The organism is Lampropedia puyangensis (genome assembly GCF_004833285.1).
In the GTDB taxonomy this organism is placed as follows: Bacteria; Pseudomonadota; Gammaproteobacteria; order Burkholderiales; family Burkholderiaceae_C; genus Lampropedia; species Lampropedia puyangensis.
Map to the genome: position 1 here is coordinate 115,344 of NZ_STFG01000006.1, position 57,510 is coordinate 172,853.

The following is a 57,510-nucleotide window of genomic DNA, read 5'->3' on the forward strand; positions in this document are numbered from 1 at the left end:
GGATTTCGCAACGGATGTGATCATGATCGTGATGACTGCCATCATCTTGATCACTATTGATCCGACGCTGGCGTTGGCCGCCCTGCTTCCATTGCCGTTCATCTTCATTCTCATTCAGCGCGTGCGCGCAAAACTCAAAATAGGCTTTGAGCGTGCCACCCGTGTGTGGTCACAAGTCACCAACGTTTTGGCCGATGCTATTCCCGGTGTGCGCGTAGTGAAAGCATTTGCCCAAGAAAGCCGTGAAGAAGCGCGCTTTGCCGAAGCCAACAGAGTCAATTTAGAAGCCAATGACAAAGTCAACCGTGTCTGGTCGCTGTTTTCACCCACCGTCACTCTATTGACTGAAGTTGGCACCTTGGTGGTATGGGCATTCGGCATCTGGCTGGTTGCAAAAAACGGCATCACCGTTGGTGTGCTTACCGCTTTTATTGCCTATATCGGCCGCTTTTACACACGCCTTGACTCGATGAGCCGCATCGTCAACGTGACGCAACGCGCTGCCGCAGGGGCCAAGCGTATTTTCGATATTCTCGATCATGTTTCCACCGTGCCGGAGCCAGCCAAGCCTGTTGCAATGAACGATGTCCAAGGCCGCATCAGTCTGAAAAACTTGGGGTTTCGCTATGGCAGCCGCCAGGTATTGAAAAACCTCAACCTTGACATTCAACCAGGCGAAATGATCGGGCTGGTTGGGCACAGTGGCTCAGGCAAGTCCACCTTAGTGAACCTGATTTGCCGCTTTTACGATGTCAGTGAAGGCGCCATCCTGTGCGATGAAGTCGATATTAGGCAAATCGCTGTCTCAGACTACCGCCGCCACATTGGTTTGGTGCTTCAAGAGCCGTTTCTGTTTTTTGGTACCGTGGCAGAAAACATTGCCTACGGCAAGCCCGATGCGACAAGAGAAGAAATCATTGCCGCAGCACGGGCCGCACACGCACACGACTTCATCCTGCGCCTACCCCACGGCTACGACTCATTGGTTGGTGAACGCGGGCAAAGCCTCTCCGGTGGTGAGCGCCAGCGTATCAGTATTGCGCGCGCCTTGCTGATTGACCCGGCCATCCTCATCATGGACGAAGCCACCTCAGCGGTGGATACCGAAACTGAAAAAGAAATTCAAAAAGCACTGGACAACCTTGTACAAGGGCGCACCACCATTGCCGTAGCGCACCGCCTCTCAACATTGCGCAAGGCCAACCGTTTGGTGGTCATGGACCGTGGTGTCATCGTTGAGGTGGGCGGCCATCAAGAACTAATGGATAAACAAGGGGCCTATTGGAGGCTCTACCAAGCCCAGCAGCGTCGCAACGAACAACAAGACACGGAGATCCTCGCATGACAACCCCTGCACACCCGCACCTGCGCTATTTGCCTGAGCAGGTTGTTCTTCTGGGGCCCAATGCGACCGAAGAACAACTCACGCGTAATGCGCATGGACAATTGGTCCTAAGCATTCCGGGTGAAGCTGAGCCCACTGCCGTCCAGCCGGTTGTGGCTTTCGCGCTAACCGCACCGCGCCAGAGTATTTCTCTGGTGGACAACCGTGGTAAAGAGCGCGGCTATATTGAGCACCTGGACCAGCTCCCGCCCGCCTGTAAGGCTGCGGTTGAGCAAGCCTTGGCTCTGCGCGAATTCATTCCAACCATCACTGCCATCACGGCAGTTGACAGCTTTTCAACCCCTAGCATTTGGCACATTGAAACCGATCGCGGCAGTACCGAATTGCGGCTGCAAAGCGAAGACGACATCCGCAAACTCGGTGACGAAGGCAAAACCTTGCGTATCACTGATAAGAACAGCCTGCAATACCAGATCCCGGATATTGAAGCCTTACCCAAAGCTTCGCGTAAATTGCTGATTCGATTTATTTGATTGCAGCACCAAAACAGGGAGATTTATTCTTCTCGCGATCATGTGCACATCAACTGTGCATCCAAAGCCTCAACTGCGTATCGCCCACAACTGCAGCGATAGTCGACGAGATATTTCAAACAAAAAAAGAGCCGCCCACCACGGCGGCTCAAATGTCCTTGGAGTATCCGCTTGTAGGCGGCTGTAATGGTTATCCTGTCTCTTCCTTGCTTGAAGATGCTTCAAGCAAGGACAATGCCAGCTTTATCCTCGCTGGCCCGGCGGCTTAGAACTTGTGCACAATGCCGATACCGAATGTCTTGTCCTCGGCCGAGCGCACACGGACACCATTGACAGTTGAGCCGTTGAGCAATTCAGCTTCATCGTTGAGCGAGCCGTATGCTGCATAAACACGGGTACGCTTAGACAGCTTGTAGTTAGCAAACAGTTCGAAGGTTGTTGCATCTTCATAGGCCTTATTGGCGCTGTCAGTCAAACGTGCAGCTTGCAAGCCAACTGTGAAGTTTCCAAATGGAACTGCGGCGCCCAGACCAAAGCCCTTACCACCGGCTTTTGTCTCGCGCTGCGTGTACAAACCGCTGATCACAAAGCTCTTGAAGTCGTACTTGGCTCCTAACGCATAGCCAGTGCGATTGTCAGGAGCACTGCTCAACTTGGATTGAATGGCCGCACCCACAGTCAGGCCACCACCGCTGTAGCGCCCTGCCACTTGCAAAAAGTTTTTGTTGGGAGAGCCACCACGGTCATCTTTGAACACATAGGATACGCGTGCTTCAAAACCACCCATTTTTGGGGTTGCGTATTGGAACTGGCTGTTTTGACGAGAACCACCAAAGCTGCCATTAGCAGCCAAACCGACGTATTTCAAAGCGGAGGAGCCGTCTGCAGTATCGTTCAAATCAAACGTACCCATGATGCGGTTCTGCGCAGTAGTGGTGCGGCCCATCATCACACTACCAAAACCACCACTGACACCCACCCAAGCTTGGCGATTAAAGCTGCCGTTGCCCCCCACAGAGCCTGAACCCAAGTCAATCGTGCCTGACTCAAGGTTGAAATTCGCTTTGAGGCCGTTACCCAGGTCTTCAGAACCACGCACGCCCCAACGGGATGTACCGCTGTAGTTAGAAATAAAGCCTGTGTCATCCATGGTGTAACGCTGGCCAATGCCTGCATCAGCCTCACCATACAACACCACATTGGACTGTGCAGATGCACCACCAACCAAAGCGCTGAGCGCAGCTGCAGCTACCAATAATTTTTTCATAGTCGTCACTCCAAACAGATTTTGACTGCGCCCCACTATCGGACAGGGGGCTGCGTGGGTTGAGAAAAGCAAAAGGAGCTGTTTGAGCCCCTCGCCAAGCTGCGTCTGATCTCGCCTGCCCTATGCGGCTATTGCGCTACCAAGTCGTGCAGTGATGCGCATTGGAGCGTTTGTAAATGACAACTTGAAGACATTGATACGCAATGTCGCATCGCAACAACGTCAATTAACTGTCATAAATCGTGACAAAAGACTTACCTCGCATCACACACTGGTCAAATTCATCCTTCGCCTGTATGTGAGGCTCTAGGTGTGCTCAGGCACCATTCCACAGTCATGCAAATGCATTGCTGTGATGCAGATCCCTCACATGCATAGACATCCTCCTTCCTACTATTTGTCAGTACCGCATACATGACGCCCGTAGGTGGTTACGCTCCGTCCTTCTGCCCAAGTCTTGCCAGTACCAACAGACGCAATACCCCCACGTTGTTGCGTCTTGTTTCAGCACCTCACCGAGTGCAAAGACGGTATATTGCGCGCTTGGTACAGGCATGAAGGCCGGTTTGAAGTCATTGTTGTATTGCACGCCTGCATTGCATCCAACAGCCCGGCTTTAGACCGTATTCACGACTTCCCCCTAAAAAACCCACCACTTTTTTGTGTAGCCACCTTCCGCTGCACATGTGTTATGGATTAGATATTGATTGTTATGCGCGGTTTTTTGCAGCCACATCTACCTCAAACAGCCCCCAAGCCTGCTCATGCACGCTTGGCCGCCAAGGCTGCTGGATTGTTGACACTACTGAGTATCTGCTTGCACGCACAAGCACAAACTGTTGCGCTGCCTACTCCTCAAAATGGGATCTGGGTCGTTAAACAAGAAGCCGCGGCCAGTCCCAAGCGCAACCTCAGCATCGACGTTCAAGATGGCGTGCTATTGGCGCAAATCGCTGACTATGACAGCGACGGTAATCCGACATTCCAGGTCACTGCAGGCACCTTGCATGCGGATGCAGAGCAGCCCAACGCCATCAGCACCATGAAAGCCCCATTGCAACGCTATCGGGATGGCCGCTCCATTGGCGGACCCGCGCAAGCAGCCGTTTTGGATGGCAACGCTGGCGAAATTCGCTTGCGTTTTTCCAGCTCGTATGAAGGCACCGCAGAGTTCCCTGGCCAAGCACCTGTGGCCATTGAGCGCCTCCAACTCGACACCCGCAGGCTCGCCAATCCTGACGTGCAAACTGTTGATGCGTACACTGGCCACCTTCACCAAGTACAAGGCCCAGAAGACGTCTTGCGCGATTCAGCCTTTCATCTGCGTGTCATTCGTCAAGCGCCCAGCGGGCAAGTGCAGTTGCAATTGCGTGTCTCACAAGAGCGCATACCAGAACCCTTGACATGCGAGGCGGACTCCTCTTCGCCAGCACCTGACAACCAACCCGCGCTGCTTGCCGCACGTGAAACCCAATGGCACTGCACGGGCAATGCCACCAACGAGGACATTACTGCAGACTTGCGCATTCGCCTAGTGGCCAATGAAGTGGTTGGTCACCTCCAATACCACCGTACAAACTTGGCTGGCGCATCACAACAAGCCACCGCGCAGCTGCGCGGCATTCGGCGTTTCTATGAGACCAACAACGTACGAACAGGCGAGAGTCTGTACTACGCTTACTCTGCGACTGACGTGCAATACGTGGTGCCGCAAAGCGGCATCTGGGTTATCCCAGACGAGCTCAATGGCCAGCCAGGCCGCGGTTTTGCCATTGACGTAGATGGCGACACGCTTGTACTCGAAGTTTTTGGCTACGATGAGGCAGGCGATGCGACCTTCCATATCGGCACAAGCCCCTTTATTCCAGGCACCATCAGCCAAGTGCAGTTGCAGCAACCCAGCAGTACGCATTTGAAAAGCCCCGGAACAGCCAGTCTTTCATTTGACTCACTGACCTCCGGCACGATTGCGCTGCCCGGTGAACCTGCTCGCAAAATTGTGCGCTTTGCACTCAGTGGCCCGCCAGATGTGCGCAGCCTGCAAGGTCTATGGCGTTTCAACATCCCAGGCCGCGGCGCAATAAGCGTGCAGCTCAATACACTCAAAGACAATGCCATCGAATCTTCCGATGGCCTGTTCCGTTGTGAATTCGTCTCACCAGCCATCACGCAAGACGCTGGCGATACCCTATGCACCCAATACCCTGCCGCGCACGAGGCTGACCAGTCCCTGCGCCAATTTGTTTTTCAATGGCAGATGGATCTTTCCGACCTCTATGGACAATACTTCCATACTGACAGCGCCAAACGCGAGGGCACAGGCATCAGCCGAATCGCTTACCCGGGAAAAGACAACGCTGCACAAACCTATTTTGCGCAGGGCAGCGCCATCCATTTGCCACTGCGCACAGCGCCTTGAACTTCGACTTCACGCACTTTACGCACCGGCACGCGCGCAGCACCTCCATCAGGCTTGCGGCCGAATCATTTGGCATGTTGAAGGCTGAGCCAATGACTGGCCAGAAAATACCGCATCGGTACGGAAACCGTAGTTAGTCCCTTCCCAACCGGTCTTTACCAACTCCCCATCAACAGGGGCCACTGTATTGACCACTTGGGGAAGCAACAGTTGGTGGTCTTGCGCACGCATGGTCACACGCCCAATCACACTGTCGAACTCCATGGTCTCTAATGCACGGGCCACTTGCACCGTTTGTACACTGCCGGCCTTGTTGATGGCTGCGGCCAACAAGCGGGGAGTCAAATCAATCCGGGGGGCCAGAAATGGTTTGCCTGTTCGCTCTTGGTATGCAGCAGCAAGCTGATGCGCAGCATCTGTATTGGCTTGCCCAGGATGCCACTCAGCCACCCAAGTGAGCTTGCCTTTTTGAATCATCGACATCGCAGTGACCGTGCCTGGCATGCTACCTGCGCTGTGATTGAAGAAATGCCAGTCACGCCCAGCATCGCCAGCAGCACGCATGAGCAAGGTCAAATCTTGGCCCCAATTGCCTGTAATCAGCGCCGTTGCCCCTGTCTGAGCCACATTGCCCACATAAGGAGCAAAGTCTTTGACTTGCCCAATAGGGTGATAGACCTCTCCGGTGAACTGTATGTCAGGGCGCACTTGTGCCACCATCTTTCGCCCATAACTAGCCCATTGGCGTCCATGCGCATAGTCTTGATTGAGCAGGTAGATTTTTTGTACCTCGGACAACGTACCAATCACATTAGCCAAGGCCTGCATTTTCATGGTGGTGCTTGCCTCAGTCTGGAAATGCCAAAAACTGCAGGCCTTTCCTGTTAGTTCTGGATCAATCGAAGAATGGTTGAGCACCAGCAGCTCCTTACCAGGATTGCGGCGATTCCAACGCTCCACGGCCTGCACCAGCGAAGTCACAACCGAAGAGCCGGAGCCTCCAGTCACCACCGCTTTAGCGCCCTGATCAATCGCCGCCTGTAACACGCTTTGGCTCTCTTGTGCCGAGAGTTTGCTGTCAAACTGCAGCAGCTCCAATCGCGTACCGCCTAACACGCCTCCCTTGGCATTAATGTCTTCCACCGCAAATTGCAAATGGTTGAGCATGATCTCCCCCACATTAGCAAATGGCCCTGATAAGGGGTCGATGTAAGCCAGCTTATAGCTCTCTTGCGCATAAGTGCCTGGCACACCAACCAGCATTGCGGCAGCAGAGGCGATCAGTCCAATTTTTTTTACTTTCATTTTTGTCTCCTTGTATTGGTTGTAAAAAACATACTTTCCAGTTCTGTGCTGGATTAGCGGTAGTGGCCCATCTCTATGCCCTAAGAACGAGTTCAGGATCTCCACACAGTTGCGCAAAACTCAAGAAAAGAGGCAGTACAAGGCGCCTGTGGCCTCGCATACGCCTGTGTGCGCAAAACGGGCAACGCCACAATGCGCGTTGTTGAGTCTTGCCCTTGAGGTTGGAGTCCAAAAGTCGCGCTGCTGCGTAAAAAAATCCTCGCCGGGCAAATATCCCGTCTGCGTTTTTGCCGCGCATCGCATCCTTTTGAATCCCAATGCGATCTGCGTAGGGGTCGTAAACAGGTTCTAAGGCCGTGCATCCCATGATGCGCAAATACCGATCTTTACTCACCCTCCTCCTCACGCAGGCCGACAACACGCATGGCCAAGTCCGTCAGAACTTGGGCCAACTGCTCTTGCGTCAAACGTCCATCAGGCTGATACCAGGTGTATAAAAATCCGGGCAAACTGCATGCCGCCAACGCCGTGATCTTGGTGTCTTCAAAGTGCAATGCGCCCTCGCTTCTGGCTTGCTCCAGCAATGGGCACAACAAGGCGTAGAAATGGTTGGCTAATCGCGTTGTTGCTGCTAAGTAAGCACTGCTGTAGGCCTGCGGCTCTTTGTAAGGAAAGAAGGCACAGGGGTAATTGGCAATCGTGGCGCGAATCAAATCCCCGATACCTTGGCGAACCCGCTGCGCTGCGCACAAACCCGCATTTTCATCTCCATCCAAAACAGTGAAACACGCCACAGCGGGCTGCCACGACAGTGTCTCAAACAGCTCTTGCTTGTCGTGAAAGTAGTAATACACAAACGGCTTGGTCACCCCTAGCTGCTGTGCAATTTGGGCAATCGTGGTGTTGGCATAACCTTGCTCAGCAAACAGTCCGCTGGCCACTTTCAGAATGCGATCACGCTGCACATCCGTACTGGCAGTGGTTTTGCGCTGTCGTCCCGTCTTGGTAGATACCGCCCTGCGTTGTGGTTTTTTCAGGCGTAATGCCTTCTGCACAGGCGTTTGATTGCCTGCCTCATTCTTGGCCGATTTGTCTGCTTTCTGCAGTTTTTTCAACTGGCCAGCCTTTGGTGTCACCGATGTTATACCCATGGGTAGGATTGTTCAGGCAAACTGCCAAGATGACAAGACAGCCCTAGCTGCAAGATGCCAGAAAAGCTTCAAAAATGACACCAAGGAGACAAGCATGCCTAGCCAAGTCCACCATCAAACGGCCTCAAACACCGCACTACAACCGCTGCACGAGGCACTGCGCGCGCATGCCCACAATGTGCCGGATAAGGCGGCCTGCATCTGGTATGGGCAACACATCACATGGGCCGAGTTAGACCATGCCAGTGATGCACTGGCAGCACAACTGCAATCGCTTGGGGTTCAAAAGAGCCATCCTGTAGTGCTGTTTCTCAACAACTCTCCGCAATACCTGGTCGCCCACTTCGCCATCCAGAAAATTGGCGCGATCGTCTGCCCCAGTGGGCCGCTGAACAAAGCGCACGAACTGTCTTACCAAGTGGAAGACTTACAAGCGCGGGTCATCATTGCCGCAGACCATTTGCTACCCGTTGTCGATGCGGTACGGCCTCACTCCACGCTTGAGCATGTATTCGTAGTGCACTACGCCGACTGGCTCCCTCCTGCCCCCACATTGGATTTACCGCCTGAACTGGAAGCGGCCCGAAAAGCGCCACGGCAGGTTCGCAGCGACTGCCTCGATCTCTGGGCCATCATTCACACACCAGCCAAACCCGTTCCGGTCTCGCTGGAACTCGATGACGTGGTCTTAATGACCTACACCTCTGGCACAACCGGCATGCCCAAAGGGGCCATGCTCAGCTACCGCAATGCAGCATTCAAAACCAACGCATGTGCCAAAGCCAATGGCGTTGACGGCCAAGATGTGCTGCTGTCCATCGCCCCGCTCTACCATATTGCAGGCATGCTGATGGGGGTCAACATCCCCGTTATGACAGGGGCTACCAGTGTGCTGCTGCACCGTTTTGATCCCCGCGCAACGCTGCAAGCGATCGAGCGGTATCACGTCACGTGGTGGTACAGCATTGCCCCCATGAACGTCGCATGCATGCAGCAAAGCGACATTGCGCAATTCAACCTCAGCAGCCTCAAAGCCAATCCTGTCACCAGCTTTGGCATCACCTTCACCGAATCGCTCGCCAAGCAGTGGCAGACCTTTGCCACACACTGCATTGCACGCGAAGCCGCCTATGGTTTATCAGAAACGCACACCTGCGATACCTACATGCCAGCAGACAGCATCCGCTGGGGCACACAAGGTATTGCAGTGCCTGGCGTGACCATTCGAATAGTGGATTCGCAATCTGGCCAGCCCTTGCCCGCAGGCGAAGTGGGAGAAATCGCTTTACTCAGCGATGGGAATTTCTGTGGTTACTGGAACAAACCGGAAGCCACGGCTGCAACCTTGCGCGATGGTTGGGTCTATACAGGAGACATTGGCAGCCTCGATCAGGATGGCTACCTGCGTTTTATTGGGCGTTTCAAAGAGATGATCAAAGTCTCTGGCTACAGCGTCTTTCCAGAAGAAGTCGAAACCATTCTGATCAAGCACCCGGCCATTGCACAAGCAGCCGTCATTGCCCAGCCTGACCAGGAAAAGGGTGAAGTGGTCAAAGCTTTCGTTGTGCGCAAAGCCAATACACAACTAACAGAAGACGACATCATCCAATGGGCCCGCACCAACATGGCCAGCTACAAGGCACCACGCCATGTGCAATTTATTGATGCACTCCCGACCACCGGTGCAGGCAAGGTGCTACGCCGCCTGCTCAAGGACCTTTGAGGGCAAACGCCCAACGCATCACTTCATTTGAGAGCCATCATGCTGAAAAAAATACTGATAGCCAATCGCGGAGAAATTGCCGTGCGGTTGATTCGCGGCCTGCAAGACATGGGGGTGCATTGCGTCGCCGTGTATGCACAAGACGATGCGAACGCCTTGCACAGACAACTGGCCGACGAAGCACATCCACTGCAGCAGCAAGGCCCCGCAGCCTATCTGGATACGCAGGCCATTCTGTCCATCGCACAGGCTTCGCAATGTGACGGCCTTCACCCAGGCTATGGTTTTTTGAGCGAACGCGCCGATGTCGCCCTTGCTTGCCAGCAGGCAGGCATCACCTTTATCGGCCCCAGCGTTGAACAACTCCAGCTTTTTGGCGACAAAGCGCGTGCGCGTGGTCTGGCTGAAGAATGCCAAGTCCCGGTGATGCCTGGAACCGATGAAGCCGTGACGCTTGAGCAAGCCCGCGCATTCTTTCAACTACAAGCGCAAGACGGCAGCGGCATCATGATCAAGGCATTGGGCGGCGGTGGCGGTCGCGGCATGCGCGCAGTCGCCTCGCCAGAAGAGCTGGAGGCGGCGTACACCCGCTGCCAATCTGAAGCCAAGGCCGCCTTTGGCAGCGAGGGCGTCTACGTCGAACGCCTGATGCGCAACGCACGCCACATCGAGATCCAAATCATTGGGGATGGTCAGCACGTCGCCAGCTTGGGCGAGCGGGAATGCAGCCTGCAACGCCAATTCCAAAAATTAGTGGAAATAGCCCCCAGTCCATCCCTGCCCGAACCGCTGCGTCGCCAGATTACCGACGCAGCCCTGCGCATGGCACAACATGTGGCTTACAAGGGGCTTGGCACCTTCGAGTTTCTGGTTGATACGCAATCGACGCAGTGGCCTTATGTGTTCATCGAAGCCAACCCGCGGCTGCAGGTTGAACACACCGTCACCGAGGCGGTAACGGGCTTGGATTTGGTGGCCCTGCAGTTGGGCATTGCCAATGGCTTTAGCCTAGCGCAATTGGGCCTTGACCCCAACACCACGGCCAAACAAGAAGGCTTTGCCGTGCAGTGGCGCATCAATGCCGAATCCCTCAACGACCAAGGGCAAGCGCGCCCCAGTAGTGGTCATTTGAATGTTTTTGCCCCCCCCTCAGGCCCGCATATTCGCGTGGACACACACGGCTACACGGGTTTGGCGCCTTCTGCACACTACGACACCTTATTGGCAAAGCTCGTTGTGCACAGCCCGAGCAACGCCTTTGCAGACGTGGTTCGCCGTTCGCTGCGGGCATTGTCTGAGTTTCATATTCAAGGGCTGACCACCAATTTACCCTTGCTGCGCGCCATGGCCACGCGGCCCGAATTTTCCACGCAACAAGTGCATACGCGGTTTATTGAGGAACACTTACCAGCGCTACTTGCCGCCAGCCAGACACTGCCTGCGCCGCGTATGCCCCTTGGTACCACTGCCCCTGCGGCAAGCGCCAACACCGCAGCGATACTGGCAGAAGAGGAAGAAGATGGCCTTATCCGCATACGCACCCCCATGGCAGCGCGGTTGGCCCAACTGCAAGTGCGCATTGGAGACGTGGTCGTACAAGGTGCCCCTTTGTGCGTGGTCGAAGCCATGAAGATGGAGCATCTGCTGCCAGCCCCACACGCAGGCCGCGTGCAGCGCATTCTGGTGCAAGAGGGGCAATACCTGAGTGAAAGCCAAGTCGTGATTACGCTCGAGCAGATGGATGCAGCCACCACCACAGCATACGAACAAGCCACGCCAGAGCCTGACCACATCCGCCAAGATCTGCAGCGCGTCATCGATCGCCATGCTTACACCCACGATGCCAACCGTCATGCGGTTGTCGCAAAACGGCACCAACAAGGCGCACGAACAGCCCGTGAAAACATTGCCGATCTGTGCGACCTTGCGCAGTACTCGGACAGTTTCATCGAATACGGACAACTGGCCATTGCCGCACAAACACGCCGGCGCAGTCTGGATGATCTTATCGCCAACACCCCTGCTGATGGCATGATCACGGGCATTGGCAGCGTGAACGCACAGCACTTTGGCGCCGAGCAGACACGTTGCGCCATCATGGCCTACGACTACACGGTGCTGGCTGGCACACAAGGGCTGCGCAACCACCAGAAAACTGACCGTATGCTGGCGCTGGCGCACCAACTCAAGCTGCCCATGGTGCTGTTTGCCGAAGGCGGTGGAGGTCGCCCAGGCGATACCGACATGCCCATTGTCGCGGGGTTGAACAACCACACTTTCAGCCAGTTTGCAGCCCTCTCAGGAAAAGTGCCTGTTGTCGGCATTGCCCATGGACGCTGCTTTGCAGGCAATGCGGCTTTGCTGGGCTGCAGCGATGTCATCATTGCCACCCGCAACAGCAATATCGGCATGAGTGGCCCGGCTATGATCGAAGGTGGTGGCCTTGGCCGCTTTGCCCCTGAAGAAATTGGCCCCAGTGCCACACAATCGGCCAATGGCGTGATTGATATCCTGGTGGATGATGAAGCACAAGCTGTGCGTGCAGCCAAGCAATATCTCGCCTACTTTCAAGGTACGCTGGCACAACACACCAGCCCTGACCAACGCTTGCTGCGCCACACGATTCCTGAAAATCGCTTGCGTGCTTACGAAGTGCGTGACGTCATCGAAGGGTTGTTCGACCAAGGCTCTGTGCTGGAACTGCGCCGCCACTTTGGCACGGGCATGGTAACGGCATTGGCCCGCATAGCAGGTCAAGCCGTGGGGGTGCTGGCCAACAATCCCAAACACTTGGGGGGAGCCATTGACGTTGAGGCAGCCGACAAAGCCGCCCGCTTCATGCAGCTGTGCAATGCCCATGGCTTACCGCTCATCGCTCTGTGTGACACCCCTGGTTTCATGGTCGGGCCAGACATAGAAGCGCAAGCTCAGGTGCGCCATGTCAGTCGCATGTTCATGGTCGCGTCACACCTGCGCGTGCCTTACTTCACCGTTGTTCTGCGCAAAGGCTATGGACTGGGCGCACAAGCCATGGCTGCAGGCGGTTTCGATGCGCCAGTGTTTACGGTTTCTTGGCCGACTGGAGAGTTTGGCGCCATGGGCTTGGAAGGTGCGGTGAGGCTGGGCTTTAGAAAAGAACTTGAAGCGCAGCCAGAAGGCCCCCAACGCGATGCTTTATTCAAAGACCTGGTAGCAAGGCAATATGCCAACGGGGAAGCCATGAACATGGCGCAAACGCTAGAAATTGATGCCGTGATCGACCCTTCGCACACGCGCAACTGGCTTCTGCAAGGTTTGCAATCGGCCCGTGCAGTCCATACCGCACCTCAACCCTTTGTCGATACATGGTGACGCAGAGCAGTGGTCATGGTTTCCTGAGCCAGGCGCGCCACTGCATTGGTGTGCCAAGCCTGGCGCGTTCAGTCTTTCACTTTCAACAATCGGGCGGCATTGCCATACAGCAGCTTGTCAATCACCGCCTCATCAAAGCCTAATTGGGCGAAGTCTTCGATACTTTGAAGAATCGGGCGAAACGGATAGGAAGAGCCAAAAAGCAATTGGTCTGACAGAAAACTGTTGGCCGCTTGCACATAAGCCTCGTATCCGGGCTGAAAGACATACATATCAGGCACCAAGTGCACATTCTCATAACGGAATGCCAACCCCACTGCCTGCTGTACATTGGGCCAGTACCCGTGGTAGACCACCAACGGAACATCCGCAAAGGCCTGCGCCACTTTAGCCAAGCCTGCAGGGTCATTGAAGCGTGGATCCGGTGTTGTAGGCCCACTCATCACGAACACAGGCACTTTCAAATCACGCGCCAACGCATAAATGGGCCAATAAGCGGCGTCATCCGGCTGGCGTGCGGGAGCGCCAAAACCCGGTTCAATATTGATGCCTGCAAAACCCAGGGTTTTCACTGCATGCTCAGCATCCTCCAAGGCCTGCTGCTCCCCTTGGAAAACAGGATCAACACCAGCCACACCAATGAGTTCATCGTGCCCGGCCACAATCTCGTGGATGGTGGCAATCGGCAAATGCTGGCTCGGTGTATGCCGCCCCACCACCACCGCTTTGCTCAGCCCTGCATGGCGCACCTCATCAAGAAAGCCTTGCTGGGTGAGTGATTTTTCAAAATGAGCGTCACTGCCACGCGTGCCCACACGGCGGTTCAACCACCGTGCCGTCGTGTGTTCTGGCGAGCCTGGCGTAGCACCAAAAAAATCATGCAAAAACGCAGGGCGGCAGCGCAAATCAATCACACGTTGTCCCATACTGCCTCCTTCTGAACTGCTGCACTGGCGCTGTTTGCAAACTGCTGGCTTGCCACAGGCGCAGGGCTTACCGCATCTTGCTGTACACCACGCACATCGAATGCACCGCCGGTCTGGGCACGGTCACTGACGGTGACGGCCTGCTTGCCCAATAACGGAAACACCAGCTCCGCAAAGCGAATCGACTCTTCTAAGTGCGGATAGCCTGACAGCACAAAGGTGTCTGCGCCAATCTCCACATATTCGCGCAAGCGCTGCGCCACAGTTTCCGCATCGCCGACCAAAGCCGTACCAGCACCACCGCGCACCAAACCTACACCAGCCCACAGATTAGGGGCCACCTCAAGCTTGGTGCGATCGCCCCCATGCAAAGCCGCCATGCGTGCTTGCCCAACCGAATCCATCTTGGCGTAGTTCTGCATAGCGCGTGCAATATCCTCATCGGTGAGCTTGCTGATGAGGCGATTGGCATCAGCCCAAGCCTCTTCGTTCGTCTCGCGCACAATCACATGCAAGCGCACACCCAACTTGACCTGACGTCCAAGCGCGGCTGCACGGCTGCGAATATCTGCAAACTTTTCAGCCACTGCAGCGGGTGGTTCACCCCATGTCAAGTACGCATCGACATGCTTGGCCGCCAGTGCATGTGCCGCAGGCGATGACCCGCCAAAGTACAGCGGTGGGTAAGGCGCCTGCACAGGGGGAAAGAAGTTCTTACCTTGCTGCACCGTGAAGTGCTTGCCTTCAAAGTTCACCGTTTTTCCCTGCAAAACATCGCGCCAAATGCTGAGGTATTCATCGGCATAGTCGTAACGGGTGTCATGGTCCAGAAAAATACCTTCTGCAGCCAACTCAGTGGCATCACCACCAGGGACAACGTTGAGCAATAGCCGTCCATTAAGGGCTTGATCCAGCGATGCAGCCTGGCGCGCACTGGCCACAGGCGAACCCAGCGAAGTGCGCAATGCCACCAGCAATTTAATACGGCTAGTCACCGGCACTAGGCTGGAGGCCACGACCCAAGGGTCCAGACAAGCGCTGCCTGTGGGGATGAGCAATCCGTCGTAGCCCAAAGTTTCACTGGTGGTCGCAATGCTGCGCAAATAGGCGTTGCTCGGCGCCCTGCCAAAGTCAGATTTTCCGAGATAGCGCGTATCGCCCGATGTGGGCAAGAACCAGAAAATCTCTGGTTGCTGTGTTGGTGCAGTTGCCGTAGTTGGCGTTGTTGTCGTATCAGTCATATCACCCACTCCTTTTCACATTCCAATTGGCCTCGGTGCTCATCCCCTGTGCGTTGACCCTGCGCTCAAGCGCAGGCTCCATGCACATAGGCACTCACGTCAGGTCTTTCACCTCTTCAGGCGCATCCTGTGCAGGTAAATGCGGCACCACCTCCCCACTGTCTTCGTGCTCCCCATTCCGTGCTGCTAAGGACGTTTGTCCTAAGCGCTGCAACCGTGCACGCACAACACTGCGGCTGATGCCGAGCTGCTTAGCGGTCTGCACCTGATTGCAGCGGTTGCGCTGCCAGACTTTGAGCAGCAGGGCATTGAGTACATGCTGCTCAATACTGCTGTCGTATACATCGCACAAACTCTCCAACGCCTCATCCAATGCAAGGTCTGCCACGGCACGGGCATGCGAGTCCTCTTCCTGAGCTGGTTCTGTAAAAACAGTCACGCGCTCTGGCCCATCCAGCAAAAGCAAATCGTTGGCGCCAATATGCAGGCCACGGCTGAGCAACAACGTACGCTGGATCACGTTCTCCAACTCTCGGCTATTGCCCGGCCAATCATGCTCCAAGAGTTTTTGCTCGGCCTGCGCGTTAAGCACCACAGGGGCATAGTGCATACGCTGACACCACACGCGAATAAAGTGTTCAGCCAGAGCAATGATGTCTCCGGGCCGCTGACGCAAGGCAGGAACTGTCAAACGCACAACGCCCAACAAGTAATACAGGTCTTCACGAAATTTTCGCAACGCCACTGCTTGTTCAAGCGATTTGGCGGACGCAGCCACCACCCGCACATCCACAGCAATACGCTGTTGACTACCCATACGGGACAGCATTTTTTCTTGCAGCACCCGCACCAACTTGCTCTGCATGGCAAGCGGCAAATCATCCACTTCATCCAAAAACAAAGTCCCTAGATGCGCTTCCTCCAATCGCCCGGGCGCACTATCAAACGCCCCTGCAAAAGCTCCTTGTGCATGGCCAAAAAGTTCGGCATGGATCATGTTTTCTGTCAGTGCACCACAATTGACGGACACGAAAGGTCCATTGCGCCGTGGACTGTTGGCATGGATGTAGCGTGCCACCATATCCTTATCTGCCCCACCATCGCCAAGCAGCAATACTCCGGCCTCACTCGGGGCAACTTGATCGAGCGTTTCCCGTAGAGCTTGTGAAACAGGGTCTTGAAAAATCCAGGTGGCGTCTTCATCGCGCCAAACGGACTGTGCTGCCGCAGCCTTTTCTGGCGTATGCATTTGCGCGCCATCAAGCACCTTGGCCTGATGGGCAAAGGCAGAAGGCAAAGGCCAGGATGGAATAGATGACATAGGAGGCAGTGTGCGTGTAGCAGACCAAGCTGAACTCACGAGTAGAAACTCGGCGCGGGGAAATCCCCATTCAACGCCCAATCACCAAGCTCTTGCAGTTTGTAGTGCAGCGGGTCATGCAAGGTTTGGGTACGCAGATTGCGCCAAAAGCGGTCAAAACGAAGCGCTGCATGGGTGGCCCTGGCGCCTGTTGCCTCAAACAAACGGCTAGTCAAATCCAGCCCACTGCGGCTTGCAGCCACTTTGGCTGCCGTTACCGCCACAGCCACACGTCCACGCTGCTCTACTGTGATCGCATCTTCTGCCTGCCAAGCAGCCTCAAACAGCTCTGCAGCCTGCAAAGCCAGCAAGCGCGTAGCCTCTAAAGCCGACCAAAATTCACCAAACAGCGCCAATACATGCACATCCTTGCTGGCCGTTTCAGCATCAGACTTGAACCATGGTTGCGCTTGTTGCTGTGTATAAGTTTTGGCCTGCTCAAACGCGCCCTGCGCAATCCCCAAGAACAGATGCACAAAAATAAGCTGCGCCAACAGAGGCCGTAAAGTCGATCGCACCGTAGACAAAGGGCCAGGCTTGAGCAGCAACTCAGCCTGCTCTACCCGCACCCGTTCAAACAAGGCTGAGCCACTATCGGTCTGGCGCTGGCCCATGTTGTTCCAGTCGTGCAACAAACTGATGCCGCTGCGTTCGCTTGGCACAACGCCAATCAGAAGCTGGCCACTGAGCGCATCAATCGCAGAAGCCACCAGCATTTGCGAATCCAAGGCGCCCGAGGTGAAGCTCTTTTTGCCAGAAAACTCCCAATAGCCCTCTTGACGGGTCGCAATCGTGCGGCGATCCAACGGGTTAAGCGTATTGCCCCAGAACCAATTGAGTCGGGCAGTTTGTTCAAGCCACGGCTGCCACTGTGCTGGTTCGCCAAACAATTGCACGGTCGCCAAATGCAAGTGCTGAAAACCCAGCACATGGGCCAAAGAACTGTCTGCTGTGGCGATGGTGCGCACGGCATCCAGCGTCTGTACCCAATCAGCACCCAAACCACCCCATTGCTGTGGAATGGACAAACGCAACAATCCGCTCTCGCGCAATGCTTGACGCTCTGCCAACGGGGTTCCTCCCTGCAGGTCGCGCACGGCAGCCGTGGCAGCAAATTGCTGTGCCAAACCTTGCGCGACCTCCTGCCACGTCCCTTTCGGAATGGTGTAGCTGGTGGCAGTATGCTCTGCCAATACGGAGTCGTCGGTACGCACTGGCCCGATTTCTCTACGCTCAACGGCATGCAGACTGCCTGCGTGACTGGTGCGCACAGGCGATGGAGACAGCAAAGGCTCACTCATGCTGCCTTGGCCTCCAACTGCACGACCGGTGCAGCCGCCACAGGGACATTTTTTTTCAACAACGATTGCAGCACTGGTACGGCCAGCTGTACGGTCAGGTCAATCCGTTCGTTTAATGCCGCACTGACGATTTGGCCATTGTCAATATCTTCAGGCGTGCCATACACCCCAATAGGCAGCGTCAAGGCCTGGAAAAAGGCAAACAAGGGCCGCAATTGATGGTCAATCACCAAAGCGTGGCGGGTACTGCCACCCGTGGCGGCCAACAGCACGGGCTTGCCTTCCAAGGCATTGAGCTCCACCAAGTCAAATAAATGCTTGAACAATCCCGGTACGCTGCCACGGAAAACTGGCGAGCCAACCACCAGAAATTCTGCTGCCTCAATCGCTTCGAGAGCATGCAAGGCCTTCGTTGACAACTGGCTACGGTAGAGCGTGCCGCCGATGTCTTCGATCAAATCCACCAGGTCAATGACCTCCACCTCTAACGCAACGGCCTCAGAAAGGCGATCTTGCACGGCATCCAGCAAAGCACGTGTGCGAGAAGGTTTGCTCAAACTGCCATTGACCACTACGGTTTTAAGAGTGCGACTCATCGGAAATTCCTTTCTTCACAATGGCCGCATCCGATTGACTCTGGCTTGCGGCTATAGCGCCAAAGACAGCGGTTACAGCGGCATCCTGCACTGCAACGGTCTTGGCCGAGAACCGAATTAAACGGGCACCGGCGCGGCAAGCCAACCATATTTACGTCATGTGCTTATAAATAAACTTCATCATCACAACACATTGATTTGAATGAAAAAATTTTATTCATCTTGCATAAGCAAATACACAAAAGGCATATTCAATGCTCTCGCTGGCATGTTCGCGCCACCCACAATCCAAAGTTCTGCAGCGAAGCTATCGATAGGATGGCTCCTGCGGATACCACCACGGTGATTCGTGCTTTCAAGCGTGTCACAAGCGCTGCAATGGCGACAGCAGCGTTTGAGAAAACAAACGCATCCCTTGCGCAGCGGTTTCTCGACTCCATAAGCCATTGGCATTGAAAACCAAGCGCCAATGTCGGCTCCCTGTCTGCGCCACAGTCTGCTGGATTTGTTCCCAACACTGGTCTGGCGTGCCATGAATGAACTGCTCGCGCAGCATGCTGGTGCGATCAAGTGGCGGCACCTCATGCGGTGCAACACCGCGCTTGCCCGCAAAATACAGCCGCCGATGCCAGAGCAAGGGCCACAAGCTTTCCAACTGTTCCTGAACTTCTTGCGCAGTCTGGCCAATGCACACATAGCGCGACAGGCTCGAGTGTTGCCGCATCCATTGCAGTTGCTGCGGCGATTGCGCGGGGCTTAATGCCAAGCGCTCCAGCTGCGTCGCTTCTGGCGGCTCAAGGCTCAGCAGCAACGGCACGCGCACGCGCACGGCCTCGTCAATGCTTGACTGCGAACTGGCTGCCACAAAGAGATGTGGAGCTCGCGCATGTTCAGGCGCGCTCGAAGAGGCCTGCGCTTGCAACAGCGCCATCGTCTGCTCAAAACGTTCGCGGGTCTGATCAGCGCTGATGCCCATGGCAGTCAACGTTTGGGGATCGGTGCCACGGCCAATGCCGGCATCAAAACGGCCCTGGCCTTGAAACTGCAATTGTGCAATTTGCTCAGCCAGCAAAGCAGGCTCATGCAACGCACTGACCAAAACAGACGTGCCTACGCGCAAACGCTCGGTGCGCGCCAATAAAGCAGCCGCCAACAGCAAGGGGCAAGGATAAGGCCAAGGCTCGGCCTGCAATCGAAACTCATGAAACCAGACCCCATCAAAGCCCATCCGTTCGGCGGCTTCAAAAAAGGCCAAAAACTCACGGTGCCCGCCCAACGTGGCATCGCGTGACCACCCCGCCAAATCAATCCGCATAGGGAACATCCGACTCGAAAGACGGCACGGCCATGGCCGGTTGCTGCAAATGTGCTTTGAGCAACACCTGCGGAGGCACGTTAATGCGCTCAAAGCGCACACCAAAGTGCTGATCCAGCAGCGGCGACATAGCCAACGAACGGTCGCCATCAAGCACGATTCGGCCTTGATTCATCACGATGATGCGGTCAAAAAATTCAAATGCCAGATCCAGGTCGTGCATCACCACCACCACCAGATGCGAACGCCCACGCTGGGCCAGTGCCTGCACCAATTCCAACCGGTAACGTACATCAAGTGCAGCACCAGGTTCATCGGCCAGCAATACCGGGGGCTGCGTGGCCAGCACGGTGCACAACAAAACACGGGCTTGCTCGCCGCCAGACAACGACGACCAGCGGGCATGGGCAAACGCAGCCATGCCGTGCAGCTCCAAAACCGCCTGCGGCGCCAATTGCGTGTGCAAGCATGCCGCCTTCAAGCGCATGGCCAGCAGTTCTTCGACCGTGATGTCCCAATGCGGTGCAAATCGTTGCGGCATGAAGCCGATGGTTTTGGCACGCGTAGCAATAGGTTGGCTTTGCATGGTTGTCCCACCCAACAATACCTGCCCTGCCACAGGCTTATGCAGCCCCGCCATGAGAGACAATAAAGTGGATTTACCCGCGCCATTGGGCCCAATGATCGCCACCGAGCCACAGGCCGGCAATGCCAAGCTGGTGCCATGAACGATGGTGTGCCCACGCTTGCTCCACGCGACGTTTTGAAGCTCCAAAACAGGAGTGGGTGATGTGCTCATTGGCGCAACCTCCGCGCCAGTAAAACAATGAAAAAGGGCCCACCGGCAATGGCAGTAATCAAACCAAGCGGAATTTCCGCAGGCGGCAACACACTGCGCGCAATAGCATCGGCCACGGTCACCACCGTCGCGCCGACCAAAGCAGCCGCAGGCAATACCAGCCGGTGTGAGGCTCCCACAGCCCAACGCGCCATATGCGGCGCAGCCAACCCCACAAAAGCGACCAAGCCGCCATAGGCAACGGCAGCAGCCACAATCAATGACCCCACCATCACGGCCCAAGCGACAAAGCGATTGACGTTTAAACCAAAACTCTGCGCAGCTACGGGCCCCAGCCCCAACAGATCAAGCCCTGTGGCAATGCTACGCGCCATCAACAAACTGACGATCGCTATCAACACCAAAACCCCAATGCCCTGCCATTGCGGTGTTTGAATGCCACCCAGCACCCAACTCATCACCACTTGCAGGCTGACCGTTTCATCAGAAAGCGCCAGCATCAAAAATGAACGCAACGCGCCCAGCACCGCAGCAATGGCCACACCGGCAAGCAGCATTCCCGCCGCATCCATGGCCCCTGCCACGCGCGCAATGCCCAATACCAACAGCGTAGCGCCCCAAGCGCCCAAGAAAGCCAAACAAGGCAGCAACCATGCGGCAGGCAACCCCAACGGCACAAGTAATGCGATCGTGGCGCCCAACGCCGCACCGCCTGAAGCCCCTAGCAAATAGGGTTCTGCCAATGGGTTGCGGAAAACGCCTTGAAAAATAGCCCCCGACAACCCCAGCAATGCCCCCACCAATGCCGCAGCCACCACACGGGGCAAACGCCACTGCGTGAGCAAGCGGCTTTGCATGGAGCCGTCTCCCGTTACAGCTTGCCAGATCGCCTGAGGGCTCACCCATTGGTGGCCAGCACATGCAGCCAGTAACAATGCCGCGAGCAGCAGTGTGGTGGCGATCAGCACAAATACGCGAAATGGCATGGCAGGTCGATGGTCAGCGTGCATAAGAACGTATTTACGATCCGAGGTAAGAACTCAAGGGTGCAGCCAAGCGGCCAATTTTTCGATGCCATCAATCGTGCGTGGGCCTGGAATCAGAAACTCTGAGCGCGACACCACGATGGCTTTGCCTTGGCGCACCGCCTGCATATCACGCCAGCCCGGCTGTACCACCAGCGCATCCAAATCGGCTTGACTGCCTGCAAACAAAAGCACGTCCGGGTCGCTCGCCAAAATAGCTTCTGGGGAGACTTGCGCCAGCGCGCCCATGCCCTCAAGCGCAAAGCGCCCGCCAGCCAACACCATGGCCTCGCCGGTATAGGTATTGGGTCGGGCGGCCAACAACATGCCATTGCCCAGCTTGCCGGTAATCATCACCATGCGTGGATGTGCCCGTTTGGCCACTTTCTCTTGCACACGCAGCAAGCGCTGCTCCAACTGCTGTGCCAAAACTTCTCCGCGCTCAGGAACACCGCCAGCAGCAGCAATCAGGCGAATATTACTGAGAATTTCACCAACGGAACGCCCCAACAACACGATGATGGGAATGCCCAAGCGCTCCATCGGATCAACCAATTGGTGCGCGGCTTGCCGTGCAGGCGTCACGATGACCAGGTCGGGCCGTTGCGCTACGACTGCATCGACAGAAAAACCCAAACGCCCTCCCACCTTGGGTTTATCCACCACCTCAGGCGGGTAGCTCGTGTACGCCTCTACCCCCACGATGCGATCGGTCAATCCCAATGCCGTCACCAATTCAGTATTGGAAGAAAAGATGGTCACAATGCGCTGCGGCGCAGCGGGTAAATGCACCTGTCGACCCAACGCGTCACGCACGTCAATGGCCTGATCGGCTTGGCGAGCAGAACTGTTGGGTGCCTGATTGGCGGCCGCGGCAACGCCAATGGACATCATCGCCATCAGCAGCACAACCGCAACACGCCCAACCTGCATGCCTGTGCCAGCTTAAAAACTGGCCTTGATACCAGCGAACAATTCGCGCCCCGGCATCGAAGTTCCACAGCCACCATTTTGGAAACGGCTATCTGCAATACAGTTCGCGCCTTGGTCAATGGCAATGAAGATTGGGTGCTGGTTTTTGTCAAACAGGTTATTGACTCCTGCAAACAACTCCACGCCTTTATTCAAGCGGTAACTGCCACGCAAGTTCCAAACGGTAAACGCCCCTTTGCGGTGAATGAATGTGCTGCTGCTTTCGCCCTGCGGAATCAAGAGCGCCTCTTCGGTGTCATACCACATCGGTCCTCGCAACAAAGCCGCCAACTGCACATTCCACGCGCCAGTTTTGCCTTCCGTTCCTTGGCCATACCGCACACCACTGGAGACCTCATAACGGTACATGCGCTGCACTTTGTTGGTGTTCACGGCAGCCGAGGCACCTTTGTCTTTCATCTCAAAATGGTAGTACGCATTTCCAAAAAGACTGACGTTAGGCGCCGAAGCCTGCCACCCCAAAGCCTGCTTCAAACCCAGCTGGGCATTGAGCTCCAGCCCCCGCGCGACGATATCTGCACTGTTGTTGCCATAGTCAGAGGTGTTCGTGTTCGGCCCACGTGAAATGGTGATGATGCGATCCGAAATGGTGTTCTGAAACAACGCGCCATCCAAGCGCCAATCGGCACGCTGCCAGGTTGCTCCCACTTCAATCTGGCGACTGCGTTCAGGCTTGAGACTCGCATTTCCAAACGTTCTGCCTCCGCCAACGGCCGTGAAGTCAGCGGCCAACTCTGTTGCAGTTGGGGCGCGAAAACCGGTTGAAGCCGTGGCACGTACATTCACATCTTCCGTCGCTTTGAACACCGCACCAATCGACCATGTCTGAGCATCATAGGAGCGGCTCGAAGCTTGTTGCAACGCGAGGTTCGGAGTGGGGTCAAAGTGGGTCTTGCCCCAAGTTTTGCGTAAGCCCGCGCGCAACGTCAAACGGTCATCCAAGAGGTTGTGCGCATCTTCAAAATACAAGGCATGCACCCGTTCAGTTTGGTTGTTGTCGTAGGGTGCAACCTGCCCAGTCGGCCCGCCGGGCAATGCTTCGCGCTCACGTTCGGAACGCAGCTTACTGCGCTCCCAATCCAGACCGAGCAACAAATGGTTGTTGTCGCTGAGTTCAAAGCGTGGCTGCAAACGCACGCCCGTCGCATCGAGTTGGCGGTGGTTGTAATCGCGTTTGGTGCCTGGGACTGCGCTTGTACCAGAGCGCACAACAGGAGAAGCCCAATTGAATTCGTCAATATCGGTCACACGATAGGCGTGCACCATCCAACTGGCCTGGCCGCTTTGAGTTTGCCCTTCGTAAACCGCATCGAGAGACCGGTTTGAGCGATTGTCTTTGCTGATTTCATTCGCACCAGAACCTCGAAAGCCTGCATTGAAAATACCATCAGTGCGCACATTCAGATCAATGCGGTGCTCGTTATTGAGCTGCAAGCCCAACGCCCCGGCAACACCCCGGCGTTCCCAACTGGTGTTGCTCATGTGCGAGCCATAGCCAGACTCATAACTGTCACGCCCGCCAGCATTCACCCCTAAGTACCAATCCAACCGGTCATTGGTGCCACCAGTTTGCGCCTGCGCTTGGTACAAGCCCCAAGAGCCACCACGCAACTGCACATGGTTGCCTTGTGCGTTGTAGCCGCGCTTCATAATGATGTTGATCACCCCACCCATGTTCTGGCTGCCATACACCACCGAAGATGGGCCACGCACAATCTCAATGCGATCCACATCTGAAGGGCTGAGTTTGGAGATATTGGCCGTGCCCGCACGGCGGCCATTGACCAGCACCAGCACTTGGCTGCGAAAGTCCCGGCCTTGCCCATCAGTCGCAGCTCCACGCAAATTGATTGAAGTTTGCGCAGCCGTCCATTCACTGAAAAAACCCACTGCATTCTCTGCCAACAAGTCGGTGATGGACTGCGCGCTGGAGCGCTCAATACTGGCGCGATCAATCACCTGAGTGGTCGCGGCAATTCTGCTGCGCTCCTCTGGGCGAGATGTAGCTGTCACAAAAATTTCGTGCAGGTCTTGATCCGCGTCAATCTTGTTTGCTGCTGAACTGGTTTGAACACCCGTTTGTGCAGTTGCCGCAGTGGCGAGCATTGCCATTGCTCCCCATAACCATGCGCCGCCAACACGTGCGTGCGCAGCAAAAGTGCCCGCACCCGATGTCGACGGCATGGCCTGATGTGCACGGCACAGTTTGGCCGTGTCAGATTTGAAAAAACGATCCAACACAAATCACTCCTCAAGCCGCGCAGCCCCCGCACGGCAAACACAATGGGGCCGCAGTTTCCGTGTCATCGAAAGCCTGCGGCAATGAAGTGCGAATCACCGGCCGGTATCCGGGCTTGTTCAGGGGGCTTTTGGCATCGCCTTACGGCATATCAAAAGCCCAACAACCAACCTGCCTTCCCATGAACACAATTCACAGTGGCCAAGCGATAAGAAAAGAGTCGCTTGAGAAGGTTTGCAAGAACTTACCGTTGCGGGGGCAGCACAGGCCTGAAGCAGCAACGCCGCTCGCACCTGTTTCCCGTTTAACCTGATTCAAGCCTGCACAGGGCAGCGCTAATTCAGGCACCTTGATTCTGATGAAGTTTGCACGGCGAGCATGAACACGGCCCACAAGTTGAGCTTCTTCGCCACCAGTTGCAAAAAACCACGGCGATTATAGAGTTTTTACATTCACTCCCGGCTGCACGCGTGTCGCCTAGGGAAGGTCTGCAAAATCCTCGTTACAGGAATGAGTGAGGTATCCGGATGAGCCGCAAGGCGTCTTTTGAAGGCCATAGCCGCAGCTATGGACGAAAAAGACAACGCAGCGGATCGCTTTAGACCGCGCTCAGACCACAACAGGGGGTTTTACAGACCTTTCCTAGAGCAGCGCATACAGAACGAGAACGCAAAAAAATCGTACACGCGCATTGTGTAATGGCCTTGCCATTTGCCTAGTGTGTGGCAATAACAGCCCACACAAAAGTCTTCATTTAAATACGCACCTGCGTTCCAATTTCAACGATGGCATTGGCTGGCAATCTGAAAAAACTGGCCACATTGCTGGCATTGCGATTCATGTATGCAAATAGGTTGCTGCACAAACGCTGCCACGCCGATGAGTGCGCCGCAGCGACCACATTGTCCCGGCTCAAAAAGTACGTCGTCTCGAACAAAGACACGGTCAGACCATGCGAGTAAGCCAGCTCCAATGCCTGCGGTACGTCGGGGCGGTTCATAAACCCGAAATTCAAAACGATGCGCCAAAAACCATGCCCCAAAGGTTGCACTTCAATACGGCGCTGCATTGGCACCCAAGGCACATCATGGAACACAACATTCAGCACAACATTGCGCTCATGCAACACACTGTTGTGCTTCATGTTGTGCAGCAGCGCATGCGGGACAGTGGTGGCATCTGCAACTGGATACACCGCCGTGCGGGGGCAGCGGTAATAGTGTTGCGGGTCAATGCGCTCGACAAATTGTTCTAAATCCACACCTTCTTGATGGATGCGACTGACCAATTGATGACGCCCTTGCGCCCAAACCCGCATTAAGAAGAACAAACCACAGGCCAAGGCCAAAGGGAACCAGCCACCGTCAAAAAACTTGATCAGGCATCCCAACACCAATACGGCATCAACCAACACGAGCGGGGTACAAACCAACCACGCCATCCACACTGGCCATTGCCACTGTTCACGCATGACAAAATACAACAGCACGCTGGTGATCAGCATGGTCATGGTCACCGCAATGCCATAGGCACTGGCCAAAGCTGACGAAGAACCAAACCCCACCATAGCAGCCATTACCCCTGCCATCAGCATCCAGTTAATGGCCGCAATATAGATCTGGCCCGACTCTTTGGCTGATGTGTAGGTAATGCGCATACGTGGCAAATACCCCAGTTGCATGGCCTGCTTGGTAATGGAGTAGGCACCAGAAATCACAGCCTGCGACGCGATGATGGCAGCCATCGTAGCCAACAGCAATACAGGAATGACCATGTAACTTGGAAACAGCCGATAAAAAGGGTTCTCAATGGCACTGACATCGCGCAGCAACAGCGCGCCCTGCCCCAGGTAGTTCAAAGCCAGCGCAGGAAAAACCAAAGACATCCAAGCCCACTGAATGGGGCGTCGCCCGAAATGGCCTAAATCAGCATACAAGGCCTCGGCACCGGTCAAAGCCAACACAATGGCCCCAACCACGAAAAACAGAGCCCAGCCTCGATGCATTAAAAATGAAATGGCATGCGCAGGATTCAATGCCTCCAAAATACTGGGGGCACTGGCTATATTGACCACCCCCACAATGGCCAAAACGCCAAACCACAGCGCAATCAATGGGCCAAAATAGCGCCCAACGGTGCCAGTGCCCAAACGCTGCACGAAAAACAACACCGCAATCACCAGCACAGACACTGGCACAACGTATTGCCCCAGTGAAGGTGCAACAAGCCCCAGCCCTTCAACAGCACCGAGCACCGATATGGCTGGTGTGATCACGCCATCGCCATAAAAAAACGTAGCGCCCAATACCCCTGCCAACAATAAAATTTTGCCTGAACGCCCATTTTTTTTGGCCCCCATGGCAGCCAAAGCCGCCAATGCAAGGCTACCGCCTTCTCCATTGTTATCAGCGCGCAATACCAATACAACATATTTGAGCGTGACCACCAAAATCAGCGCCCAAATGATCACTGAAATCGCACCGATCAGATTGGCATGGTTTAGGGCCACACCATCGTGCGGATCAAAAATTTCTTTGACCGTATACAAAGGGCTGGTGCCAATGTCCCCGTACACCACGCCAATGGCGCCCAACATCAACGCGCGCATACTCTGGGACGCAGCTTCAACTGAAGACGCCTGGCCTGTAACAGAAGACTGCAATTCGTTCTTTTGCATAGCAATGCACAGTAATGAAAACGGTGCAAGCATCTCACTTCGGGCATTAGGAAATTGTTAGGATCCAGGCGCTAAAAAAGCAAGCGCAAAGAACGCGCCCTATGGGTGATGGGCGCCTTCTCCATCATCACCCTCAACCAAGCGGTATCCCACTCCAGACTCGGTCAGCAGCATTGCTGGGTCAGCCGGTGTTGTCTCCAGTTTGGCCCTGAGTTGCCCCATGAACAAGCGCAAATAATGCGTATGTTCCGTAAACTCACTGCCCCAAACATCAGCCAACAATTGGCGCTGCGTAACCACCTTCCCTGCCGAGCGCACTAAACGCGCGAGAAGCCCATACTCCTTGGGCGTAAGGTGAACGGCACTACCCGCTTTGGTCACCTGGCGCGCTTGCAAGTCCACCACCACATCGCCGTAGCGATAACGCAGCGTCACTGGCTGCAACGCCACCCCATGGTGGCGCATAGAAACCCGCATACGCGCCAATAATTCTTTAAAACTGAATGGTTTGACCAAATAGTCATCTGCCCCAGCATCGAGCAAGCGTACTTTCTGGTGCTCCAGATGCCGTGCCGACAAAATAATCACCGGAGTGGTTCTGCGTGCCCGAATCTCGGCCAGCAGCATCTCTCCCTCTCCATCAGGCAGGCCAAGATCGAGTAGAACAATATCAATCCCGCCATCTGCACCTGTGTGCTGAAACACAGCACGCGCATCAGCCAGACTGGCGCATGCATGCACCGTAAAGCCTTCCAGCAGTAGCAAATCGCGCAACGTTACGCGCAACTCACGCTCATCCTCTACCAGCAATACCACCAAGCCCATTACCGTCCTCCTAGACCGATGCTGGAGATGCTTCACACCATCCCGTCGGCTGCACTGCAACAGGCAGGCTCAAACGAAATAAAGCGCCGCCGCCCTGTGCATGCAAGTAATCCAAAGCGCCGTGGTGCACCTGCGCAATTGCCTTGCACAGAGCCAGCCCCATGCCCGTGCCTCTTGGCATCGCTTGTTGCGCTGGGCCTACATGGCGTTGGAATGGCTGAAAAAGCAAGGGCGCGTATGCAGGATCAATGCCGGGGCCATGGTCGCGAACATCAAAAATCAGCCTCTCCTTGGCCTGATATACAGCAATCTCCACAGGCGCATGCACGTCACCATACTTCAGAGCATTGTCAATCAGGTTATCCAAAAGCTGCACGATCAAAGTCGCATCACAGCGCAGCAAGGGCAAGCACGGGTGCACATCAAGTCGTAAATGCGCATCTGGGTGGCGCTGGCGCATTCTTCTGACCACGGCGCCCACCATCTCCTCAGGGCTCTCCCAATCCAGAGGAATATCAGCCATCAAAGTCTCCAACCGCGCCAACTGCAACGTGTTGTCTGCAATTCTTGTCAGTTGCAAGGTCTCGTCTGCAATGGTCTGCGCCAGCCCGCGCGTGCGCTCGGCCACCGGGTTTGAAGAAAGCTGCAATAACGCTTCGGCAGCATTGGCAATCGTGGCCAATGGTGTGCGGTAATCGTGCGCAATGGCCTCCAGCAAAGTATTGCGCAGCGCTTGTGCCTGAACTTGCTCACTGGCATGTTGTGCCTGCTGCTCTGAAGACCAACGGTCCAGATAGCTCCCTAATTGATTGCAAAGAAGCTCCACATGCTCAAGCACAAGAGAATGAAGCACAGCCTCTTCAAATGGCTCAACCAACACACTGCCCCAAGCACGATGCGCCCCCAACACAGGAAGGTAGTAGTAAGGCTGCTCCTCATAACGCCCGGTGCCGGGTCCAAAGGACTGACCTTCATCCAGTGCCGACTGCAACCCCTCTTGATGGCGTCTGTCACACGGCCCCAAAATCAACCGATTGCCAGATGCGAGGGGGCTATTAGGCTGTGACGCTATCGTATCCAACAACAAAGCCACGCGACGCACCCCTGCCAAGGATTCAATAGCACGCAGAAGCCCATGGCCTGCCGCCTCAACAGAGGCTGATTCCCGCAATTGGTCAGCAAACACGCGCAAGGACTCGGCACGTTCTGCATGGGCCTGCGTCATCAGCAAAGCCTCTTGCAGCTTGGCCACCAGTGCTGAAATGATCCACGCCACCACCAACATGGCCAGCAACAACAATGCATCGTGGTGCACATTCACCACCCAGGTTCCACGCGGCGGAACAAAAGACACATCAAACAAAAACACCGCAAGCGCACTAGCCAGCAAAGTCCACCACAACCCCAGAGTCAACGCACTCAGCGCACAGGCTAAAAGCAAAATCACCGCTTCCGTAGCCAACTCCAACTTCGGGTCAAGCACCAACAGCGCCGCCCAGGTCACAGCCCAAACCACGAGCCCACCAACCCACCTGTGCTCGAACCATTGAAACGCAAGTTGGATAGGGGGCTGCTTTGTCTTTGTATTAGACATATCGATTCCTTCCCTCATCAGGCTCGAGGAAAAATCATCACAAAAAGTAACTCAAGGGCAAGTAGAATGCCGTAAAAATACTATGAGGGATGTACGAGACTGCCTCGTGCAAACAAAAACAACCACTATGCCAAAAGTCGGACAGGGTCAGTACAGCCTTCATAATTGTTGCGCTTTCGATTTTTCACATTAAAAAGCAAAGCGTTATTGATTCAGGGCCTGTAAACAGTGGCTCATTTGTTTCATTTGTTTGTTATCTACCGACATGTCCTTATCTATTGCTGTTGTTGAGTGGGCAGCATATGCACAATCATTAATAAGCCATGAGGATTGGCTCAATTGGAGTCGCGCAGGTACGCCATCACTGGCGCCACTTGAAGAGGCTCCGCCTCTGACACGCATGAATGCCATGCTGCGCAGACGAGCCAGCCTCACTGGGCGTTTGGCATGTGAGACAGCCTACGGTGCATTGCATACGCAAGCTCCTCACCCATGGAACGAAGACTGCGCAATGGTATTTGCTACGCGCTATGGTGATGCCCAGAAATCCTTGGCTTTGCTCTCAGATCTAGTGGTTGGCAATCCGCTGTCCCCGACGGGCTTTGGATTAGCAGTACACAACGCCGCTGGTGCGCTCTTTGCCATGGCTCAAACCTATAGAAACAACATGACCGTGGTTACCGCCGGAATCGAGACCACCAAAGCAGCATTTATAGAAAGCCTTGGACTTTTGGCGGCAGGAGCACCAGAGGTCTTGCTTGTCAGTTACGACTTACCTTTGCCACATCCGTACCAGTCATTCAACTCCACGCCTGGCCATGCGTGGGCCATGCGCATTAAGCTCCCCCCAAAAAAGCAGAAGGACGCCCTCGCCATTCGTTTTCTAAAAACAGAGCGTGCACACAGATCGCACAGCATCACAACGCCCTCAGTACAGCAAGCCACCCCCAGCATAGAGGTATTGCGGCAATGGCTGGATTGTCAGACTTTGCGTTCGGAAATCAACGTGCAAAAAACGCTGTGGATTTGACATGAAACGACTCTTTTCGCTTATCGACATAGGATGGCGATTTTTGGCCACTGTCATCAGCTTCACCGTTTTTGGCTTGGGCGGTCTTGCACTACGCTGCATCGCGTTTCCGCTTATGCACTGGTGGTTTCGCGACCAAACCAAAGAAACCATTTTGGCTCGAAAACTCATCAATCGCAGCTTTCGCTTATTCACCTGGCTAATGGCAGCCCTTGGCATTTATCGAGTTGAAATACAAGGGGCACACCATCTCAACCGACCTGGCTTGCTGCTATTGGCCAACCATCCGACATTAATAGACATCGTTTTTCTCATCTCGCTAACGGAAAGAGCCAATTGCATTGTCAAAAGCAGCTTGCTCACCAACCCTTTCACAAGGGGGCCGCTGCGTGGCGCAAATTACATCATCAACAATCGTGAAGGAGCGGCACTCCTAGAGGCATGCATTGCATCGATTCAATGCGGCGATCACCTCATCATTTTTCCCGAAGGCACCCGCACCCGCCACGGAAGCCATGAATTAGAGCTGCATAGGGGATCTGCGAATATCGCAGTGCGCGCAGGCCACCCCATCACACCAGTACTGATCCATTGCGACCAACCCTTTCTCACTAAGGGTGCGCCGTGGTGGAAAATACCACCGCAGCGCCCAAACCTTCGCATAGAAATAGGCGAAGATTTAGATACCACGACCATCACGCAAGAATGCGCTAACGAGGCCTTGGCTGCGCGCTTTCTGAACCAATACATGAAAAACTATTTTGAAAAGGAAATCATCCATGCCGCAAGCGGCCGCTCTCATTGAGCTTGAACACGAGCTCAAAGAATTAATTATTGAAACTTTGGCACTTGAAGACATTGCACCGAACGACATCATCTCAACCGATGCCTTATTCAATGAAGGACTCGGTCTGGATTCCATCGATGCATTGGAACTAGGTTTAGCCCTTAAGAGTCGTTACGGCATCTCAGTCTCGTCTGACTCACAGGAAACCCGCAAGCATTTCCAAAGTGTGCGCGCACTGGCGGAATTCGTCAGCACCTCTCGCTCTCAAGCTTAACTACTCAATAGCATCTCGACCATGACCCATGACGACATCTTCAAAACGATCCAACGCATCTTGGTTGACACCTTTGATCTTCCGGAAGAAAAGGTCACGCCCGAGGCCCTATTGCGAGACGACTTGGATCTCGACAGTATTGATGCGGTCGATTTGATCGTTCAGCTCAAGCCGCTTGTGGGTGCAAGGTTACAACCGGAGGCATTTAAGTCCGTGCGCACTGTTGGGGATGTGGTCAATGCACTGCACGCCCTGCAAGCTGACTCCAGCACAAATTAAGCTGATAGCGAACCAGTTGCCCCATACGCCAGATATTTGTTTCCTATGCTTTCTCGACCACCTCTATGGCTCAAAATCATCGCTATCTTGACGTTGATTCTGTACCCGTTGCTGGTCTTCACATTGATTGGTCATATCAACGCCAGTTGGCTGGCGGGCCTATTGCTTCTTGCTGCCACCATTAAACTGCTATGGCAACGCAGCGCCATGGCTTGGGCCGTGTGGCTTTGTGCCCTTTTGATTACCTGCGCCACCGTCTGGGGTGGGACTGAGCGCACACTCCGCTACTACCCGGTTGCGATGAATAGTGCCATGCTGATTCTTTTTGCGGCCAGCCTGAAGTTCCCCCCCAGCATCGTCGAGCGCATTGCCCGCTTGCGTGAGCCCGAACTACCGGCCACAGCCATTGCCTATACACGCACCGTCACTCAAGTATGGTGTCTTTTTTTCATCATCAATGGCAGCATTGCGTTGGCCACGGCGCTCTGGGCTAGTCATGCCGTATGGGCGGCCTACAACGGCTTTATCGCCTACGTCCTGATGGCTTTGCTAGGTGGATGCGAATGGCTTATTCGTCAGCGCATTCGTGCAAAACACCTCCAATCGGCCTAAAACTTCCTCGTTGCTTCTGTGCCTTTTTTACCCCTCGATATTCCCCACGCATTGCGTCACTGTGAATGGGACTTGGCTTCTTTTGCCTGCAGCCCTGCTGATGCGCGCCGACCAATAGTCACTGAAGACCATGGCGAGGCCTCCTTCACGCACGCTGACTTTGTGGCACACGTGAAAGCATGGCAGCCCCAGTTGCAGTCCATCAGTCAGCCTAACGTTGCCCTCTTTGAACCGCATCCAGGGTATTTTGCAGCAAGCCTGTGGGCCATATGGCACGCGGGGAAAATGGCCATTCTTCCTGGGGACACCAACCAAGCAACACGTGATGCATTGAAAGCATTGGATTGCGCCCATATGGGCGTGCATACCCATGCCCTGCGTTCACTGCCAAACATATCCGAAAAAATCAATAGTGAACCGGACTCTATCGCGTTAGAGCCGTTAGATCTGAGTCGCACCAAAATCGGCTTATTTACCTCCGGCTCACAAGGACAGCCACAACTAATTACCAAAGCACTGCGTCAACTTGATGCAGAAGTCCAGACCCTTGAATCAACTTTTGGCCCCCTATTAGCAGTATCGCCCAAAGAGGCCAAAGTGCAAGTTTGGGCCACTGTCTCTCACCAGCACATTTATGGATTGTTGTTCTTAGTGCTTTGGAGTTTAGCCAGTGGCCGCACGATGGGTGCTCGGCGGTTGCTATACCCTGAAGACCTTGTCAAACAGTTGAATGCTCCATCCATCCTCATCACCACACCAGCACACCTCAAGCGGCTGGACAATGATTTGTGCTGGTCTACCGTGCAAAACCATCTCAAAGCCGTATTCTCTTCAGGTGGCCCGTTACCATTTACTGCGGCACAAAATACACAACGACTACTGCACCAACTGCCGTTGGAGATTTTCGGTAGCTCCGAAACAGGGGGCATTGCATGGCGCCAGTCTGAACAGGAAAACGCCATTTGGCGAACTTTTGATCGTGTGCAATGGCGTGAACATCAAGGCCTACTGCAATTGCGCTCCCCCAATCTAGTGAATGACGAGTGGTTTGAAACCGCTGACCGCATCCGCGTTGTGAATCAAGAATACTTTGAACTACTTGGGCGCGCAGACCGTATTGCAAAAATCGAAGAAAAACGCGTATCGCTGACAGCCATTGAGGAGCAGCTACTCGAGCACCCGATGGTGCAGGAGGCAAAAGTTCTCGTTTATCCTACGGCAATAGGTGATCGCACAGCGGCCGTTTTAGTGCTCAAACCCAGCGTTTCAAACGATATGCCGGTCACACCACCGAGAACAGCACAACTCTTTCGTAAATGGCTACGCAATCGCATTGAACCAGTAGCCATTCCAAGACTATGGCGTTTTGTTTCGGCCATGCCTTGCAATGAGCAAGGCAAAACAACACAACATTTATTGACGCAGTTATTTGCCAGATCTGCCAGCCAAGACGCCAACACGCGCGCCAGTTCGCACGAAACTGCGGACTCTGACCTTCCTCACCGCCCCCCCCCATGAAGCAGGGATTCGCACTGGCACACGGACCTGATGCTCACCACATCCAATGGCATCAAAAGGAACAACATCATGCGGTTGTGTCGCTGTACCTTAGCCCTTCCTTAGAAGTCTTTCAAGGCCATTTCCCAAACAGCCCTATTCTGCCCGGTGTAGCTCAGCTGGACTGGGTTCTGACTTTGGGACAACATACCTTCAATTTGCCCGCCTATTTCCACAGTTTGCAAGCACTGAAGTTCGTACGTCCTATCACGCCTGAAATGACCATTCAGATTGAACTGGAGCAGCATCGCAAAGAAACAGAAGATGTGCTGCACTTTCGGATATCTTCACGTAATGCGCTAGCTGAAATCATTGAGCACGCCAGTGGGCGAGCGCAATGGAGCCACATAGATAGAAGTGCTCAGGAGTAATTTTCTATGCTGCGCCTCATTGTTGTCATCCCTCACTACAACCACCCAACCACCTTAGTCAAAGTGGTGCAATCCATTGTTCAGCACGATCTACCAGTAGTTGTGGTCGACGATGGATCATCCCCCGAAAGCGCACAAGCCTTACATGAGGTTCGGGCGCTCGCACCTGCATGCGCCGTTACGCTTTTAGAGCACACCATCAACCAAGGCAAAGGTGCAGCAATGCTCACAGGACTTCGTTACGCCCACATGCAAGGCTATACACACGCTTTGCAAATAGATGCCGACGGCCAGCACAACAGTTTAGATATCCCGCAGTTGGTTGCTCTTGCACAGCAATATCCACAAGCGGTTATTTGTGGCATTCCGATCTATGACGCATCCGTTCCAAAAGGACGCTTATACGGTCGCTATCTCACCCATGTATGGGTTTGGATCAACACCCTATCCTTGCGCATCAAAGACTCCATGTGTGGTTTTCGCAGTTATCCATTGGCCCCGACGCTAGCTGTCATGGACAGCGAACCTGTTGGAAAACGCATGGATTTCGATACTGAGATATTGGTACGCCTGTTTTGGCGCGGCATTGATGTTCACAACCTGCCCACTGCCGTCACTTACCCACAAGATGGCCAGTCCCATTTTCAAATGTGGAATGACAATCTGCGCATAGCATTAATGCATGCACGACTCTTCAGGGGAATGCTTCTACGCCTACCGCAGCTGCTGAGAAGAAAGCGCCCACAATGAATAGCCCCAAGAGTCCACACGAGCCCCTTGAACCACAACAACACTGGGCTCATTTACCCGAAAATACCTTCGCATGGGGCATTCGCTTACTGTTATGGGTACGTCGTCACCTAGGGGCTTGGCCCTTAATTTTTTGCCTTTATCCGGTAGTGCTGTGTTACTGGGCATGCAATGCCCGCGCCCGTGCAGCCTCACTGCAATACTTGAATCGTTTAGAAGAACATAGCCATACTTTGGGGCACCAAGCCAGCCACCTAGATACGTTCAAACACTTTATCGCCTTTGCAGAAACCATCATGGACAAGCTGCTGGCGATCAGTAACGAACCCATAACAATCCAAAAAAAAGGGACGCAAGGGTTATTAGACTTATTTGAGCAACAGCGGGGCGCCATCATTGTCACTGCCCATATAGGATGTTTAGAACTGTGCCGAGTCAGCGCAGAAAACAATTCAAAAATAAGAAAACTCAATGTACTGGTACATACAGCACATGCTCAGCGTTTTAACCGGCTACTCAAGCAACTACAGCCCAATAGCCCCGTTGAATTACTGCAAGTCAGCGAATTTTCCACGGCTACAGCCGTTATGCTCGCGCAAAAAATAGAGCAAGGAGAGTGTGTCGCAATCGCTGGCGATCGCGTTCCTCTAGGTCACGGGCTTAGCATCCCTGCTTCGTTCCTTGGTCACGAAGCGATGTTCCCGGCAGGGCCTTATATTTTGGCTGCGACGTTGAAATGCCCTCTGTATGCAATGACATGTATTCGTGCACCATATCTTTCGCGCAAATACCACTACCAAATTCAAGCGCAATGCTTAGCTGAGCATATCTCTTTGCCGCGGAAAACTCGCCAACAAGCGCTCATGCATTACGCACAACTGTACGCACACTGGCTGGAAAACCAGCTGCAATCAGCCCCTTTATCTTGGTTCAATTATTTTGATTTTTGGCAACAAGGGCAGACCAACCCTATGCCCACAAAAACGCCTACAGCATGAACAATTCAGCCCCTATTGCAAGCACTTCTGCCGTTGTCTTTAATGGCTCAACATTAACGCTGGAGAGCATTGGTGCCATCGCGAAACGTCAACGCCCTGTGCAACTGGAACGCAACGGCCCCTTTGAAGATCGCATTCGCCAAGGTGCAGCACTTGTGGAACGCATACTGGATGAAGATGGCGTTATCTATGGAGTCACCACTGGCTATGGCGACTCCTGCACTACAGTCGTCCCTCCTGAGCTCGTCCCTCAACTACCACACCATCTGTACACCTACCACGGCATTGGTGCCGGCCGATTGCTAGACGATGAAGAAACACGTGCAGTTCTAGCATGCCGCTTGGCCTCACTGAGCCAAGGCGCATCTGGGGTGAGTTGGCCATTGCTTGAACAGATAGAAGCTTTTTTGCAGCACGACATTCTGCCTTGCATCCCTGCAGAAGGCTCTGTCGGTGCCAGCGGCGACCTCACGCCACTGTCGTATTTGGCCGCTGCATTATGCGCAGAACGAGATGTGCGCTTTGCCGGGGAGACAATGCCTGCAAGCCAAGCACTGGCGAAAATAGGTCGGGCCCCACTGCAATTGCGCCCCAAAGAAGCTTTAGCCTTGATGAACGGCACTGCGGTAATGACTGCGCTGGCCTGTCTGGCTTGGCTACGCACTGAGCAACTCCTACTGTTGAGCTGCCGCATCACCGCCTGCAATATCTGGGCAATGAATGGCAATGCCTACCACTACAACAGCACACTGTTTGCATATAAACCCCATGTGGGGCCACAAAGCGTTGCAGCAAGACTGCGAGCGGACTTGCAAAGTGCTCAGCCAGCACGAAACGACCATCGCCTGCAAGACCGCTACTCACTGCGCTGCGCACCCCATGTCATCGGTGCTGTAGAAGATGCAATGCCATGGCTGCAGGCACAAATCCAAAATGAGCTCAACAGCGCCAACGACAATCCCCTCATTGATGTTGATACTGCAACCGTGCTACATGGTGGACATTTTTATGGTGGCCATATTGCAATGGCGATGGATACGCTCAAAGCTGGCGTAGCCAACATCGCTGATTTACTCGATCGCCAATTGGCTTTACTGGTGGACTCACGCTTTAACAATGGTCTACCCAGCAATTTGTCTGGTGCGCAAGGGGCTCGTTCAAGTATCAACCATGGCCTCAAAGCCTTGCAAATAAGTGCCTCTGCATGGACAGCGGAAGCCCTGAAGAACACCATGCCTGCCAGCGTGTTCTCACGCTCAACGGAGTGCCATAACCAAGACAAAGTCAGCATGGGAACCATTGCGGCACGTGATGCATTGCGGACACTGGAGCTGACGGAGCAAGTCGTTGCGGCAATGCTCATTGCGGCACGACAAAGCTTGCAACTACGCCTGCACGTTCAGCAACACACGCCAATGCCTCAGCCCCTTGAAGATTTCTTGCAGCAACTAACAAAAACCATTGCGTTCATTACCGAAGATCGCGCACTGGACACAGAGTTACAGCAACTGCTCGCACAAATGCGACAAGGTTACTGGCGGCCACAATGGGCTTTTGAAGCAGCTTCAAGTGAGCAATAGAAAGGAGACCGCGATGACCACACTCAGTCACGAAATTGAACTCCATGCCGCTTTCCATGACTTGGACCCAATGAATATCGTCTGGCATGGCAATTACGTCAAATATCTAGAAATTGCACGTTGCGCCTTGTTGGCAAAATTCGATTACGACTACCCGCAAATGTTGGAATCTGGCTGGGCTTGGCCCATCATTGATGTCCACATGAAATACATCGCTCCAATTGAATATGGTCGTCCGATCCGCATTCGGGTCACTATTGTCGAGTGGGAAAACCGCCTCAAAATGGACTATCTCATCAGCGATGCACAAACCGGAAAGCGCTTGCACAAAGCCAGCACCATTCAAGTCGCAGTCGACATCAACACCAAGTTGATGAGTTGGGTGTGTCCGTCTATTTTGTGGGAAAAACTAGGCATCAACACGCCTGCTGAACAACGCTGAAGGCCTGAGCATGAGTACGATTTATCTCAACCATCCTATTTGCCGTATTTTCTGTGTTTTTAGCCTCCTATGGGGTGCGTTCATTGCAGCGCCTATCGCCAAAGCCAGCCCTGTTGCCGCCCATAGCGCAACGACCATCGATAGCCAGTTGCAAAAGATTGCCAAGCAGCTAACTGCCGACACGCCCAAAATTTTACGCGGTCAATTCACGCAGAAAAAAACCATTACAGGATTCAAAAAACCTTTGCTCTCCAGCGGTAGCTTTGTAGTGGCCCGTGATAAGGGGGTGATCTGGAATACACAAGCACCATTTGCGTCGCAGTTGCTCATCAAGCCCAATCAACTCATCAATATCGCTGGTGACGACAAACAAACTCTTGATGCCAGCAAAGAACCTGGACTTCGTGCCTTCAACCAATTGCTCATCGCACTTCTGGCAGGCCAAGTAGATGTCCTGCAAAATCAATTCGAAATTCTGCAAGCCACCCAAACCGGGTCACAGTGGATGATTCACTTACGCCCAAAAGAATCTGGCATGGCGCGCTTTATCCAAGAAATCACCATGCGAGGCGAGCAATATGTCGAACAAGTTGTTCTTGTAGAAGGAGAAGGCGATAGCAGTGAGATCACCTTCAGTGCTCAACATCCAAGCGACCTCACAAGCCAGGAGCAAGACTGGTTGTGAGCAGTACTGATTCAATACCATCCACTCCTCCTTGCTACCCGCAAACTTGGTTACGTTGGTTGGCGGCACTGTGGTTGCTTGCAGTACTGATGCTGGCATGGAATCAATGGAATTTTTGGCACGCACCAAAGATCAGCACCGATGTCTTCGCGGCATTGCCCAGCGACCGCCAATCCACATTTTCCAACCAAGCACTACAACACATTGCACAAAGCAACGAACGGCGAATAATGGTACTTGCCGGCGCGAACAACTGGGAGCAGGCACAAGTTGCAGCGGTGCAATTCAAGGCCCACATAACAGCAATCGAGCCGACCTTGACAATCCTCAATGCCGAACACGATGCCAGCAACCTCATTGATTTTTATACGCCCTGGCGTGATGCACTACTCACTGATGCGCAGCGCAGCACTCTAGGCTCGGCCGATGTCTCAGCATTAAGCCAACAAGCACTGGCTCGGCTCTATGGCCTGGGTCAAATGCAAGTAACCAACTGGCTGCGCGACCCTTTAGGACTGTGGACCGATTGGTGGCGCCAACAATCGAGCATGACCTCCGCACGGCCTCAAAACGGTTTTTTACGCATCGACGATAGTGCAACCGAAAAAACCTATGCCGCCTTGCTATTGGAGATTCCGGACTCTGCGTTTCGTTTCGACGGTCATCGCCGTTGGATGGATGCAATCGAGCTTGCAAAAAAACAAGTTCACAATGATTTAGCCGCCACAAGCGAAGGGGCAAACATACCCATTAAGTGGTTGTTTGCAGGAATCCCTCTACTTGCCGAAGATGGAGCGGCAGACGGCTATGCCGAAATGAATACCATTGGCCTGGGTTCATTCATCGCGGTCATCGTCCTGACCTTGTTGGCTTTTTTTGCGCTGCGACCTATTGCATTAATTTCTCTATCACTGGCTATTGGCTGTGCAGCTGGCGTATGGGCCACCGTTGCCGTATTTGGTGAAATACATGTTCTGACTATTGTCTTTGGAGCTAGCTTGGTTGGCGTTGCAGAGGATTTCGGGATTCACTATTTCGCATCTCGCCTGCAGCCTTCTGCCGCATCGCGTTGGGTATTAATGCGACGCTTGCTCCCAGGCCTCTTCATGGCATTAATTACCAGTGTGATTGGGTATGCAGTCTTGGCGATTGTGCCTTTTCCTGGGCTGCGGCAAATGGCCGTTTTTTCAGCCGTAGGATTGATTGCCGCATTTATCACTGTTGTCTGCTGGTTCCCCGTACTTGATCGAGCCAAAAGCCTGCATGAAGGAGCTATTGCACGTGCGCTCGTAAATTCGCTTGAACATATCCCTGCGTTGTCGCTGCGCAAAGCACTATTGCTGAGTTTGTGTGTCGGGATTGTTTCTGCACTAGCCATGACACAACTGCGCGTCAGTGATGACCTTAGAAGTCTACAGCCACAGGCTTCTGAACTCATGGGGCAACAAATCGAAGCATCACGACTATTGCACTTGCCAAGTATGGTGCAATTTGTTTTGGTTCAAGGCTCATCTGAACAACAAGTTCTAGAACGAGAGGAGGCATTGCAGCACCAACTAGCCCAATGGCAACAAGAGCGGCCTAAGGATATCGCCCCGTTCAAACTCCAAATGCTGTCTTCGTGGATTCCATCTATCGCCATGCAGCACACCAACCGCAATTTAGTTACAGAGCTAGAAAAAAACGTACTATCACGGGTGGCTGCTGCATTAGACGAAACCCTTGAGCGCCCGGCCTTTGCCTCTTCGGCGCTGACTTTACAAGAATGGCTCAATGCACCAGTTTCTGCATCCATACGTACGCAGTGGCTGGGCCTCCAATCCGATGGGCAATTTGCCAGCGTCGTCCTACTGGCTGCTCAAGACAACGGGCTGGCACGTAGTCGCGATCATTTGCTGTGGTTGGCCAACAAAATACAAAACGCCCAAGAAGATGGTTCCTTACAAGGGGTCACATGGGTAGATCGAATTGCCGATATCTCTGACTTGATGCAACATTTTCGTGTGCAGATGAGTCAGCTTTTGTTGATTGGCCATTTGTTGGTTCTACTCGCGCTTGCATGGCGTTTCGGTCAAGATGCTTGGCGCGCCTGGTTACCCTGCGCCTTGGCCTCTTCTTTATGCATCGCGATCTTAGCCATCATTGGGCAACCCATTCAGTTGTTTCATATTTTGGCGCTGCTGCTGCTGCTTGGCATGGGCGTTGATTTTGGTACCTTCATGGTTGAACACAAAGGTAAAGAGCAAGGACACGCGTGGCTGGCCGTTGTGATTGGCGGAGTGGTCACCATTCATTCATTCGGCTTATTAGGACTCTCTAAAACGCCAGCTTTACATGCATTCGGCACCACATTACTGATTGGCTTGCCTTTATCCGTGATTTTTTCCGCCCTGCTGCGCCCTGCACCAAGTCTGCACACACAGGCATATCGTCCATTTTTTTCTCGGGGAGTCTCGTCTTGAGAGTAGAACGCACACAAATACTAATCATCGGAGCGGGGCCATCAGGAGCTGTTGCGGCGGGCATGCTTCGGCAACGCGGCTATGACGTCATGATCGTCGAAAAGCAAACATTCCCACGCTTCTCAATTGGCGAAAGCCTGCTGCCTCAGTGCATGACTTTCATTGAAGAAGCCGGTATGCTGCAAGCCGTTGTACAAGAAGGCTTCCAGTTCAAAAATGGAGCGGCCTTTGCGCGTGGAAATCACTACACAGAATTTGATTTCCGCGAAAAATTCACCTCTGGTTGGGGCACTACTTACCAAGTGCAACGGGCACGCTTTGACCATGTTTTAGCGCTTGAGGCACAAAAGCAAGGCGCAGACCTTCGCTTTGAGCATGAAGTGCTTGCAGTCGATTTCGCAGACGAACGCCCACGGATTCAAATTACTTCTTCCGATACCCAGGAGTACACCGTCGAGTGCGATTTTGTTTTAGATGCCAGCGGCTATGGTCGCGTGCTGGCTCGGTTGCTCAATCTGGAGTATCCGTCCAATTTCCCTGTTCGTGGAGCCTTGTTTACCCACATCACCGATCAAATTCAATTGGCTAATCCTTTATTTGATCGCCAAAAAATTCGCATTTCTGTACACCCTCAACATCAAGATGTCTGGTATTGGACAATCCCATTCTCTAATGGTCGTTGCTCCCAAGGAGTTGTCGCCAGTGCAGATTTTCTCAAATGCATTGAAGGCAATGAAACGCAACAGTTGCGCACCTTGGTACAGCAAGAGCCTGGCCTGTCACATTTGTTAGAGCACGCAGTGTGGGACACTCCCGCACGCAGCATCATCGGCTACAGTGCCAATGTTAAATCTCTACATGGCAAAGGCTTTGCCCTTCTAGGTAATGCAGGCGAATTCCTTGACCCAGTCTTCTCCAGTGGAGTCACCATTGCACTAAAGTCTGCACATCTGGCTTCGCAGTGCCTGGATCGCCATCTGAAAGGAAGCACTGTTGATTGGGAAAGTGACTATGCCATGCCACTCAAACGCGGGGTAGATACATTTCGCGTATTTGTCGAGGGCTGGTATTCAGGCCAATTTCAAGATGTGGTATTCCATCCCAATCCCTCGCCACAAATCAAGAGCATGATCAGCTCTATTCTTGCGGGCTATGCTTGGGACATAAAAAATCCCTATGTTGAGCAGCCACAACGGCGCTTGACCACACTGGCACAAGTAAGTCGCCAAGGCACCACTCACTAAAAATCACATGCTGAGAGACTCTTTCACGCCATCCATTGCCTCTCGTCGCAGCCCAGCATTCCTACAGCGGCCACAAAAGGTTTCTGCATGCCTGCTCGCAGCGTTTTACCTCAGCGGCTGCAGCAGTTTAGCGATATCTGCAGCCGACGACCAACGACCTGTACTGCAATTGAGCCCCAAGCAGCTACAACAAGACTTGGAGCTTGTGCAGCGAATGCAAATCAACCGTTCTGGCAACAACAGTCGCAGCTTCGATGCCCTGCTAGAGGCAGACAAACAAACAGTACAACTGGCAATCTTGCAACTTAACCAAACCATTGCCGTACTGCAATGGGATGGAGACACTCTCCAAACACGCTTAGCTCCGGGGTGGCCTCAAGTCATTCCTGCAGAGCAACTGCTTAGCGATTTGCAATACGTATGGTGGCCTGCTCAAGCTATTGCTCAAGCCATGCCCGAAGGCTGGAGATTGCTTGAAAGTGCAGGGACCAGAACGCTCAATCACAACGGTCACAACGTACTACTCATTCAAGCGCAGCGTTTAGACCAGCACAATACCCACATTACGCTCACAGATGCCAACGCCAACTACACCGTCACGCTGTCTGTACAAGGCGGCAGCCCCAGCTATGCCTTGACGAAGGACATCACATCGACAACCACACCATGAATACCTTGACTTACCTCAACCATTTAGGCATTACATGCGCCTTAGGTGACGGTGTGGATGCTGTGCGTCAATCATTGCTGAGCTCTCACACGCCTCATAGCATGACTTGCAGCGAGGCTTACTCTGCTCCTGGTCAAGGCCCACTCATGCTGGGTATCGTGCACGAACCTTTAGCGACGCTAACACTCCCTGCCCCTTATCAAACACGCTGTAATGCCCTACTCTGGCAAGCAGCAGCCCCTTTAACAACACATCTTGATGCTTGCAAAGCGCGGTATGGCGCTGATCGAATTGCGGTAATTCTAGGCGTCAGCACCTCAGGCCTACCAGAAGGCGAATCAGCCAGACGCTACTGGAACGAACATGCCTGTTGGCCTGATTCTTTTGATTACGCACAGCAAGAACTTGGGCAACCCGCACAATTTCTCGCTGCACACTGGCAATTGAATGGGCCTGCTTACACCATTGCCACGGCCTGCTCCTCTGGCGCAAAAGCGTTAGCAGCCGGTGCACGCCTGCTGCAAGCGAACTTGGCCGACATCGTGATTGCCGGTGGCTGTGACGTTCTAAGTCAGTTCACAATAGCAGGATTCTCTGCGTTAGAGTCTGTATCTAATGAGCGCTGTCAACCACTCTCGCGCAATCGCCAAGGTATCAACTTAGGAGAAGCGGCCAGTGTTTTCTTGATGAGTCGCGAGCCTGCTGCAAATATCAGTTGCGCCGAACAGCTTGTGCTGGCTGGCTGGGGGGAAACCGGAGACGCCCACCATCTATCAGCACCAGATCCGAGTGGACAAGGAGCTATTCGAGCCATGCAAAAGGCTCTACAGCATGCAGGCATCACCGGTCAAGATATTGACTACATCAACTTGCACGGAACAGCCACCCAACAGAATGACGCCATGGAAGCGCTAGCGGTAGCGCATGTTTTCGGCAGTTCAGTGCCCGTTAGCTCAACTAAACCGCTTACTGGGCACACCCTTGCCGCAGCTGGCGCATTAGAGGCTGCTTTTGCTTGGCTGTGTTTGCGCGACAATCCGCATGGGCGTCTACCGCCACACTGGTGGGATGGTCAATACGATCAAACACTGCCACCAATCTCCCCTGTGCCCCCGAATTTTCAGCTTGGCCGTCCAGCCCGGTACATTATGAGCAACTCCTTTGCGTTTGGAGGCAACAATGCCTGCCTCATTCTTGGACGTGGCCCACTATGAAACCCCTATCCGACTCAACACTGACGATTCAAACAGTGGAAGACATCATGGACGTACGTCCTTTCGTCCCTCACAGAGAAAACATGCTGTGGCTGGACAAAATTGTCCATATAGATGCCCAGCACGCGCATGCGCAGGCGACTCTTAAGCATGACAGTATGTTCATCCGGGACGACAATTCCATCCCGATCTGGGTTTGTATTGAATACATGGCTCAAACTGTTGCGGCATGGGCTGGCAATCAATCTCAACAGCAACAACAGCCCGCTAAAATCGGCTACCTTCTAGGAACTCGGCGCTTCAACACCACGCGCCATCAACTAAAAACAGGAGACGTTCTCGATATCCATGCAAAGATGGAGTTGCAGGCAGAAAATGGACTTGGCATGTTTACGTGTGAAGTTGTCATTCGCAATCAACGAGTAGCTACGGCCAATCTCTCTGTTTTTCAGCCGCCTGAATCAATGCCATAACTGTGCCTAGATACGAAAGAAAAGAGAACATTTTTAACTTATGCATTGCACTCGATTCACTCTTGCCATATTCCCCATTTCATTTTTGCTGTTCGGTTGCACCTCTTTGTCAGTAACGCCTGTCTCTGCCTCAGATGTGGCGAACCTAAAACACATCTGCATTAAAAATAACCCATTAGTCAAAGTGACAGATTTTGTACAGGTGCTTGAACATGGTTTGTCACGGCATGGCATTACCAGTGAGGTATACCAAGGCATGGTTCCGCAGCATTGCGAGTACACACTTAGCTACACAGCCTTACGCTCTTGGGACATCACGCCTTACCTGTCTGAAGCAGAGCTCACGTTGCAACACGGTAGCCGTCAAATTGCAAAAGCCAACTACCATCTCAAAGGTAAGGGCGGCTTATCCCTAACCAAGTGGAACAGTACCAAAAGCAAAATAGATCCTGTTATAGACCAGTTGCTGGCACACAAATCGTGATGAATACGAACGAAACGGGGAACATGAGTGATTCAACCGATATGTCGCGTGGCCGTACTGTGCTTGTCACAGGATCTAGTCGTGGCATTGGCAAAGCCATCGCCTTACAACTCGCTCGGGAAGGCTACCAAGTCGTCTTGCATTGCCGCAATCAATTAACACAAGCTCAAGAAGTTAAAAGCACCATTGAATCCTTAGGCTCTAGCGCGCGCATCCTGCAGTTTGACATAGCGGACCGAGAGGCATGTGCCAACGTGTTAGAAGCAGACATTCAAATGCATGGTGCATATTACGCCGCAGTTTGTAATGCTGGAATTGCTCAAGACAATGCATTCCCGGCCTTATCTGGTGATGACTGGGATAATGTGATTCATACGAATCTCGACAGTTTTTACAACGTCCTTCAGCCCATCATCATGCCGATGATTCAACGCCGTAAACCTGGTCGTATCGTCACCTTATCGTCTGTCTCTGGCATTGTGGGAAACCGTGGTCAAGTGAATTACAGTGCCGCCAAAGCAGGCATCATTGGTGCAAGCAAAGCGCTTGCTGTAGAGCTCGCAAAGCGCAAAATTACTGTCAATTGTGTAGCTCCAGGTCTAATAGAGACTGATATGGTCGATGCCCATGTACAAGAAGAGGCGCTCAAAATTATTCCAACTCAACGCATGGGACGGCCGGAAGAAGTCGCAGCGACAGTGGCATTCTTACTTTCAAATGGCGCTGCTTATATCACCCGACAAGTCATTGCTGTCGATGGAGGTATGACCGGATGAAGCCCACCTCCACAGGTTTAAAACGTGTCGTTGTTACAGGTGTCGGAGTGCTCAGCCCGTTAGGGCATGACTGGCCAACCGTTTTGGCCAATCTCAAGGCTGGAAAAAACTTAGTTCAGCGCATGGATGCATGGGATAAATACGACGGCCTACTGACTCGCTTGGGCGTCCCATGTGCACCCTTTGAGTTACCTGCGCATTACAACCGCAAGACGATGCGCAGCATGGGACGGGTTGCCGTGCTAGGTGTACGCGCCAGCGAAATGGCGTTAGAAAGCGCGGGATTGCTAGGATCAGAATTGCTCTCCAGCGGCCATATGGGCATATCCTTTGGCTCATCTATCGGCTCACCTGATGCTATTGGCGAATGCTGCGCTATGTTAACGCGCAACTCCACAGAAGGAATCAACGCAAATACGTACATCAAACTGATGTCACACACAGCAACAGTCAATATTGGTGTGTTCTTTGGCATCCGCGGACGTGTAATCACAACTTCGAGTGCATGCACCGCTGGCAGTCAAGGGATTGGCTATGCATTTGAAGCCATTCAAAGTGGCCGGCAAGTGGCCATGCTCGCTGGGGGCGCTGAAGAATTACATGCTATTGATGCGGCCATTTTTGACACGCTGTTTGCCACCAGTACGCGCAACAGCCATCCAGAGTTAACGCCTCGCCCATTCGACAAGCAGCGCGATGGCTTGGTGCTCGGCGAAGGAGCGTGCACATTGGTATTAGAGGAGCTCTCACATGCACAAGCACGTGGAGCTCATATTCTGGGAGAAATCATTGGTTTTGGTACCAATAGCGATGGCGCCCATGTCACACGCCCATCATCGGAAACCATGGCTCAAGCGATGCGATTAGCATTGGCAAATGCGGGAATCTCAGCAAACGACGTAGGCTATATCAACGCCCATGGAACAGCAACCGATCAAGGCGACATTGCCGAATCACACGCCACTTTAGCTGTATTAGGCGATCAAATCCCAATCAGTACACAAAAGAGCTATATCGGCCATACGCTTGGTGCCTGCGGAGCGTTAGAAACTTGGATGAGCCTCGAGATGATGCGGGAAAAATGGTTTGCCCCCACTCTAAACCTTGACCACATTGACCCTCAATGTGCCTCTTTAAACTACATTCGAGGCGCAGGCATCACGTTAGAAGTTGATACCTGCATGTCTAACAACTTTGCCTTTGGTGGTATTAACACTAGTTTGATTCTGCGCAAGTTTGACTGACTGGACGCCGCTTATTTTCAGGTGCCATTCAATAAGCACCATCTTTCATGGAGAATCCCAATGAACCACTCCCTATCCCATATTTTATTGAGTACAACCCTATGCACAACTGCGCTGTTCAGTTCAACAGCCTTTGCTCGCGATACAGCCAACCATTTCCCTTTTGCTGATGTGATTGCCCTAGGCCAAGCAGAAGGCAAACTCGATGGTAGCGTGCAGTTTTTCCTTAAAGGGCAAAACACACCTGCTATCAGCCAACGTCTAAGCACTGATAGCACAAATAAAAAAACCAATGGTGTTGGCAAATCAGATGAAGTAGCGTGCCAGTGGGTTGCGCTATCTGCATTGATTGCGCTACAAGACAAAGCCAAGTCACTTGGCGCTAATGCTGTTGTGGATATCGTCAGCAATTACAAAAAAATCGAATATGCCAGTCCCACAAACTATGAATGCCACTCAGGAGCAATCATGTCTGGAGTCGCACTCAAAGGCACTTATGCCAAGACACGCTGAGTACAAAAACATATAACTTCAAGGTCAACGCTAACAGTTAACACACCAAACGCCAGCAGTTACATCGTTAACTTTTGGCGTTGACCTCGCAACCATGCCGCATAAGCAAAAGCCTTTGCAGGCCAATCGCACGGCTTGGACTTTGCCTCACCCCCATTGCACGTAGTCTTGGCTCAAAGGTACGAACTCCATGATTCTTCTTGCCAATTAAATCTACAACCGTCCAGACTGCGGCTTAGAGCATTCTTGCACGCATCGACTGCTGCGGCCAGACTCAGCGAGTCATGCATCTGATGGTATCTAGCTTTTGATAATTAAGTCGCTAGGGAGGCGACAAAACAATGACAACAATGAATCGGTTTCACACACTTTTTTTACTAACAGCCGCAGCCTTTGCACTGGCAGCATGCGGCGAGCGTGTGGAAGTTCCTCCTGCGCACGTGGGCAAGATCATGACCAAAGACGGGTACCAAGACAACTTGATCCCAACCTCCAAATTTCGCTTATCGCCTTGTTGGGCATATTGTGATCGCCTCGTCATGCTGGATGTATCTGACAAGGCATACCAAGAGTCCATGACTATTTTCATTCCTGAGGACAAACTCAATCTGGAGGTGGTCGTTCGCGCAACACTCAGTGTGAATCCGAAAAGAACAGCAGAGCTGTTCAATGCGATTGCCCCACAGGAAACCAGTGCCGACACCTCCTTGATCGCCAATGAACAGGTCTACAAAACCTACGCAAGCCAAATCATTCAGGCTGAAGTGCGGGAATACCTGAGCCAATACAGCATCAGCCAGATCGCCTCAAGCAATGAAAAAATCAATGCAGATTTACGCACCAGATTGAGCAATGCTATTGAAACGCGCACACCATTTTCCGTACGCCATGTTGGCATTACCAATCTGAAATACCCAGAGATCATCACAAAAGCCCAGGAAGCGGCAGCTGAGCGGCGTGAAGCAATCCAGCAAGAAGAAGCCCAGACACAGGTTTCTGCTGCACGGTTAGAGCGTGAATTGAGTGAAGCACGCATGCAGCGCGCCATTGAGAAAGAAAAAGCAGAAACCGAAGCCCTTGCCCAATCCACTTTGGCCGCCGCAGTAGATGGGCGCGTACTTGAATTACGCAAACTTGAAAATCAACGTGCCTGGATTGAAAAATGGGATGGCCGACTGCCAACCACCTCTTTGGGAGACGCCATCCCCATGGTCAACCTCCAATGACTGGCCTGCTCAACCTTGTCACGTTGATTTGTGCGCTGGTGGCTCTGTGGTCGATCTGGAAGCGTCAATGGAAACTGCTCATTGCCGTTTGCATTGCGTTTGCCATATACACCGTTCTGCAGCCCTCTTATCTGCCCAAGGGATCTGTTCCGCGCAGCGAAGTACCGCCATTCCCCCCCAAAGAGGCTCAGATAGAAGATAGAAACAGCAGGCCTGTACCGATTGAAGAACGAGCGCGTCAACGCGACGAGTCGATTCAAAACGGCTTGCCGTTTTTGCGATGAGTAGCATCGCGGCTCTTGTGCAATCCACAAACAAAAAGCAGCTTTTGAAGCTGCTTTTTTTATTGAATGCTTTGGTAGGCCCAGCAGGGCTCGAACCTGCGACCAAAGGATTATGAGTCCTCTGCTCTAACCAACTGAGCTATAGGCCCGACCCAAGCGAGGCATTATAGGGCACCGAAATACCATCAAAGTAGATTTAACCGCCTTGCATATAGTTGATTGTTTCTTTTTTTCATACGATCAATCTACAGATGATGTATTTATCTACCAATGCACTGTTTCTAGAATAACTCTGTGCCAGATGTACAGGACACCTGCATTCCTGCTTTTGGCTTAATTCATATTGCAGTGCTTTGTAGTCCCGTTTGAAAAGGAACATGTTATGACCACCATCGCAGTCACTGGCGCAACCGGCCAACTGGGCCACTATGTCATTGAGCAACTCAAACAAAAAGTTGCCGCAAATTCCATCGTTGCATTGGTCCGCAACCCAGCAAAAGCTGCTGCATTAGGTGTCACCGCCCGCCAAGCAGACTACGCCCAAGCCGATGCACTGGAGACAGCCTTAACCGGCGTGAACACATTGGTGTTAATTTCCTCCAGCGAGGTTGGTCAACGGGCGCAACAGCATTCGAATGTGATCCAAGCGGCCAAAAATACGGGGGTGCAGCACATCATTTACACCAGCTTGCTGCATGCCGATACGTCGCCACTGAGTTTGGCTGAGGAACACCGTACCACTGAAGCAGAACTCAAGGCCTCTGGGCTGACTTACACCATCTTGCGCAATGGCTGGTATACCGAGAATTATCTAGGTTCTGTAGGTGCTGCCTTGGAACACGGCGCACTGATTGGCAGCGCTGGGCAAGGCCGTATCGCATCCGCTACACGAGAGGACTTCGCCGCCGCAATCGTTGCAGTGGCTACAAGCACTGGCCACGCAAATGCCACCTATGAACTGGCAGGCGATAGTGCCTGGACTCTGAGCGACCTTGCGACAGAAGTGTCCAAGCAATCAGGAAAAACGGTGGTGTATAACAATCTGCCAGAAGCCGAATATGCCAAGGCGCTGGCTGGCTTTGGCCTACCAGAAGGCTTGGCACAAGCGATTGCTTCTTGGGATGTTGGCGCATCACAAGGGGCACTGTTTTCCGACGATAAATCCTTATCCAAGCTAATTGGCCGCCCCACTACACCACTCGCAACAGCTGTCGAACGCGCCTTGAACGCATAGTTGTATTTGAACGGTCTACAGGCAAATCAAAGCCGCAACCACAACGAAGGGCGCACTGAGCGCCCTTTTACTATTCCGACCACAACACCAATTGCCACGCAAACCCCTTCCATTGAACCCGCGCTATTGGGATGTGCGTACAAAATGTTCAATGTTGTCGATCAATTGATCTGCCAAGCCTTGTATGGCTTCACTGCTGGCCCAAGCAATATGCGGCGTGAGAATCACATTGGGCCGGTTGGCCAAGCGCATCAAAGGATGTTCGGCAGGAGGCGGCTCAGGGCTTGCCACATCAAAACCAGCGCCAGCGATCCATCCCTTATCAAGGGCTTGCTCCATAGCTTGCTCATCAACCAAGCCACCACGTGCGGTATTGATGAGCAATGGCTGGCGCAGCATACGCTGAAATTCGTCTAGCCCAATCAACCCCTGGTTCTCAGGTGTCAGTGGGCAGTGCAACGTCAACACATCAGATTGTTCGAGTGTCTGTTCAAAAGGCGTATAGAGACCGCCACTTGTGCGTTGCCCCTTGCGAGCAGCAAAAAGCACGCGCATGCCCAAGGCTTTTCCCATCTGCCCCACTGCTTGCCCTAAAACGCCATCACCAATGATGCCAAGGGTTGATCCAGCCAAATCACGAATAGGGTAGTCAAAAAAGCAGAATTGAGCAGCCTCCTGCCAACGACCGCGAAGCACCGCGCCACGGTATGCGCAAACACTGCGCCTTAAAGCAAAGATCAAGGCGAATGTGTGCTCAGGAACCGTATGGATGGCATAGTTGCGCACATTACGCACAGCAATACCACGCGCTTGGCACGCCACAAGGTCAATGTTGTCGGTTCCGGTTGCAGCCACCGCCACCAAGCGCAGCCGAGTGGCCTTTTCCAGTGCCTCGGCAGTCAATGCAACTTTGTTCAAGATCACAACATCCGCATCGGCAATACGCTCTGCCACCTCATGGGGTGCGGTCCGGTCAAACACCTCCAAATCATGTGAAAAAGACAGTGGTTTGAGTACTGTCTCAGGGGACAGTGTTGCCCGATCAAGGAAAACAATTTTCATGTAAAAAATCTATGAAACCTAAGGAAACTCTGCAAAAACATCGTTCGCTGGAATGGGTTCAGTATCAAAATGAGCCGCAAGGCCACTTTTGAAGGTGATAGCTGTCGCGAGTGACGAATAAGGCAACGCAGCGGATTGCTTAAGAACGCGCTCAAACCACAACAGTTTTTTTGCAGCGCTGCCCTAACACACTGTTGCGTCAAAAACGTTGCAAAAGATGCCAAACCTCAAGCCTGCGTTGAGGCCTCGCGTAAAGGCCACGCGTAGACCCCTTAATGAATATCTTGATTACCTTGAGCCGCAGCGGCCACATCGCGCCAGGTAAAACCACTGCGTTTAGCGGCCTCAATCAAGCGGTTCTCGCGTACAGCAATCGTTGCCACAGCATCGGCAATACGCTCGGCATAAGCATCAGGAATCACCACTGCGCCATGCTGATCAGCGTGAATCAAGTCATTAGGCTGGACAGCCATCCCTGCAACCGTGACTGGAATATTCATATCCACCACATGCACATGTCCGTGGCTGGGCATGACAGACCCAGCCAGCATTTGAAAGTCACTGGCATTGACTGGCAAGTCACGTACAGATCCATTAGTTACCACACCTTTAGCCCCTAAGCCGCGGTGAACATGCGAATTAACCTCCCCCCAAAATGAGCCAAATCCTGCACGAACCCCATCAAGGTCTTGCAGCACAATGATGCTCGGCTTTGGCCCCCCCTCATCCACATATTGGTACCACTGCAGGCGGCGCTCCTTCTGTTGCGCATCCCCCCAACGGCTCGGCTGCACTGAGCGAATAGTCCCTGTTCGGGCATAGCCCACTATGGCACCAAGGTGTGGGTAGGCGCAATGCAAAGGATCCGTATTGAATCCATAGTATTGAAGCGCGGGGTCAATCGCCTCCAACGCGTTGCAAATAGTAGGCGTGTCATACTGAGCCAAAGCAGCCAACAGTTCTGCCGAATGAGGATGCGACATGGTTGTCCTTAGGTATAGAAGAGTCAAAATCGCGATACAGACTTTGCTTTCGCAGTCTCAATGCATCGCATTCAAATACAGGGCATGCAAAATACAGTGCTATTGTTTTTCGATGCCAGCCTTTTGCACCACTTGCGCCCAACGCTTAGCTTCTGTCTGAATGAATTGCCCATAGGCTTGGCTATCCCGGTACGTGGCTTGCGCACTGGCTTTCGCCAAACGGCTACGGTAGTCCTCGCTGGCAACCACTTTGGCAATCGCCTGCTCTAAAGCATGCACAACTGCTGGCGGTGTTTGAGCTGGCGCCAAAACACCATTCCAAGGCTCCACAATCAGTGCACTCAGATGCTGCTCTCCAGCAGAGGCCACATTAGGAAATGCCGTATTGCGCTCGTTCGACGCCATCACCAAAGCTTTGAGTTTGCCGCTATTGATAAACGGCGTGGCAGGCGGCAAGTCCTCAAAAATCATGTCAATTTCGCCCCCCATCAAACCAGTGAGTGCTGGCGCCGAACCTCGGTATGGCACCTGCACAAGCGGCACACCCATTTCCATAGCAAAAAGCTCGCCCATCAAATGGGTCACTGAACCGTTACCTGGCGTGCCATAAGTCAATGGTTTTTCAGCTTTCTTAGCGTAAGCAACCAATTCCGCCACCGAATTTGCGGGAAATGATGGATTGGTAATCAACACCTTGGGCACGGAAGCCACCTGCGCCACCGGTGCGAACTTACTCGCCAAGTCTCCATCCACTGCTGCAGAAACCAAAGGCGTCGTCACCAAGGCAACGGTGTTGAGCAGCAATGTATATCCGTCAGGTTGTGCATTGGCTACGTAGTTGGTGGCAATTAAGCTGCCTGCTCCTGCACGATTTTCCACGACAACAGGTTGCTTGATTTCATGGCTGAGTCCTCCGGCCAAAATGCGCGCCACCATGTCTGTATTGCCACCAGGCGCAAATGGAACAACCAGTTGCACTGGCTTATTGGGCCATGTCACTTCGCTAGCGCCTGCGGCTGCAACCAGCACACTCAAAGACGATGCCACCAACAACTTGCAGGCCTTATAAAGGGAATTCATATTGTGTCTCCATCATTGTTATTTCAAGGGCATGACTTATGGTGCGCCATGCTTGTGTAGCCCATTCTAGGGATGCAGGCCTCAAGAAAAACAACATAAAATCATTTCTATTATTCAAAAAATACATAAATAAAAAGTTGAATCAATCCAATAAAAATAACCTGCAGAAAGCGCACTAACATGTCCTCCATTAACAGGCACGCCAGAACCCAACTTGTTGCCGGGCTGGAATTGCTTTTAGCGATTGAGCGCCACCGCTCAATCAGCAAAGCAGCCGTGAGTTTGGGGATCACTCAATCTGCCGCCTCGCGGCAGCTGCAGGCACTCGAAACGATGGCAGGCGCGCCCTTGTTCCTGCGAACAACACGCAGCATCAAACCCAGTGATGCAGGACAAGCGCTGCTACACAGTGGCAACGAGTTATTGCACAACGCCGACCTCTTGCTTGAAGGTCTGCGCACCTCAACCGGCAACCCGGATGTACTGAAAATAGCCTCCAGCCCGCTGTTTTGCCAACAGCACATCGTGCCTAGACTCAAAGCATTTCGGCAAGCCTATCCAAGCATAGAGATTAAGCTCACACTCAGCTACGATCCTATCGATTTAGCCCGTGACGACATAGATTTGCTTGTCTACATTGGCCACCTGCCCGACCGGCGCCTGGTGGCATCGCGCATTGCACTGCAGCGACGCATACTGTGCGCTGCACCCAGCTTTCTTGCCAGTCGTGGGCCACTTCACACGCCAGAAGATGTCAGTCGCCTGCCCTGCCTCATCCACACGCAATTGACATCCAACGGACTTTGGTTTCACAGAGTTGGGAAAACCCTCAAAGAATTACACGTGGCAGGTCCGCTGGCCTCAAACAGTACCGAAGCCTTATTGAAAGCGGCAGTACAGGGCTGGGGCTTAACACTGATGCCACGCTGGGCCGTCCACGCAGAGCTGCAGGCCGGCACACTCATGCGAGTCCTCCCACAATATGATTTTGATATTGAACAACAGGCGCGTGAAATTTGTTTTCTCTGGCAACCCCAAATGTCCCGCTCACTGAAGCTTCGCAACTTTATTGACTTCTTCTCTGACATATTTGGCAAGCCCGCATACTGGGATCGCTAATGCCACCGAACACACACTGCAATTTGAATCACTGCATTCGGGCGTGAAACGCAATGCCATTTGCACACCTTTAGAGCGGCGATAATGGCGGCGCGTTATTGCGCATTGGTTCGTCTGTTTATTAACAAGAAGGCTGGCACGTACCGGACCTTCACAACACCCCCACGCCATGACTACTACTGCCATTCGTCAGGATGACCTGATCGAGTCGATCGCGGCCGCCCTGCAATACATCAGCTACTACCACCCTGCCGATTACATTGAGCACTTGGCTCGCGCCTACGAGTGGGAGCAAAGCCCCGCCGCCAAAGATGCGATGGCGCAAATTCTCACCAACTCCAAAATGAGCGCGACTGGCCATCGCCCGATCTGCCAGGACACCGGCATCGTCAACGTGTTCCTCAAAGTCGGTATGGATGTGAAGTGGGATGGCTTCACCATGGGTTTGGAAGACGCCATCAACGAAGGCGTGCGCCGTGGCTACAACAACGCCGATAACCAACTGCGCGCCAGCGTGGTGGCCGACCCGCACTTTGCCCGCAAGAACACCAAAGACAACACCCCTGCTGTCATCAATGTACAAATCGTGCCCGGCAATACGGTGGACGTGACGGTTGCTGCCAAAGGCGGTGGCAGCGAAAACAAATCCAAAATGATCATGATGAACCCCAGCGACAGCTTGGTCGACTGGGTGCTCAAAACCGTACCTACCATGGGCGCGGGCTGGTGCCCACCGGGCATGCTGGGCATTGGCATTGGCGGCACGGCAGAGAAAGCCGTGTTGCTGGCCAAAGAAAGCCTGATGGAAGACCTGAATATGTACGAGCTGCAGCAAAAAGCGGCGCGCGGCGAGAAGCTTGATCAGGTCGAAGAGCTGCGCTTGGAGCTGTACGAAAAAGTCAACGCCCTCGGTATTGGCGCGCAAGGTTTGGGCGGTCTCACCACCGTGCTTGACATCAAAATCAAGATGTACCCCACGCACGCGGCCAGCAAACCAGTGGCGATGATCCCCAACTGCGCCGCCACACGCCACGCCCACTTTGTGATGCGCGGTGAAGGCGCCGTGTATTTGGATGCGCCTTCACTCGATTTGTGGCCCAAAATTGATTGGGAACCTGATTACAACAAGAGCAAAAAGGTCAACCTCAACACCCTCACCAAAGAAGAAGTGGCGAGTTGGAAACCGGGCGATACCTTGCTGCTCAACGGCAAGATGCTCACCGGCCGCGACGCTGCGCACAAGCGCATTCAAGACATGCTTGCCAAGGGCGAAAAGTTGCCGGTGGACTTCACCAACCGCGTGATCTACTACGTGGGCCCAGTAGATCCCGTACGTGACGAAGCCGTCGGCCCTGCAGGCCCGACCACCGCCACGCGTATGGACAAATTCACCGACATGATGCTGGAGCAAACCGGCCTGATCGCCATGATCGGCAAGGCCGAGCGCGGCCCTGTCGCCATTGAATCCATCAAAAACCACAAGAGCGCCTATCTCATGGCCGTAGGCGGCGCTGCCTACTTGGTGTCCAAGGCCATCAAGAATGCGAAAGTAGTCGGCTTTGAAGACTTGGGCATGGAAGCCATCTACGAATTTGACGTCGTCGATATGCCCGTCACCGTCGCAGTCGATGCAGGCGGCACCAGCGCCCACGTAACCGGCCCCGCTGCATGGCAAGAAAAAATAGCCAAGGGTGAAGCGAAGGTGATGTTGCTAACGGAAGCCTGAAGTACACGCTAAAGTGACCTCTGTTTGATGTTTCATGCAAAAAGCCGCTCCACTGATGGGGCGGTTTTTTGTTGGCAGATACTTTTTAGTCTTTGCACTCTGTACGCGATAAAACACAAAATCGCATGGAGCCTGCCATTTAGCGACAGGATTACCAACATCAACTGTGAGTCACTCATGCGACCGTCATTTAGGTCCTAGCTTCAAACAATCCATCCGCAAATTTTTAGGCCTACCTAATAGACCTTCGCACTTGCCTTCCCTATGTAAGCAAGTGCTTCTGCTTGCATTAGGCGGTCTAACTCTGCAAAATGCAGGCCTTCTAATTCTAGTTAGGTGTTTGCTTGGCAAGCCTTGCAACGTTGG

50 protein-coding genes, 1 tRNA gene and 1 riboswitch (1 of these 52 cut by a window edge) are annotated in these 57,510 nt (G+C 53.3%); of the genes, 31 read left to right on the forward strand and 20 right to left on the reverse strand.

The genetic code is table 11. The annotated features are described in order from the left end of the window. Together E9531_RS07735 and E9531_RS07740 are read left to right on the forward strand one after the other, a co-directional pair. Positions 1-1,345, forward strand: the 3' portion of a protein-coding gene (locus E9531_RS07735; RefSeq protein WP_136573175.1) for a cyanophycin metabolism-associated ABC transporter. It extends 908 nt beyond the left edge of the window; the window shows 1,345 of its 2,253 coding nt (coding positions 909-2,253); its start codon lies beyond the left edge, outside the window; its stop codon occupies positions 1,343-1,345. Continuing rightward, positions 1,342-1,878 (forward strand): cyanophycin metabolism-associated DUF1854 family protein, encoded by a 537-nt coding sequence (locus E9531_RS07740; protein ID WP_136573176.1) that lies wholly within the window; start codon positions 1,342-1,344, stop codon positions 1,876-1,878. The genes E9531_RS07735 and E9531_RS07740 overlap by 4 nt, the downstream gene beginning before the upstream one ends. Positions 1,879-2,143: 265 nt before the next feature. Here the strand turns inward: E9531_RS07740 and E9531_RS07745 are convergent, their stop codons facing one another. Further along, entirely contained in the window at positions 2,144-3,145 is a 1,002-nt protein-coding gene (locus E9531_RS07745) for a porin (protein WP_136573177.1), read from the reverse strand. Between the two features lie 712 nt (positions 3,146-3,857). On the opposite strand from E9531_RS07745, the gene E9531_RS07750 reads away from it, so the two are divergent. Next, positions 3,858-5,564: a hypothetical protein gene (locus E9531_RS07750; RefSeq protein WP_136573178.1), complete on the forward strand. Its 1,707-nt coding sequence runs from the start codon at positions 3,858-3,860 to the stop codon at positions 5,562-5,564. A gap of 48 nt (positions 5,565-5,612) precedes the next feature. On the opposite strand, the gene E9531_RS07755 is transcribed toward E9531_RS07750, so the two are convergent. Both E9531_RS07755 and E9531_RS07760 read right to left on the reverse strand, forming a co-directional pair. Beyond that, positions 5,613-6,869: a branched-chain amino acid ABC transporter substrate-binding protein gene (locus tag E9531_RS07755; RefSeq protein ID WP_136573179.1), complete on the reverse strand. Its 1,257-nt coding sequence runs from the start codon at positions 6,867-6,869 to the stop codon at positions 5,613-5,615. Positions 6,870-7,255: 386 nt separating this feature from the next. Next, positions 7,256-8,020 carry a TetR/AcrR family transcriptional regulator gene (locus E9531_RS07760; protein ID WP_136573180.1) on the reverse strand — a complete coding sequence of 255 codons (765 nt, stop codon included), beginning with the start codon at positions 8,018-8,020 and terminating at the stop codon, positions 7,256-7,258. 94 nt (positions 8,021-8,114) lie between these two features. Here E9531_RS07760 and E9531_RS07765 point away from each other — a divergent pair, with 94 nt between their 5' ends. Together E9531_RS07765 and E9531_RS07770 are read left to right on the forward strand one after the other, a co-directional pair. After that, on the forward strand, positions 8,115-9,743 hold the full coding sequence (locus tag E9531_RS07765; protein ID WP_136573181.1) for an AMP-binding protein: 1,629 nt from the start codon (positions 8,115-8,117) through the stop codon (positions 9,741-9,743). A 39-nt stretch (positions 9,744-9,782) separates the two neighbouring features. Further along, positions 9,783-13,094, forward strand: a complete 3,312-nt coding sequence (locus E9531_RS07770; RefSeq protein ID WP_136573182.1) for a carboxyl transferase domain-containing protein — start codon at positions 9,783-9,785, stop codon at positions 13,092-13,094. Between the two features lie 68 nt (positions 13,095-13,162). Here E9531_RS07770 and E9531_RS07775 read toward each other — a convergent pair whose 3' ends face one another. The 13 genes from E9531_RS07775 to E9531_RS07835 all read right to left on the reverse strand — a co-directional run bounded on the left by E9531_RS07775 (position 13,163) and on the right by E9531_RS07835 (position 29,985). After that, positions 13,163-14,020 carry an amidohydrolase family protein gene (locus tag E9531_RS07775; RefSeq protein WP_136573183.1) on the reverse strand — a complete coding sequence of 286 codons (858 nt, stop codon included), beginning with the start codon at positions 14,018-14,020 and terminating at the stop codon, positions 13,163-13,165. Next, entirely contained in the window at positions 14,005-15,261 is a 1,257-nt protein-coding gene (ssuD, locus tag E9531_RS07780) for an FMNH2-dependent alkanesulfonate monooxygenase (protein ID WP_136573184.1), read from the reverse strand. Before ssuD ends, E9531_RS07775 begins: the two co-directional genes overlap by 16 nt. 94 nt (positions 15,262-15,355) lie before the next feature. Continuing rightward, entirely contained in the window at positions 15,356-16,582 is a 1,227-nt protein-coding gene (locus E9531_RS07785; RefSeq protein WP_244610031.1) for a sigma 54-interacting transcriptional regulator, read from the reverse strand. 35 nt (positions 16,583-16,617) lie between these two features. Further along, the gene (locus E9531_RS07790; protein WP_136573185.1) at positions 16,618-17,922 is read right to left on the reverse strand and encodes an acyl-CoA dehydrogenase family protein; all 1,305 of its coding nucleotides are present in this window, start codon (positions 17,920-17,922) and stop codon (positions 16,618-16,620) included. Then, a complete protein-coding gene (gene msuE, locus E9531_RS07795) occupies positions 17,919-18,518 on the reverse strand; it encodes an FMN reductase (RefSeq protein WP_136573186.1) in 600 nt (199 codons plus the stop codon). The genes E9531_RS07790 and msuE overlap by 4 nt, the downstream gene beginning before the upstream one ends. A gap of 364 nt (positions 18,519-18,882) precedes the next feature. Continuing rightward, positions 18,883-19,833, reverse strand: a complete 951-nt coding sequence (locus tag E9531_RS07800) for an LLM class flavin-dependent oxidoreductase (protein ID WP_136573187.1) — start codon at positions 19,831-19,833, stop codon at positions 18,883-18,885. Continuing rightward, positions 19,823-20,632, reverse strand: a complete 810-nt coding sequence (locus E9531_RS07805) for an ABC transporter ATP-binding protein (RefSeq protein WP_136573188.1) — start codon at positions 20,630-20,632, stop codon at positions 19,823-19,825. Before E9531_RS07805 ends, E9531_RS07800 begins: the two co-directional genes overlap by 11 nt. Continuing rightward, positions 20,629-21,642, reverse strand: coding sequence for a FecCD family ABC transporter permease (locus E9531_RS07810; RefSeq protein WP_244610032.1), 1,014 nt, complete (start codon positions 21,640-21,642; stop codon positions 20,629-20,631). The genes E9531_RS07805 and E9531_RS07810 overlap by 4 nt, the downstream gene beginning before the upstream one ends. A gap of 30 nt (positions 21,643-21,672) precedes the next feature. Further along, positions 21,673-22,590, reverse strand: a complete 918-nt coding sequence (locus E9531_RS07815) for an ABC transporter substrate-binding protein (protein ID WP_136573190.1) — start codon at positions 22,588-22,590, stop codon at positions 21,673-21,675. A 12-nt stretch (positions 22,591-22,602) separates the two neighbouring features. Further along, on the reverse strand, positions 22,603-24,891 hold the full coding sequence (locus E9531_RS07820) for a TonB-dependent receptor (protein ID WP_244610033.1): 2,289 nt from the start codon (positions 24,889-24,891) through the stop codon (positions 22,603-22,605). An 80-nt stretch (positions 24,892-24,971) separates the two neighbouring features. After that, positions 24,972-25,256: riboswitch (cobalamin riboswitch) on the reverse strand. Positions 25,257-25,643: 387 nt separating this feature from the next. Continuing rightward, positions 25,644-27,566 carry a potassium transporter Kup gene (locus E9531_RS07825; protein ID WP_136573191.1) on the reverse strand — a complete coding sequence of 641 codons (1,923 nt, stop codon included), beginning with the start codon at positions 27,564-27,566 and terminating at the stop codon, positions 25,644-25,646. Positions 27,567-27,665: 99 nt separating this feature from the next. After that, the gene (locus tag E9531_RS07830; protein WP_136573192.1) at positions 27,666-28,391 is read right to left on the reverse strand and encodes a response regulator; all 726 of its coding nucleotides are present in this window, start codon (positions 28,389-28,391) and stop codon (positions 27,666-27,668) included. 10 nt (positions 28,392-28,401) lie between these two features. Beyond that, positions 28,402-29,985, reverse strand: a complete 1,584-nt coding sequence (locus tag E9531_RS07835) for a sensor histidine kinase (protein WP_158291738.1) — start codon at positions 29,983-29,985, stop codon at positions 28,402-28,404. 265 nt (positions 29,986-30,250) lie between these two features. On the opposite strand from E9531_RS07835, the gene E9531_RS07840 reads away from it, so the two are divergent. The 23 genes from E9531_RS07840 to E9531_RS07950 all read left to right on the forward strand — a co-directional run bounded on the left by E9531_RS07840 (position 30,251) and on the right by E9531_RS07950 (position 49,940). Continuing rightward, positions 30,251-31,015: a beta-ketoacyl synthase chain length factor gene (locus E9531_RS07840; RefSeq protein ID WP_136573194.1), complete on the forward strand. Its 765-nt coding sequence runs from the start codon at positions 30,251-30,253 to the stop codon at positions 31,013-31,015. Between the two features lies 1 nt (position 31,016). Beyond that, positions 31,017-31,820: a lysophospholipid acyltransferase family protein gene (locus E9531_RS07845; RefSeq protein ID WP_136573195.1), complete on the forward strand. Its 804-nt coding sequence runs from the start codon at positions 31,017-31,019 to the stop codon at positions 31,818-31,820. Next, positions 31,795-32,076, forward strand: a complete 282-nt coding sequence (locus E9531_RS07850) for a phosphopantetheine-binding protein (RefSeq protein ID WP_136573196.1) — start codon at positions 31,795-31,797, stop codon at positions 32,074-32,076. Before E9531_RS07845 ends, E9531_RS07850 begins: the two co-directional genes overlap by 26 nt. Positions 32,077-32,097: 21 nt before the next feature. Next, positions 32,098-32,355 carry an acyl carrier protein gene (locus E9531_RS07855; RefSeq protein ID WP_136573197.1) on the forward strand — a complete coding sequence of 86 codons (258 nt, stop codon included), beginning with the start codon at positions 32,098-32,100 and terminating at the stop codon, positions 32,353-32,355. Between the two features lie 45 nt (positions 32,356-32,400). Continuing rightward, complete coding sequence (locus E9531_RS07860) at positions 32,401-32,967, forward strand: COG4648 family protein (RefSeq protein ID WP_170181416.1); 567 nt, start codon at positions 32,401-32,403, stop codon at positions 32,965-32,967. Positions 32,968-32,985: 18 nt separating this feature from the next. After that, positions 32,986-34,485 (forward strand): AMP-binding protein, encoded by a 1,500-nt coding sequence (locus tag E9531_RS07865; protein ID WP_136573198.1) that lies wholly within the window; start codon positions 32,986-32,988, stop codon positions 34,483-34,485. Then, on the forward strand, positions 34,482-34,895 hold the full coding sequence (locus E9531_RS07870) for an ApeI family dehydratase (RefSeq protein WP_136573199.1): 414 nt from the start codon (positions 34,482-34,484) through the stop codon (positions 34,893-34,895). Before E9531_RS07865 ends, E9531_RS07870 begins: the two co-directional genes overlap by 4 nt. 6 nt (positions 34,896-34,901) lie before the next feature. Further along, positions 34,902-35,645 (forward strand): glycosyltransferase family 2 protein, encoded by a 744-nt coding sequence (locus E9531_RS07875; protein WP_136573200.1) that lies wholly within the window; start codon positions 34,902-34,904, stop codon positions 35,643-35,645. Further along, positions 35,642-36,643 (forward strand): lysophospholipid acyltransferase family protein, encoded by a 1,002-nt coding sequence (locus tag E9531_RS07880; protein ID WP_136573201.1) that lies wholly within the window; start codon positions 35,642-35,644, stop codon positions 36,641-36,643. The genes E9531_RS07875 and E9531_RS07880 overlap by 4 nt, the downstream gene beginning before the upstream one ends. Further along, positions 36,640-38,223, forward strand: a complete 1,584-nt coding sequence (locus tag E9531_RS07885; RefSeq protein ID WP_136573202.1) for an HAL/PAL/TAL family ammonia-lyase — start codon at positions 36,640-36,642, stop codon at positions 38,221-38,223. The genes E9531_RS07880 and E9531_RS07885 overlap by 4 nt, the downstream gene beginning before the upstream one ends. Positions 38,224-38,236: 13 nt before the next feature. Next, positions 38,237-38,665 (forward strand): acyl-CoA thioesterase, encoded by a 429-nt coding sequence (locus E9531_RS07890; protein ID WP_136573203.1) that lies wholly within the window; start codon positions 38,237-38,239, stop codon positions 38,663-38,665. 10 nt (positions 38,666-38,675) lie between these two features. Further along, the gene (locus E9531_RS07895; RefSeq protein ID WP_136573204.1) at positions 38,676-39,350 is read left to right on the forward strand and encodes an outer membrane lipoprotein carrier protein LolA; all 675 of its coding nucleotides are present in this window, start codon (positions 38,676-38,678) and stop codon (positions 39,348-39,350) included. Then, positions 39,347-41,812, forward strand: a complete 2,466-nt coding sequence (locus E9531_RS07900; protein ID WP_136573205.1) for an MMPL family transporter — start codon at positions 39,347-39,349, stop codon at positions 41,810-41,812. The genes E9531_RS07895 and E9531_RS07900 overlap by 4 nt, the downstream gene beginning before the upstream one ends. Further along, the gene (locus E9531_RS07905) at positions 41,809-43,056 is read left to right on the forward strand and encodes an NAD(P)/FAD-dependent oxidoreductase (protein WP_136573206.1); all 1,248 of its coding nucleotides are present in this window, start codon (positions 41,809-41,811) and stop codon (positions 43,054-43,056) included. Before E9531_RS07900 ends, E9531_RS07905 begins: the two co-directional genes overlap by 4 nt. A gap of 7 nt (positions 43,057-43,063) precedes the next feature. Further along, entirely contained in the window at positions 43,064-43,726 is a 663-nt protein-coding gene (locus E9531_RS07910) for a DUF3261 domain-containing protein (protein WP_136573207.1), read from the forward strand. Beyond that, entirely contained in the window at positions 43,723-44,940 is a 1,218-nt protein-coding gene (locus tag E9531_RS07915) for a beta-ketoacyl-ACP synthase (protein WP_136573208.1), read from the forward strand. The genes E9531_RS07910 and E9531_RS07915 overlap by 4 nt, the downstream gene beginning before the upstream one ends. Next, a complete protein-coding gene (locus E9531_RS07920) occupies positions 44,937-45,413 on the forward strand; it encodes a hotdog family protein (RefSeq protein WP_136573209.1) in 477 nt (158 codons plus the stop codon). The genes E9531_RS07915 and E9531_RS07920 overlap by 4 nt, the downstream gene beginning before the upstream one ends. A gap of 40 nt (positions 45,414-45,453) precedes the next feature. Continuing rightward, on the forward strand, positions 45,454-45,897 hold the full coding sequence (locus tag E9531_RS07925; RefSeq protein WP_136573210.1) for an Sbal_3080 family lipoprotein: 444 nt from the start codon (positions 45,454-45,456) through the stop codon (positions 45,895-45,897). A gap of 23 nt (positions 45,898-45,920) precedes the next feature. Further along, a complete protein-coding gene (gene fabG / locus E9531_RS07930) occupies positions 45,921-46,673 on the forward strand; it encodes a 3-oxoacyl-ACP reductase FabG (protein WP_244610034.1) in 753 nt (250 codons plus the stop codon). Further along, a complete protein-coding gene (locus tag E9531_RS07935; protein WP_136573211.1) occupies positions 46,670-47,917 on the forward strand; it encodes a beta-ketoacyl-ACP synthase in 1,248 nt (415 codons plus the stop codon). Before fabG ends, E9531_RS07935 begins: the two co-directional genes overlap by 4 nt. A gap of 60 nt (positions 47,918-47,977) precedes the next feature. Beyond that, positions 47,978-48,430, forward strand: a complete 453-nt coding sequence (locus E9531_RS07940) for an excinuclease ATPase subunit (protein WP_136573212.1) — start codon at positions 47,978-47,980, stop codon at positions 48,428-48,430. A 341-nt stretch (positions 48,431-48,771) separates the two neighbouring features. Further along, a complete protein-coding gene (locus E9531_RS07945) occupies positions 48,772-49,656 on the forward strand; it encodes an SPFH domain-containing protein (protein WP_244610035.1) in 885 nt (294 codons plus the stop codon). Then, the gene (locus E9531_RS07950; RefSeq protein ID WP_136573213.1) at positions 49,653-49,940 is read left to right on the forward strand and encodes a hypothetical protein; all 288 of its coding nucleotides are present in this window, start codon (positions 49,653-49,655) and stop codon (positions 49,938-49,940) included. Before E9531_RS07945 ends, E9531_RS07950 begins: the two co-directional genes overlap by 4 nt. A gap of 72 nt (positions 49,941-50,012) precedes the next feature. On the opposite strand, the gene E9531_RS07955 is transcribed toward E9531_RS07950, so the two are convergent. Further along, positions 50,013-50,089 (reverse strand) — tRNA-Ile (locus E9531_RS07955). A gap of 233 nt (positions 50,090-50,322) precedes the next feature. Here E9531_RS07955 and E9531_RS07960 point away from each other — a divergent pair. After that, entirely contained in the window at positions 50,323-51,174 is an 852-nt protein-coding gene (locus E9531_RS07960) for an SDR family oxidoreductase (protein ID WP_136573214.1), read from the forward strand. A gap of 123 nt (positions 51,175-51,297) precedes the next feature. Here E9531_RS07960 and E9531_RS07965 read toward each other — a convergent pair whose 3' ends face one another. The 3 genes from E9531_RS07965 to E9531_RS07975 form a co-directional block, all read right to left on the reverse strand. Next, positions 51,298-52,236, reverse strand: coding sequence for a D-2-hydroxyacid dehydrogenase (locus E9531_RS07965; RefSeq protein ID WP_136573215.1), 939 nt, complete (start codon positions 52,234-52,236; stop codon positions 51,298-51,300). Positions 52,237-52,508: 272 nt separating this feature from the next. Next, on the reverse strand, positions 52,509-53,219 hold the full coding sequence (locus E9531_RS07970; RefSeq protein WP_136573216.1) for an RraA family protein: 711 nt from the start codon (positions 53,217-53,219) through the stop codon (positions 52,509-52,511). Positions 53,220-53,318: 99 nt separating this feature from the next. Further along, on the reverse strand, positions 53,319-54,299 hold the full coding sequence (locus tag E9531_RS07975) for a Bug family tripartite tricarboxylate transporter substrate binding protein (RefSeq protein ID WP_136573217.1): 981 nt from the start codon (positions 54,297-54,299) through the stop codon (positions 53,319-53,321). A gap of 180 nt (positions 54,300-54,479) precedes the next feature. On the opposite strand from E9531_RS07975, the gene E9531_RS07980 reads away from it, so the two are divergent. Together E9531_RS07980 and E9531_RS07985 are read left to right on the forward strand one after the other, a co-directional pair. Beyond that, positions 54,480-55,418 (forward strand): LysR family transcriptional regulator, encoded by a 939-nt coding sequence (locus E9531_RS07980; RefSeq protein WP_136573218.1) that lies wholly within the window; start codon positions 54,480-54,482, stop codon positions 55,416-55,418. A 169-nt stretch (positions 55,419-55,587) separates the two neighbouring features. Beyond that, positions 55,588-57,144: a fumarate hydratase gene (locus tag E9531_RS07985; protein ID WP_136573219.1), complete on the forward strand. Its 1,557-nt coding sequence runs from the start codon at positions 55,588-55,590 to the stop codon at positions 57,142-57,144. Positions 57,145-57,510: the final 366 nt, after the last annotated feature.

What these genes read in the sequence shown, in the direction of transcription:
- E9531_RS07830 (WP_136573192.1), bottom strand. Translation starts at nt 28,391, where the DNA reads ATGGGCTTGGTGGTATTGCTGGTAGAGGATGAGCGTGAGTTGCGCGTA.
- E9531_RS07825 (WP_136573191.1), bottom strand. Translation starts at nt 27,566, where the DNA reads ATGCAAAAGAACGAATTGCAGTCTTCTGTTACAGGCCAGGCGTCTTCA.
- E9531_RS07890 (WP_136573203.1), top strand. Translation starts at nt 38,237, where the DNA reads ATGACCACACTCAGTCACGAAATTGAACTCCATGCCGCTTTCCATGAC.
- E9531_RS07950 (WP_136573213.1), top strand. Translation starts at nt 49,653, where the DNA reads ATGACTGGCCTGCTCAACCTTGTCACGTTGATTTGTGCGCTGGTGGCT.
- E9531_RS07895 (WP_136573204.1), top strand. Translation starts at nt 38,676, where the DNA reads ATGAGTACGATTTATCTCAACCATCCTATTTGCCGTATTTTCTGTGTT.
- E9531_RS07940 (WP_136573212.1), top strand. Translation starts at nt 47,978, where the DNA reads ATGAACCACTCCCTATCCCATATTTTATTGAGTACAACCCTATGCACA.
- E9531_RS07875 (WP_136573200.1), top strand. Translation starts at nt 34,902, where the DNA reads ATGCTGCGCCTCATTGTTGTCATCCCTCACTACAACCACCCAACCACC.
- E9531_RS07790 (WP_136573185.1), bottom strand. Translation starts at nt 17,922, where the DNA reads ATGAGTGAGCCTTTGCTGTCTCCATCGCCTGTGCGCACCAGTCACGCA.
- E9531_RS07915 (WP_136573208.1), top strand. Translation starts at nt 43,723, where the DNA reads ATGAATACCTTGACTTACCTCAACCATTTAGGCATTACATGCGCCTTA.
- E9531_RS07920 (WP_136573209.1), top strand. Translation starts at nt 44,937, where the DNA reads ATGAAACCCCTATCCGACTCAACACTGACGATTCAAACAGTGGAAGAC.
- E9531_RS07855 (WP_136573197.1), top strand. Translation starts at nt 32,098, where the DNA reads ATGACCCATGACGACATCTTCAAAACGATCCAACGCATCTTGGTTGAC.
- E9531_RS07935 (WP_136573211.1), top strand. Translation starts at nt 46,670, where the DNA reads ATGAAGCCCACCTCCACAGGTTTAAAACGTGTCGTTGTTACAGGTGTC.
- E9531_RS07770 (WP_136573182.1), top strand. Translation starts at nt 9,783, where the DNA reads ATGCTGAAAAAAATACTGATAGCCAATCGCGGAGAAATTGCCGTGCGG.
- E9531_RS07760 (WP_136573180.1), bottom strand. Translation starts at nt 8,020, where the DNA reads ATGGGTATAACATCGGTGACACCAAAGGCTGGCCAGTTGAAAAAACTG.
- E9531_RS07980 (WP_136573218.1), top strand. Translation starts at nt 54,480, where the DNA reads ATGTCCTCCATTAACAGGCACGCCAGAACCCAACTTGTTGCCGGGCTG.
- ssuD (WP_136573184.1), bottom strand. Translation starts at nt 15,261, where the DNA reads ATGACTGATACGACAACAACGCCAACTACGGCAACTGCACCAACACAG.
- E9531_RS07975 (WP_136573217.1), bottom strand. Translation starts at nt 54,299, where the DNA reads ATGAATTCCCTTTATAAGGCCTGCAAGTTGTTGGTGGCATCGTCTTTG.
- E9531_RS07960 (WP_136573214.1), top strand. Translation starts at nt 50,323, where the DNA reads ATGACCACCATCGCAGTCACTGGCGCAACCGGCCAACTGGGCCACTAT.
- E9531_RS07745 (WP_136573177.1), bottom strand. Translation starts at nt 3,145, where the DNA reads ATGAAAAAATTATTGGTAGCTGCAGCTGCGCTCAGCGCTTTGGTTGGT.
- E9531_RS07860 (WP_170181416.1), top strand. Translation starts at nt 32,401, where the DNA reads ATGCTTTCTCGACCACCTCTATGGCTCAAAATCATCGCTATCTTGACG.
- E9531_RS07840 (WP_136573194.1), top strand. Translation starts at nt 30,251, where the DNA reads ATGTCCTTATCTATTGCTGTTGTTGAGTGGGCAGCATATGCACAATCA.
- E9531_RS07810 (WP_244610032.1), bottom strand. Translation starts at nt 21,642, where the DNA reads ATGCACGCTGACCATCGACCTGCCATGCCATTTCGCGTATTTGTGCTG.
- E9531_RS07880 (WP_136573201.1), top strand. Translation starts at nt 35,642, where the DNA reads ATGAATAGCCCCAAGAGTCCACACGAGCCCCTTGAACCACAACAACAC.
- E9531_RS07885 (WP_136573202.1), top strand. Translation starts at nt 36,640, where the DNA reads ATGAACAATTCAGCCCCTATTGCAAGCACTTCTGCCGTTGTCTTTAAT.
- E9531_RS07845 (WP_136573195.1), top strand. Translation starts at nt 31,017, where the DNA reads ATGAAACGACTCTTTTCGCTTATCGACATAGGATGGCGATTTTTGGCC.
- E9531_RS07910 (WP_136573207.1), top strand. Translation starts at nt 43,064, where the DNA reads ATGCTGAGAGACTCTTTCACGCCATCCATTGCCTCTCGTCGCAGCCCA.
- E9531_RS07850 (WP_136573196.1), top strand. Translation starts at nt 31,795, where the DNA reads ATGCCGCAAGCGGCCGCTCTCATTGAGCTTGAACACGAGCTCAAAGAA.
- E9531_RS07775 (WP_136573183.1), bottom strand. Translation starts at nt 14,020, where the DNA reads ATGGGACAACGTGTGATTGATTTGCGCTGCCGCCCTGCGTTTTTGCAT.
- msuE (WP_136573186.1), bottom strand. Translation starts at nt 18,518, where the DNA reads ATGAGTCGCACTCTTAAAACCGTAGTGGTCAATGGCAGTTTGAGCAAA.
- E9531_RS07985 (WP_136573219.1), top strand. Translation starts at nt 55,588, where the DNA reads ATGACTACTACTGCCATTCGTCAGGATGACCTGATCGAGTCGATCGCG.
- E9531_RS07945 (WP_244610035.1), top strand. Translation starts at nt 48,772, where the DNA reads ATGACAACAATGAATCGGTTTCACACACTTTTTTTACTAACAGCCGCA.
- E9531_RS07765 (WP_136573181.1), top strand. Translation starts at nt 8,115, where the DNA reads ATGCCTAGCCAAGTCCACCATCAAACGGCCTCAAACACCGCACTACAA.
- E9531_RS07970 (WP_136573216.1), bottom strand. Translation starts at nt 53,219, where the DNA reads ATGTCGCATCCTCATTCGGCAGAACTGTTGGCTGCTTTGGCTCAGTAT.
- E9531_RS07740 (WP_136573176.1), top strand. Translation starts at nt 1,342, where the DNA reads ATGACAACCCCTGCACACCCGCACCTGCGCTATTTGCCTGAGCAGGTT.
- E9531_RS07870 (WP_136573199.1), top strand. Translation starts at nt 34,482, where the DNA reads ATGAAGCAGGGATTCGCACTGGCACACGGACCTGATGCTCACCACATC.
- E9531_RS07785 (WP_244610031.1), bottom strand. Translation starts at nt 16,582, where the DNA reads ATGTCATCTATTCCATCCTGGCCTTTGCCTTCTGCCTTTGCCCATCAG.
- E9531_RS07805 (WP_136573188.1), bottom strand. Translation starts at nt 20,632, where the DNA reads ATGAGCACATCACCCACTCCTGTTTTGGAGCTTCAAAACGTCGCGTGG.
- E9531_RS07800 (WP_136573187.1), bottom strand. Translation starts at nt 19,833, where the DNA reads ATGCGGATTGATTTGGCGGGGTGGTCACGCGATGCCACGTTGGGCGGG.
- E9531_RS07925 (WP_136573210.1), top strand. Translation starts at nt 45,454, where the DNA reads ATGCATTGCACTCGATTCACTCTTGCCATATTCCCCATTTCATTTTTG.
- E9531_RS07750 (WP_136573178.1), top strand. Translation starts at nt 3,858, where the DNA reads ATGCGCGGTTTTTTGCAGCCACATCTACCTCAAACAGCCCCCAAGCCT.
- E9531_RS07835 (WP_158291738.1), bottom strand. Translation starts at nt 29,985, where the DNA reads ATGTCTAATACAAAGACAAAGCAGCCCCCTATCCAACTTGCGTTTCAA.
- E9531_RS07755 (WP_136573179.1), bottom strand. Translation starts at nt 6,869, where the DNA reads ATGAAAGTAAAAAAAATTGGACTGATCGCCTCTGCTGCCGCAATGCTG.
- E9531_RS07965 (WP_136573215.1), bottom strand. Translation starts at nt 52,236, where the DNA reads ATGAAAATTGTTTTCCTTGATCGGGCAACACTGTCCCCTGAGACAGTA.
- fabG (WP_244610034.1), top strand. Translation starts at nt 45,921, where the DNA reads ATGAGTGATTCAACCGATATGTCGCGTGGCCGTACTGTGCTTGTCACA.
- E9531_RS07815 (WP_136573190.1), bottom strand. Translation starts at nt 22,590, where the DNA reads ATGCAGGTTGGGCGTGTTGCGGTTGTGCTGCTGATGGCGATGATGTCC.